Below are 55,778 nucleotides of genomic sequence, written 5' to 3'. Positions count from 1 at the left end.
ATGTGACCAAGCAGCTGCCGGAAGAATTCTCGCTCAAGATCAAGGGCACGCTTGGCACCTACGACCAGGCCGACCTCGTCGTGACCGCGAGCGCGCCGATCGGCGACCTGCTCCGCGTTGGCGGCTCGGTCGCACGCCTGTCGCGCGGCGGTTTCGGCGACAATCTCACCACCGGCCGCGAAAATTACAACAAGGACGTCTGGGCAGGCCGCGGCACGGTCGAGCTCGGCGGTTATGGCGCGCCGGTGCTGATCCGCATTTCGGGCGATTACAGCAAGGACAAGAGCGATCCGCGCGGCGGCCATCGCCTGATCCCGTCGCTGCTCACGAACGCCCCCGTGCTCGACGATGTGTTCGACAGCCGCGGCGGCCTCAACGATCCGAAGCAGGAGATCGAGGCCTACGGCCTCGCGATGAATGTCACCGCCGAGCTCAGCGACACGGTCACGCTGCGGTCGATCAGCGCCTGGCGCAAGGACACCTCGTCGACTCCGATCGACTTCGACGCCTTGCCCGGCGTCGACATCGACGTTCCCGGCTTTTATTACAACGAGCAGATCAGCCAGGAATTCCAGCTGCTGTATGAAGGCGACAGGCTGAAGGGTCTGCTCGGCTTCTATTATCTCGACGCCACCGCCGACACCTTGTTCGACGTCCGCATCTTCAACAATCTGGCAGGCCTCACCGCGTTCACCGAGGCCGATGTCGACACCCAGACCTTCGCGGTGTTCGGCGACTTCACTTATGATTTCAACGACAAGCTCAGCCTGTCGGTCGGCGGCCGTTACACGTGGGACGAACGCGAAGCGTCGATCCTGCGGCAGAATTATCTCGGCGGCGGTTCGCCGGTGTTCGGCGGCGCGGGCGTCGCGTTCGGCGCGCCGGGCACCAATTTCAACGGCAAGCGCGACTTCAAGAAATTCACCCCGCGCGCGTCGCTGTCGTTCAAGCCAACCCCCGACCATAATTTCTACGCGAGCTATTCGCAGGGCTTCAAGGGCGGCGGCTTCGATCCGCGCGGCGTCGGCGTCAACGCGCCGGGCGCCATCCCGGGCCGCCCGACCGACGCGGAAATCGCCTCCTTTCTGAGCTTCCGCCCCGAAAAGGTCGAAAGCTATGAAGTCGGCTACAAGGGCAGCCTGATGGACGGCGCGGTCAACGTCGCGCTCGCCGCCTTCTATGCCGATTACACCGACGTCCAGATCCCGGGATCGGTCGCCTGCACCGTCAGCGGGCTGCCGAGCTTCTGCGGCGTCGTCTCGAACGCCGGCAAGGCGACCTTCAAGGGCGTCGAATTCGAGGGCCGCGCCCGGCTCGGCGAGGATCTGGCGACCGCGGGCGACCGGCTGACGCTGTCGACCGCGCTCGGCTTTATCCAGGCCGATTATAAGGAATATATCTCGAACATCCTCGTCGGCGGGGTCAACACGCCGACCGATGTTTCGGATTTCCGCGAGGTACAGAATACGCCGAAATGGACCGCCAGCGGCACCCTCGCTTACTCGACCCCGATCGGCGACGGCGATTTGAGCTTCGGGACGACCTTGTCGTATCGCAGCAAGACCTATCAGTTCGAAATCCCGAACCCCTATATCGACCAGAAGGGCTTCGCTTTGTGGGACGCCAGCATCGTCTACACCGCGCCCGACGACCGCTGGAGCCTCGGCGTGTTCGGCAAGAACCTGACGAACAAGGAATATAAGACCTCGGGCTATACGTTCGTGAACGTCAATCCGACCACCGGCGCGATCATTCCGGGCGCGAACGGCTTGCCGACCTCGGCGCTCGGCCGCGAAGGCACGCTGACCGCCTTCTACGGCAATCCGCGCCAGGTATTCGTCACCGGCACCGTCAAATTCTGATCTTCGGATAAGGGGGAGAAAGGGGCGTCCGCTGCGGCGCCCCTTTTTCTATTGCGCCAGCGGAGGCGCCCCAGTCGCCGCGACCATGCGCTCGCCATCGATGACGATCGGGCTGGCGAGCCCGTCGACGCTGGCGCCGTCGGGGCGGAAACGCATCCCGCGCGCCTGAACCTGCGGATCAGCAAAAACGCTCGCGATATCGTTGATCGGCCCCGCCGGCACCCCTTCGGCCTCAAGCGCCAGCGACAGCGGTAGCGCGTCCCATGTGGCGATCTTCGCCGCCAGCAGCGGGATCAATTCGGCGCGGTTCGCAAGCCGCGCCGAATTGGTCACGAAACGCTTATCGTCGGCCCAGCGGGGCTCGCCCAGGATCACACATAATTTACGAAACTGGCCGTCGTTGCCGACCGCGATCACCAGCTGGCCGTCGGCGGTCGCGAACGCCTGATAAGGCACGACATTGGCGTGCCCATTGCCCATCCGCTTGGGCGACGTCCCGCTCGCGAGATAATTGGCCGCCTGATTCGCGAGCACCCCGACCTGGCAGTCGAGCAGCGCCATGTCGATGTGCGCACCGCGCCCCGTGGCGTCACGCCGCCGCAACGCCGCGAGGATCGCGACCGTCGAATACATGCCGGTGAAGATGTCGGCATAGGCGATGCCCGCCTTTTGCGGGGCGCCGTCGGGCTCGCCGGTCAGCGACATCGCGCCGCCCATCGCCTGGATGATGAAATCATATCCCGCGCGGTGTGCATAGGGACCGGTCTGCCCGAAGCCGGTGATCGAACAGACGACCAGTCGCGGGAAATCGGCGCACAGCGTCGCGGGGTCGAGGCCATATTTGGCAAGCCCACCGACCTTGTAGTTCTCGATCACCACATCGGCGTCTGCAAGCAGCGCGCGCACCTCGGCCTGCCCCTCGATGGTCGCAATGTCGATCGCCACGCCTGTCTTGCCGCGGTTGGTGCTGTGATAATAAGCGGCGCCGAGATTCTCGCCGCTCTCATCCACAATGAACGGCGGGCCCCAGCTGCGCGTATCGTCGCCAACCCCCGGCCGCTCGACCTTCACCACCTCGGCACCCAGATCGGCGAGCAATTGCCCGCACCACGGCCCCGCGAGCACCCGCGCCAGTTCGACGACGCGGATGCCCTGCAAAGGTTTTAAGCCCTGGGGCTCAGGCAAAGGCCGAAATGCCGGTGATCGCGCGGCCGAGGATCAGCGCATGGACGTCGTGCGTGCCCTCATAGGTGTTCACCGTCTCGAGGTTCACCGCATGGCGGATGACATGATAATCGGCCGAGATGCCGTTGCCGCCGTGCATGTCGCGCGCGACGCGCGCGATATCGAGCGCCTTGCCGCAATTGTTGCGCTTGAGCAGGCTGATCGCGTCGGGAATCAGGCGCCCCTCGTCGATCAGCCGGCCGACGCGCAATGCGGTCTGGAGCCCCAGCGCGATCTCGGTGAGCATGTTCGCGAGCTTCAGCTGGACGATCTGGTTCGCCGCGAGCGGCCGCCCGAACTGCTTGCGTTCGCCGGTATAATTGCGCGCCGCTTCGTAGCAGAATTCGGCCGCGCCCATCGCGCCCCAGCCGATGCCGTAGCGCGCGCGGTTGAGGCAGCCGAACGGACCTTTGAGCCCCGAGACATGCGGCAGCAGCGCATCCTCGCCGACCTCGACCGAATCCATGACGATTTCGCCGGTGACCGAGGCGCGCAGGCTCACCTTGCCCTCGATCTTCGGCGCCGAAAGCCCCTTCATGCCCTTTTCGAGCACGAAACCGCGAATCGCGCCGTCGTGCGCCTCCGACTTCGCCCACACGACGAAGACGTCGGCGATCGGCGAATTGGTGATCCACATCTTCGCGCCTTTGAGGCGGTAGCCGCCCTCGATCTTCTCGGCGCGGGTGCGCATGCCGCCGGGGTCGCTGCCGGCATCGGGCTCGGTGAGGCCGAAACAGCCGACGAGTTCGCCCGAAGTCAGCCCGGGCAGATATTTGCGCTTCTGTTCCTCGCTGCCATAGGCGTTGATCGGGTGGATCACGAGCGAGCTCTGCACCGAACAGGCCGAGCGATAGCCCGAATCGATGCGTTCGACTTCGCGCGCGATCAGCCCGTAGCTGACATAATTCAGCCCCGCGCCGCCATATTCGGGATCGATCGTCGCGCCGAGCAGGCCGAGCGCGCCCATTTCGGACATGATCTCGCGGTCGAACCGCTCGTCGAGAAACGCCGAGGTGACGCGCGGCAACAGCGCATCGGTCGCATAGGACCGCGCGGTATCGCGAACCATCCGCTCCTCTTCGCTGAGCTCGGCGTCGAGCTGGAGGGGATCGAGCGGGTCGAGCGCTTCGATGCGCTGCGGATCGGCGAGGGCCATGGAACGGGCTTTCTCTCTAAACGGCGGGCAGCCCTTTGGAGGATTGCGCGCTATGGGGTCGGATCGGCCGCGTTGCGGGCGATCGCGGCAGCGGGGCTGTCGCGCGGCTCCAATATCGCCGCCGTCTCGATCAGGTCAAGCGCGCGCCGTGCCTCATGATAGCGCCGCGCATCGATCACCCACTCGCTCGCGACCTCCGCCCCGGGCATCGCTTCGACCTCGGCGATCGCAAGGTCGGCCTGCCCGGCCGTAAGATAGCGCCGGGCGCGCTCGAGCCGTTCGGAGGCGCGCGGCGACTGGGTTCCGGCGGCGCGCACGACGAACAATTCACCCAGCTCGCGGCGAAGCCCCGTCCACAGGCTGCCGCTTCCGTCGCCGCCGCGCCCGACAAGCTGTGGCCCCATCGCATCGAGTTCGGCGCGCAGCTGTTCGAGCGTCACCGGATCGCGCGACGTATCGATGATCGTCTTGACGGCATTGGGCTGGTCGTCGCCGAAACGCAGCCGCAGCTGCGCGTCGAGATAGCCCAATGACAGCCCGCGATCGAGCGCGCGGCGCACCGCAAAAGCGACGAGCAGCCCCTCGGCGCGCGATGCGTTGCCCGACGCCGATTCGGCTTCGAGCGTGATCCGCGACAGGCGTTGTTCGAGTTCGGCGACGCGCGCCGCGAGCGCGTTGGCGCCGTCGATCGGCGCGATCATCAGCGGCGGCGCATTCGCCCCGCTTTTTGCGGCAAGCGGATTGGCCGCCCCCGCGGGCGCCGCGACCATTTTCGCGGTGGGTGGTAAGTTGTTGCCCGTCAGCCAGCGATTCACAGCCCATCCGCCGCCGGCGATACCGATCAGAAGCAGCAGGAAGGCACCGATGGCGAGAGCGCGAAACGATAGTCCCCTTTCGGGTACTGCCTCGTCCGCCGACGAGGACGTGTCGATGCTGTCGATTGCCATATTTCTCTTTCGAACGACCCTATTTTTCGCCCTTGTGCCACAAAGCACGCGCTTGTGCCAATATTGCGACATCGTCGGGCTGTTCCGCGATGGCCAGATCGCGCCAGCTGTCGCCCGCCGAAGCCGCCACCGCCGGGCTGATCGCGACGAGCGAAAGGTGAGCGCGCGCATCGCCGACGAGCTGCGAAATCCGCTCGGCGGCGCGCGCCGAATGCGCGAGCAGCAGCGCGGGGGCGGCGATCAGCGCGTCCCATTCGGCCGGCACCGGGGCGGGATCGACGGCGTAACAGGGCAGCGCCGTAATCGCCGCCCCCCGCGTGTCGAATTCCGACCGGTCACGGCCGCAAAGCCACAGAATATTGTGGATATTGTCTGACGTCATATCGTCAAGAAGCCGCTGCGCGCCCGACGATCCGGTCATCGCCACCGTCAGGCCCGCGGCCTCGGCCGCGCGCGCGGTCGCATTGCCCACAGCATAGACGGGCAGCGCCGCCAGCTCGGCCAGCCCCTGCCCCGCCAGCCTTGCGGCAAAGGCGCTGGTCAGCAGCAGCGCGTCGAAATCGCCGGGAGCCGGCGGGCGCCAATCGATCGCGCGCGCCGTAAAAAGCGGCATCGAACGGGCGTCGAACCCCATCGCCCTCGCCCGCTCCACCGTCGCTGCGTTGCCCGGCTCGGGCCGCGTCACGATCAGCGGCAGGCCGTCGGTCATGCCGCGAACAGCCGCCGGACGCTGTCGGGCGCTTCATCGAGCAACCGGTGCGCCAAGGCCGGCGCGGCCGCATCGTCGGTGACGATGACATATCCCGCCGCATGATCGGCGCCATCGTCGGAGAAAATCTCGGCATCGAGGCGCAGCGCGCCGTCGTCCTGCCAGCGCGCATGCGCCGCGACGGGCGAACGGCAGTCACCGCCGAGCGCCGCCAGAAACGCGCGCTCGGCCGCGACGGCAAGATGCGTCGGCGCATGGTCGACCGCGGCAAGCAGCGCGCGCGTCGCCGCGTCGTCGGCGCGGCATTCGATCCCGATCGCCCCCTGCGACGCCGCGGGAAGCAGCAGGCTCGTCTCCTGTACCAAACCGACGTCGTGCATCCCCAGCCGCTCGAGCCCCGCCGCCGCGAGCAAGGTCGCATCGGCATCGCCCGCGGCAATCTTCGCGAGCCGCGTCGCGACATTGCCGCGCAGCAGCACGGTTTCGAGGTCGGGGCGGATCCGCTTAACCTGCGCCGCGCGGCGTGGACTGCTCGTCCCAAGCCGCGCGCCCCGTGGCAGGTCGGCGATCGTTGCCGCCTTTATGCCTTCACGCACCACCAGCCGGTCGCGCGGGTCGGCGCGTTCGAGCATCGCGCCGAGGAAAAAGCGCGCGTCGCGGATCGTTTCGACATCCTTCAGCGAATGGACCGCAATATCGATCACGCCAGCATCGAGCGCCGCATCGAGCTCGCGCGTCCACAGCGCCTTGCCGCCGACCTCGGCGAGCGCACGGTCCTGTATCTTGTCGCCCGTCGCGGTCATCGGCACGATTTCGAGCGCCGTCATATCGATGCCATGGCTGGCAATCAGCGCCGCAGCCGCCATATGGGCCTGAGCCATCGCGAGCGGCGAGGCCCGGGTGCCGATACGCAGCGGGCTTTCGGGGGTCGGAAGTCTATTCATCGTCCCGCTGCTAGCGCGGCTTGCCCTGCCGATAAAGGGGCGGGTAAAGGAACGCGCAACAATATGACCCTGATCCTCGGCCTTGAATCGAGCTGCGACGAAACCGCGGCAGCGCTCGTCGATAGCGAACGGCGCATTTTGGCGCACCGCGTCGCGGGACAGGAGGCCGAGCATAGTCCTTATGGCGGCGTCGTTCCCGAGATTGCGGCGCGCGCGCATGTCGACCGCCTCGCGCCGATCGTCGAGGGTGTGCTCGCCGATGCCGGCGTGTCGCTTGCCGATGTTGATGCGATCGCCGCGACCGCCGGGCCGGGGCTGATCGGCGGCGTGATGGTCGGGCTCGTCACCGGCAAGGCGCTCGCCCACGCCGCGAACAAGCCGCTGATCGCGGTCAACCATCTCGAAGGTCATGCGCTCAGCCCGCGCCTCGTCGAGCCCGGCCTCGCCTTCCCCTATCTGCTGTTGCTCGTGTCGGGCGGCCATTGCCAGCTCCTGCTCGTGCGCGGTGTCGGCGACTACCGCCGCCTCGCGACGACGATCGACGATGCCGCGGGCGAAGCCTTCGACAAGACCGCGAAGCTGCTCGGCCTCGGCTATCCCGGCGGTCCCGCGGTCGAGCGCATCGCGAAGGACGGCAATCCCCATGCCGTGCCGCTGCCGCGCCCACTCGTCGGCAGCGCCGAACCGCATTTCTCCTTCGCGGGGCTCAAGAGCGCCGTCGCGCGGGTGGCCGCATCGGGCACGCACAGCATCCCCGACCTCGCGGCCTCGTTCCAGCAGGCGGTCGTCGACTGCCTTGTCGACCGCAGCCGCATCGCGCTCGCCGCCTGCCCCGATGCGACCGCTTTCGTCGTCGCGGGCGGGGTTGCCGCCAATGGCGCGATTCGCGGCGCATTGACCGATCTCGCGGCGCGCTTCGACAAGCCCTTCGTCGCGCCGCCGCTCTGGCTCTGCACCGACAATGGCGCGATGATCGCATGGGCGGGCGCCGAGCGTTTCGCGGTCGGCCTCACCGATCCGCTCGACACCGCCGCGCGCCCGCGCTGGCCGCTCGACCCCGAAGCCGAAGCCGTGCGCGGCGCCGGAGTGAAAGCATGACGTCATATTCCAAGTTCGGCGTGATCGGCGGCGGCGCATGGGGCACCGCGCTGGCGCAGCTTCTCGCCGCCGATGGCGCCCCCGTCCGCCTGTGGGCCCGCGAGGAGGACGTCGTCGCGGCGATCAACGCCGAGCACCGCAATCCGGTTTTCCTTCCCGGCGCCGCGCTCTCGCCCTCGCTGACCGCGACCGGCGCGCTTGCCGACATGGCCGATCTCGACGCGCTGCTCGTCGTCGTCCCCGTTCCGTTCCTGCGCGCGGTACTCGCCGAACTTCCGCCAGGTGACGCGCCGCTGATCTTTTGCAGCAAGGGCATGGAGGAGGGCAGCTTCGCCTTTCCGATCGATATGGCGCGCGATATCGCGCCGTCGCGGCCGCATGCCGTGCTCTCCGGCCCGACCTTCGCGCACGAAGTCGCCGCCGGGCTGCCGACCGCGATCACGCTCGCCGCCGCCGACGCCGATCTCGCGGCCGGGATAGCGCAGGCGCTCGCGCGCCCGCATTTCCGCCCCTATGTGTCGACCGACGTCATCGGTGCCGAGATCGGCGGCGCGGTCAAGAATATCCTCGCGATCGCCTGCGGTATCGTCGACGGCGCCGGGCTCGGGCTCAACGCGCGCGCGGCGCTGATCAGCCGCGGCTTTGCCGAAATGACGCGCTTCGGACTCGCCCGCGGCGCGCAGGCCGAAACGCTCGCGGGCCTCGCGGGACTCGGCGACCTCGTCCTCACCTGCACCTCGTCGAACTCGCGCAACTTCGCGCTCGGCCAGGGGCTCGGGCGCGGTGAGGCGGCCGAGATACTGATGGCCGACCGCCGTACCGTCGCCGAGGGCGCGTTCAGCGCGCCCGTGGTCGCCGCCGCGGCGCGCGCCGATGGCATCGACATGCCGATCACCGACACCGTTGCGCGCCTCGTTGCCGGCGAAACGCGCGTCACCGACGCCATTCAGGCCTTGCTCAGCCGCCCGCTGCGACCCGAAGGGCGATGAATATCTTCGCACAATTGCCTGCACTCCCCGGCCGCGCTAGACTGACGGTCAGGGCAAAGCAGAAGGGGCGGAAGGCTTGAGCCAGACGGACAGCGCAGCCGCGCCCTCTTCACCCCCCGGCACGCCCCCGGGCGATGCCGACACCGCCGCGCTCGCCAAGGGCGGACGCACCAATTTTTTCGGCTTCATCCTCCGCCTCGTTGCGCGCCTGCCCTTCCTCTATGTCGCGGGCCGCTGGTACGGGCCCGAGGCGGTCGGTCGCTTCGCTTTCGCCGTGCTCGTCATCGAGCTCGTCGCGCAGCTCGCGACATTGGGCCTCAAGCGCGGCCTCGCCGAACAGCTCAGCGCCCCCGGGGCCGACCAGCGCACCGTCGTATGGGACGGCATGTTCGTCGCCTTTGTCGCGTCGGCCGCCGGGTCGCTGCTGCTCGCGCTGTTCCCGCAGCTGATGTTCCCGTCGGGCGGCATCGACAGCGCCGATCGCTGGATGGCGCTGCTCGTCTTCGCGATCGCGGGCACCGATATCGCGCTCGCGGCGTGCGCGTATAAATTCGACGTCGGCGCCACCGTTCGCGCCCGCGCGGTGGTAGAGCCCTGGGTGATCAGCATCGCCGCGGCCGGATTCTGGTTCGTGTCGGTGCGCGACGGGCTGATGCTCTCCTACGCCGCCGCGATGCTCGGCGCCTTCCTCACCGCGCTGATCCCGATGCTGCGCCATTATGGCGGGCCGCGCGGGTGGCAACCGCATCCCGCGCATTTGATCGCAGTTGCGCGGCGCGGCGCGCCGCTCGCCGCCGCCGATGCGATCGAATGGGGCACACGGCGCCTCGACCTCTTCATTCTCGGCCAGTTCACCTCGCCGACGATCTACGGCATCTATTATATGGCGCAGCAGGTCGCCTCGCTGCCGCAGAAGCTCAAGACCAGCTTCGAGCCGATCCTGGGCCCCGTGATCACGCGCAACCTCGCCGAAAAGCGGCTTGCCGCCGTGGCGGCACAAGTGAGCCAGGTCGGCTTCTGGATCATCGCCGCGCAGGCCGGTGTCGCGCTCGCGCTCGGCATTCCGGGCGAGGCAGTGATGGGGCTCGTCGGCCCCGAATTCGTCAGCGGCACCGCCGCGCTCGCCTTCCTGCTCGCCGCCGAGGTCGTCGCAGCGACCGCGGTCGTCAGCGAGGCGGCGCTCGTCTATGTCGCGCGCCACCGCAACCTGCTCATCAGCATCGCGACGCTCGCGCTACAGGCGGGGCTCAGCGTCGCGCTGATCCTGATCGCCAAATCGATGGGGCTACCGCCGATCTATTACGCCGGCGCCGTGGCGCTCGCGCTGATGCTCGCGCTCGGATTTGCGTCGCTGGTGAAAGCCCGCCTGCTCGCGCGCATCCTCGGTGCGCCGGTGAACAGTCTGCGCTGGGCGCTCGTCTGGGCGACCGCGGGCGCGACCATCCTCGGCTATGGCGCGACGCAGCTTCCCGAATGGGCCGAGCTCTTGATCGGCGTTCCCTTCATCCTCGGCGTCTATGGCTGGCTGATCTGGACGCGCGGCTTCGGCCCGGCGGACCGCGAATTGTTCAGGAAACACCCCGAACCCGCCGCGGCGCCCGCCGGCTGATCCTTAATCGACCGCTTTCTGCGCCGCGTCGCCGACATTTTCGGCGGCATCGCCGACCTTTTGCGCCGCGTCGCTGACCGCGCCGCTCTGCGCCTTGTCGTTGGCGAGGAACTGGAAAGCGAAAAAGGCCGCGACCAGAATCGCGACGAGGAAAATCAGTCCCATCCCGAACCCGCCGCGACGGCGCGGTTCGCGGTCGATAACCGTGGTGGTGTGCGTCGTCCCGTCGGGATCGCGCGTCTCGTGAATTTCGTCGGCCATAAGAGTCTCTCCCATGCTGTCTGGCGCATAGGACGCTTCACGGCCGACGAAGGTTCCTAGCCCAGCCGTTCGGCGATCTTCGCCTTGAGGTCGGTCTGCGCGCGCGGACCGACCTGTGCGATGATTTCGCGCGCGCACACGGCGCCCATCGTCAGGCAATCGGCAATCGGACGGCCCTGCGCCTGACCCGAGAGGAAACCCGCGGCGAACAGGTCGCCCGCGCCGGTGGTATCGACGACCGTATCGATCGGCTCGGCGCCGACTTCGGTGCGCGTGCCGCCCGTCAGCGCGATCGCGCCGTGCGAGCCGCGCGTGACGACAAGCAGCGGCACCTGCGCCGCGACGCTCGCGACAGCGGCTTCGAAATCATCGGTTTCAGCGAGCGCGCAAATCTCGACCTCGTTCGCGAAGAGGATGTCGAACAGCCCCTCGGCGATCAGCTTGCGGAAATCGGCACCGTGGCGGTCGATGATGAACGCATCCGACAGCGTGAAGGCGACCTTGCGTCCCGCTGCGCGCGACACGTCGATCGCGCGCCGCATCGCCGCGCGCGACAGCTCGGGATCCCACAAATAGCCTTCGAGATAGAGAATCTCCGAATCGGCGATCCACGCTTCGTCGATCATCGACTGCTCGAGCAGATGGCTCGCACCGAGGAAGGTGTTCATCGTGCGCTGGCCGTCGGGGGTGACGAGGATCAGGCAGCGCGCGGTCGGCGCGCCTTCGCTGAGCGGCGGGGTTTCATAAGCGACGCCGAGCGCGCGCAGATCGTGCGTGAAAACATGGCCGAGCTGATCGTCGGCGACCTGTCCGATAAAGCTGCAACGCTGGCCGAGCGCGGCCATCCCGGCGAGCGTATTGGCCGCCGAACCGCCCGACATTTCGATCGCGGGTCCCATCGCCGCGTAAAGGCGTTCGGCCTCTTCGGCGTCGATCAGCCGCATCGACCCCTTGGTCAGACCTTCGGCAGTGATCAGCGCATCGTCGGCGCGGGCGATGACGTCGACGATGGCGTTGCCGATGGCGACAACGTCGAAACGGGCGGTGGAGGCCATGAAAAATCCTGTGATGCGTGGAAAAAGCTGCCGCGCGCCTTAGGCGGCGGGGCCCGCCAAGGCAAGCATAACGCTTGACCCGCGCGCGCGCGCCCACCATCCCTGCGCCCATGGCCCGCGCCGTTCACGCCTTCCTGCTCGCGCTAAGGGACTTACCGCAGCCCCGCGTGATGCGCGTGCTGGCGCAAAGCCTCGCGCTTACGCTCCTGCTCCTCGCTGCCTCGGGCGCCGCGATCTTTTTCGCGGCGCGCTGGGCGCTGGCGCACTGGAAATGGCTCGACGAAGCGCAACTCGATATGGCCGGAATATTGATCGTTCTGGCCATCATCGCGGGAAGCTGGCTGCTCTTCCGCGCCGTCGCGATCGTCGTCGTCGGCTTGTTCGCCGATGGCATCGTCGCCGATGTCGAGGGCCGCCACTATCCCGCCGCCGCAAGCCAAGCCGTCGATGTCGGCTGGCGCCAGAATATCGGCCTCGCGCTCGCTTCGCTGGTGCGGCTGATCGGCGGCAACCTGCTCGCGCTGCCGATCTACATCCTGCTGCTCGTCACCGGTATCGGCACGCCGATCTTCGCGCTGCTCGTCAACGCGGTGCTGCTCGGCCGCGATCTCGAGGCGATGGTGCTCGCGCGCCATCCGGACCGTCCACGGCTCGACCGGCCTGCGCGCTGGTCGCTCGGGCTGCTGTCCGCCGCAAGCTTCGTGGTGCCTATCGCCAATCTGTTGGCGCCGATATTGAGCGCGGCTATGGCCGTGCACATGCTGCATCTGCGCAATGGGGACCAGAAAAGATGATCGAAAACCGCCGCCTGACCGCCATCGCCGGTCTCGCTTTGACGCTCGGTGCGTGCGCCGGCCCCGCGATCCCGCGCCCGTCGACACCGTCCGCGGCAACCCCGCCGCCGAACACGGTGGTCCGCCCGGTGCAGAACAACGCGCTGATCGGCAACAGCGCCGACGCGATCGGCCGGATGTTCGGCAAGCCGCAGCTCGATATCACCGAAGGCGCCGGCCGCAAGCTGCAGTTCGCCGGGTCGAACTGCATCCTCGATGTCTATTTCTACGCCCCGCGCGCGGGCGCGAATCCCGTTGCGACGCATGTCGACGCGCGCACGCCCGATGGCCGCAACGCCGAAGTGAACAGCTGCGCCCAGTCGCTTCAACGCTGATATGACGTCAGGACGCCAGTTCGGCGAGCGCCCATAAAGCCGCGTCGACAACCATCGGCGATTCATCCTTCGCCAGCCGTTCGAGCACGGGCACAAACCGCACATCGCCGCTGTTCCCCGCCGCGATCGCGGCATTGCGCACCATCCGCCCGCGCCCGATCCGCTTGATCGGCGACCCCGCGAAGACCTGACGGAAATCGGCATCGTCGAGCGCGAGCAGGTCGGAAAGCGACGGCGCCGCCAGTTCGGCGCGCGGCAGGAAGGCGCGATGGACGTGCGCGGTTTCGGCGAATTTGTTCCACGGACACGCCGCCAGACAATCGTCGCAGCCATAGATTCGGTTGCCGATCCCGCGCCGCAGCGCGAGGGGAATCGGCCCATTATGCTCGATCGTCAGATACGAGATGCAGCGCCGCGCATCGAGCCGGTACGGCGCGGGAAAGGCCTGCGTCGGGCACACCTCCTGGCACGCCGAACAGCTGCCGCACGTATCGCGCCCGGGCTTCGACGGCTCCAGCTCCAGCGTCGTGTAGATCGCGCCAAGGAACAGCCAGCTTCCATGATCGCGGCTGACGAGATTGGTGTGCTTGCCCTGCCAGCCGAGTCCCGCCGCCGCCGCCAGCGGCTTTTCCATCACCGGCGCCGTGTCGACAAACACCTTGACCTCGGCGTCCTCCACTTCGGCGACGAGCCAGCGCGCGACCGCCTTCAGCGCTTTCTTGACGACGTCATGATAGTCGCCGCCCTGCGCATAGACCGAGATACGCCCGCGCTCGGGGTGATCGGCGAGCGCCAGCGGGTCGAGTGCTGGCGCGTAACTCATGCCCAATGCGATCACCGATTTGACCTCGGGCCACAGCCCCTTGGGCGATCCGCGCTGCGCGGCGCGGCTTTCCATCCAGATCATATCGCCGTGGCGCCCCTCGGCCAGCCATTGGTCGAGCCGCGCCGCGGTCTCAGGCGCCGCATCGGCCTGCGCGATCCCGAACGCCGCGAAACCATGCGCGCGCGCGACGGCTTCGAGCCGTTCTTCGAGGAGAAGCGTTTCCAGAGGCAAGGCTTCGGCAACCATTGCCGCTCTATACGCGAGCGGCCTCGCCGTGCCATAGTTTGGTGAGCCAAGATTGGGGACCCGGGTTTGAGCGATTTCAGCGTCGAGGCGAATGGCCTCACCAAATATTTCGGCAATTACAAAGCGGTCGATCATGTGTCCCTCGCGGTGCCAACGGGCAGCATTTATGGCGTGCTCGGCCCCAATGGCGCCGGCAAGACGACGAGCCTGCGCATGACGCTCGGCATCATCGACCCCGATGCGGGGACAAGCCGCCTGTTTGGCGGGCAGCGGCCGCAGTCGGTACGCCACCGCATCGGCTATCTTCCCGAGGAACGCGGGCTGTATCCGGGCATGAAAGCGCGCGAGGCGATTGCGTTCATGGGCGCGCTGCGCGGGCTCGACTGGTCCGAGGGGCGCCGCCGCGCCGCGGGATTCATGACCGAACTCGGGCTCGAGCGCGTGATCGACGAAAAGATCCGCAAGATGTCGAAGGGCATGGCGCAGATGATCCAGCTGATCGGATCGATCGTCCACGCCCCCGACCTCATCGTGCTCGACGAGCCCTTCTCGGGGCTCGACCCCGTCAATCAGGAGCGGCTCGAAATGCTCGTGCGGCGCGAGCGCGACCGCGGCGCGACGATCCTCTTCTCGACGCATGTCATGGCGCATGCCGAACGCCTCTGCGACCGCATCGCGATCATCGCGCGCTCGGCGCGCCGGTTCGAGGGCACGGTCGACGAGGCGCGCGCGCTGCTCCCGATGCAGGTGCGCTACACCCCTCGAACCGCGGGCGACGCTGCCGCGGTTGCCGCAAATCTCCCTGCGGGCGCGGAACTCCGCGGCGACGCCTGGCATTTCGCGATTCAGGACGCCGATGTCGAACCGTTGCTCGCGCGCATCACCGCGAGCGGTCATGGCGTCACCGGCCTGTCGATCAGCCGCCCGGCGCTGCACGACGCCTTCGTCCATATCGTCCGGCAGGTCGACGCGGGATTCGACGCCGATGCCACTGAGGACGCCGTAGAGGAGGCCAGCGCATGACCCCCTTCATCCGCAGCATGTTCGTCGTTGCGCGGCGCGACTTTCTCGCGATCGTCGCGACCCCGACCTTCCTTCTCTTCCTGCTCGCACCCTTGTTCATGGTCGCGATGGGGCTCGCCGGCGGCATGGGCGCATCGCAGCTTGCCGATAGCGCGCGCGGCGCCGGGCGCATCGTCGTCGTCGCCCATCCGGCAGATATCGAGGCGCTTCGGGCCTCCGATCAGCGACTCCGGGCTGGAATGACCCGCGAACCCGCACCGCTCGATATCCGCATCGCCAGCCCCGCCATCGGCGATCCCGTTGCGATCGCCCGCGAAAAGGGCAGCGACACCTATGCGGTGATGAGCGGCCCCCTGACCGCGCCGCGCATCGTCGAGCGCGAAAAGGGCAGCAGCGCGGGCCGCTATCTCGCGCTGCTCGCGGGCGATGTGCAGCGCGCGCGCGCCGCCGGGCCGATGCCATCCATCACCCCCGATTTCGAAGCGCTATCGAGCAGCGGCACCAGCATCGCGGTGCAACAGTCGCTCGGTTTCGGCGCGGTCTTCATCATCTTCCTCCTGACCTTGCTGCTGGCGGGCCAGACGGTGAGCTCGCTCGCCGAGGAAAAGGGCAACAAGGTCATCGAGATTCTCGCCGCCGCGGTGCCGCTCGAAAGCGTCTTTCTCGGCAAGCTGCTCGGCATGCTCGGCGTCGCCGTGCTCTTTATCGCCTTCTGGATGATCGTCGCGATGGGCGGCGGACTGATCGCCGCGACGCAGGTCGATCCCGCCGCGATCGCCGCCGCGGGCAAGGCCGGCAAGGCGACCGCCGCGCTCGCCTCGATGCCGGCGACGGGCTGGCCCTTTTTCCTGGGCATCGGCTTTGCCTATTTCATCCTGTCCTTCCTCCTGCTCGGCGCGGTCTTCCTCGGCGTCGGCGCGCAGGCGGGATCGGTGCGCGAAATCCAGATGCTCAGCCTGCCGATCACCATCTTCCAGGTCGGCATGTTCAGCCTGTCGGCGGCGGCCGCGAGCGCGCCGGGCAGCGGTCTCGCCCATTTCGCGCAGATCTTCCCCTTCTCCTCGCCGCTTGCGATGGCGGCGCGCGCCGCGACCGACGATGCCAAGGCGGTCCATTTGCTCGCGCTCGGCTGGCAGGCGATCTGGGTCGCGCTCGTCATCTTCCTGTCGGTGCGCCTGTTCCGGTCGGGCGTGCTCAGCGGCGGTAGCGGCTGGAAATTCTGGCGCCGGACAAAGGGTGCGGCTGCCGCTGCAGCAGCCGCCGAGGCCGCTTCGTCCCAGCCTCGTTGACAAAGCTGTAAACAGTGGCATCCTGCAACTGATCTGGCCGACGGCGGCAAGCGTCGCGGCGAGTCCCTTTTGAGGAGGAGGATGCCCGATGGCGACTGCAGCTGCGCCCCAGCCCGTCACCGACCGCTATGACATGAGTCCCGCCGCGATCTATTCGGAGGATCGCTGGCAGGAACCCTTCGCCGAACTCCGCAAATTGGGCGGCATCGTGAAGTGCGAGGACAGCGTCCACGGGCCCTATTGGAACATCGCGAGTCATCAGGCGATCCAGCATGTCGAGGCGCTGCCCGACATTTATTCTTCGTCGTGGGAATATGGCGGCATCACGATCCTCGAACGCGACGAGGATGAGGATTTCCGCCTGCCGATGTTCATCGCGATGGACCGGCCGCAGCACACCGACCAGCGCCGCACCGTCGCCCCCGCCTTCACCCCCGCCGAAATGACGCGCCTGTCCGAAGATATAAGGAACCGCACCGGCGAAGTGCTCGACGGCCTGCCGTGGGGCGAGACGTTCGACTGGGTCGACCGTGTGTCGATGGAACTGACGACGCAGATGCTCGCGATCCTGTTCGATTTCCCGTGGGAAGATCGCCGCAAATTGAGCGAATGGTCCGACTGGATGGGCGACGTCGAACTCGCGCAGAAGCCCGAGCTCAAGGAACAGCGCCGCGCGGTGCTCGAAGAGGCCTTCGTCTATTTCCAGAAACTGTGGATGGAAAAGCTCGACCAGCCGCCGACCCCCGACCTGCTCTCGATGATGCTGCACAGCGAAGCGATGAGCCACATGGACAAATATGAGTTCATCGGAAACCTCGTGCTCCTGATCGTCGGCGGCAACGACACGACGCGCAACACCATGTCGGGGCTCGCTTACGGCCTCGACCAATTCCCCGAGCAACGCGCGAAGCTCGAGGCCGATCCGGCACTGATCCCCAATGCGGTCAGCGAGATCATCCGCTGGCAGACCCCGCTCGCGCATATGCGGCGCACCGCGCTCGCCGATGCCGAGCTGTTCGGGCACAAGATCGCCAAGGGCGACAAGCTGATCCTCTGGTATCTGTCGGCGAACCGCGACGAAAGCGTGTTCAGCGACGCCGACGACATCGACCTGACGCGTGAAAACGCCCGGCGGCACCTGTCGTTCGGCTATGGCGTCCATCGCTGCGTCGGCGCACGCCTCGCCGAATTGCAGCTGCGCATCCTGCTCGAGGAAATGGCGGCGCGGCGGATGCGGGTGACAGTCACGGGCACCCCCGAGCGCGTCCACGCCTGCTTCGTCCACGGTTTCCGCACGCTGCCCGCCAAAATCGAGAAATATTGAAGCGGACTTGTAACCCTTTCACCCAGACGTACGTATCGAGGATATGATCGAACGTCGTTTCATTCTCGGCGGACTCGCGCTGGGCGGCGCCATCATCGGCGCACCGATGCTCTTCGCCAAATCGTCGCGTCCGAAAGCGCAGCCGGGCTGGCAGCTTTCCGATGCCGAATGGAAAAAGCGCCTGTCGCCGCTGCAATATCGCGTGCTCCGCGAAGCGGCGACCGAGCGCCCCTTCACCAGCCCGCTCGACAAGGAAAAACGCACCGGCATTTTCGACTGCGCCGGCTGCGCGCTGCCGCTCTATTCGAGCAGGACAAAGTTCGACAGCGGCACCGGCTGGCCGAGCTTCTGGGCGCCGCTGAAGGGCGGCATCGGCACCGCGACCGATCGCGAACTCGGCTATGCGCGCACCGAAGTGCATTGCAGACGCTGCGGCGGGCATCTCGGCCACGTCTTCAACGACGGGCCGAAACCGACGGGCAAGCGTTATTGCATGAACGGCGCGGCGCTGACCTTCCGCCCCGCCTGACGCCCTTTACTCGGGCTTCACCCGCCACACCGACAGCCCGGCGCGCGACACGATCGGCACCGCTTCGAGCCACGCGGGCGGCGTTCCGGCGTAAAGCTGCGCCGCGAGCGCGTCTTTCCGGGCGCGGCGATATTTGGAGAGGTCGTTGGCGGTCCGGCAAAACACGATCAGCGTCGCCGCCTGCTTGCGGACCAGCGCCTCGGCGTGCCCGGGGTCGCCGGCGAAGACGCGGATCGAGTCCGCCATCGCCTCCTTGTTGCGATGATGCGGCGTCGCGACCAGGCTATGGCGCGTCCAGAAAATCACCGGCGCGCCCAGATCGATGGGGGTCAGGATCGTCGTCGCCGGCAGACGGTTCAGGTCGGCGATCGCCGCGGGATCTAGGCAGTCCTCCCGATAGGGCTTGGCCGCGGCGGCCTCTTCAACGGCCTTGTCCTCTTCGGCGTTCAGCGACGGGACCACCAGGCCGAGCACGGCGGCGACAGCCATGCTGCCGAGCAGCGGCAGCGTCAGCGCAGCGGCAGCCGACGCGAAGATTCGCGGCAAGGTCGAAGGAATCGTCCGCGCCCACGCCCAGGCGCGCAGGCCGAGCCAGGCGCAGCCGGGCAAGGCAAAGACATGCGCGGTCGAAACGCTGCGCAGGACGAACACCGACAAGGCGGCCGCTCCGACCAGTGCGACGATGATCGTCGCCCAGTTCCCGCGGTCGACGGCCGACGAGCAGCTCCGCCACGCGAGCAACGACCCGGCGAGACCGATCAGCGATGGCACGAGCACGTGGATCGCACTCGACGGTTCCGACATCCACAAAGGCTGGCCCTCGAGGACATTAAGATACCAATATTGCACCACGATCGGATCGAGCGCCGCGAAGGGGCCCTTCGCGCATTGCGGTTCGGTCCACACCAGCGCCCCCGCCGCCGACACGCCGGCCAGCCCCAACAGCAGGAAACGCGCCCACTGGCGCGGGTTGGCCCGCGCGGCCGCAAAGGTCACCGCGGCGGCAACGGCGAACGCCGCCATATAGGGCGCCGAAAGCGAATCGCACCAGCTGCCGAGCAGCCCCGCGGGACCGCGCGTCGCAAACTGGAGCAGCAGCGCGCCGCCCGCGAGTGCGCCCATATAGCCGCAAAGCCGCGCGCGATCCTCGGAGCGCCCGTGCAGCGCCCAGCGCAGCGCAGCCAGCCCGGCGAACAGCGCGACAATCGGCAATCCTTCGATCGACACCGCGAGCAGCGCCGCGGCGAACAATCCGCCGAGCAGGCCCGCCCACCAGCTTGGCGGCCGCAGCGCCTGCGCCATGATCAGCATCGCAAAGAAAATCTGCCAGCCGTGATGGTCGACCCGGAGCGGGCGGAACTGCACCAATATATAACCCGACATGATCAGGAAGAGCGGCACGGCATAGGCGATCCGCCGGTCGGACAGCCCCCGATAACCGAGCACGCAGGCAACGCTGAGCGCCGCGCCGAGCAGCGGCGGCCACAGCGTCATCACGATCCGTTCGGCCATCGCCTGTCCGAACAGCGGTTTCAGCAGCAGGGTGCCCGCCGCGAGCGGCGCATCGACGATGCGCGACCAGTGCATCAGCACCCCGCCGCCCGCCGGATTGACGCGATATTGCGAAAGATCCCACCAGCCCTGCCCCGCAAGGAGGTCGCGGACCTGCGCCATGCGCATCGCGTCGTCGGTGTCCGACAGATCGAGCGCGCCGATCGCCTGCCATTTCGCGACAATGGCAACGAGGCTCATCAGCCCCCAGATAATCAGCGCGATCCGGACCGGGGTGAACCACGGGCTCAGCACGATGCCGCCCGATTCGGGTGCACGAACCGATGGCTCCGCGCCCGCGGGAAGCGCGGACGCGTCACTCATGCCGCCGCCGTCCGGAACACGATATGGCGGCGCAGCAAATAGGTCGTCTGGAAGCTGACGACGATCGCCGCGAGCTTTGCGAGGCGCGGATCGAGGCCGAGCGCGCTGCCCCCGCCGACGATCGCGGTCGTGACGGCAAGACCGACGAGCGCCGATCCGACGAAGAGCAGTTTCTGGCGATGGCGCTCACCCGTGCCGCGCGCTGCGGCGCCGTCGGCAAAAACGAGCCGGCTCGACACCAGCCAGTGCACGAGAATCCCGGCGCAATAGCCGGTCGCCGACGCCGTTACGGGCGACAGCCCGGCGTCGAGCAGCAACAGGAAAAGCCCCGCATCGCTGCCCAGCGCGAGCACGCTTGCGAGCAGATAGTTCAGCCAGCGAATCTCGCCGCGCCGCACTGACGCGATCAATCTGGTCACCGGTAGCATGGCGCCGATCCCCCCGGCCAAGCGCTTACGCGGCCTTCGCCACGCGCGTGGGAACCTCGCGGACCGACGCGAGCGCGGCCTGCTCGCCTTCGGTGCCGCTCTCATGATATTCGGCGTCCTCGTTGACGCCCCAGATATCATAGAGTTTTTCGCCGGCGACGATGTTGCGCACCGTCAGCATCGCGGTCATCATCGCATGATCCTGGTTGTTATAGCGGTGCATGCCGTTGCGCCCCACCATATGCAGCGTCGGATAACGCGCCTCAAGCTCGCTGCGCATCGTCTCGACATGCACGGCATAATCATCGTCATAAACCGGATAGGCCTTTTCCTGCCGGACGACCGCGCCGCCGACGACATCTTCGGGATCGCAAAGGCCCAGGATTTCCATTTCCTTCGTCGCCAGCGCGACCAGCTTTTCATCGCTCGCCGCCCAGAGCCCGTCGCCTTCGAAACAGAAATATTCGAGCCCGACGCACGCGAGTTCGGGGTCGGGCACCATTTCGGGCGACCAGCTGCGGAAATTCTGCACCCGCCCGACCTGCACCTTGCTGTCGTGGATATAGATCCAGTTGTCGGGGAACAGATCCTCGGAGCGAATCTTGAGCGCGACGGTCAGAAAATCGCGATATTTGAGGTTCGGCGCGGCGCTGAGCGCGCACGCCGGCAGCGGATGGATACGCGCCGCGAGCTCGCGCATCGGCGCCGAGCTGATGACATGCGCGGCATCGATCACGACATCGCCGTCGGGGCCCGTCGCGGTCATCCGCCAGCGGCCCGTCTTCTGATCCTGCGTCAGCTGCTTGAAGCTGTGGCCCATCAACACATGGTTGCCGCCCGCAACGACCTTGTCGCGCGCGGCATCCCACATCATGCCGGGGCCAAGCCGCGGATAGCGGAAGGTTTCGAGCAAAGTCTTGGTCGCCATGCCATCATTGGGCTTCTTGTTGAGCCCGAGACTGCGCTTCAGCCCGTCGATCACCGCGCCGCCGAGGCTAAGCCCCTTGATGCGCTGCGCCGCCCAGTCGGCCGACATTTCGTCGCACGGCATGCCCCACACCTTCTCGGTATAGGTCTTGAAAAAGATCGAATAAAGCTTCCGCCCGAACTGGTTGATCGTCCAGTCCTCGAAGCTGCGGACATTCTTGTTCGGCAGCAACTTCGCCTGCGCATAGCTGATCATGCAGAGCGTCGAGCGAAAGATGCCAAGGTTCCACAGCGCCTCGAACGCGCGCAGCGGATAGGAATAGAATTTGCCCTCATAATAGATGCGGCTCATCCGCGGGCGCTCGATGAAATCGTCGGGCAAGATCTCGTTCCACAGGTCGACGACCTCGCGGCTCTTCGAAAAGAAGCGGTGGCCGCCGATGTCGAAGCGAAAGCCCTCATGTTCGACCGTGCGGCTGATCCCGCCGACATAGACGGGGTCCTTTTCGATCACCGTCACGCTATACCCCTGCTGGGTCAGCTGATAGGCGGCGGTCAGCCCCGCGGGGCCGGCGCCAATGATGGCGACGTCGGCGCTCGTCGGACGGCTTTTCGACACTTGGGTGTTGGTCACGTGATATTCCCCCACACGGATCAGATTGCTGCCTGCCGACTTGGGGGAATTATGGCTAAAAACTGGTTAACGCCGGGATGGGTTTTTCACTGATACCGCGCTTTTTCGCGGCTGGATAAACGATGCGATACACTTGCAAGCCACCCGACGCGAACCGGTGTTGCGGTTCCAGCCAATCGACCGTCCTGCCCTGGATCAGGTGCGCGGCGAGCCCGTTCCGGTTCGCGGCAGCCAGCGGCCCAAGTTCGCCACTGCAAAATACGACATAGCGCGCGCCTTCCGCTCGGACCAACGAGCGCGCGCCATCGGGCGGTGCAAGAAACGCCGATATCACCCGATTGAGCGCCGCGTGATTGCGGTGATGACCGGTCGCCACGACGCTGTGCGGTGTGCTGACCAAGAGCGCCGGGGCGATATGCGTCGAGGTAAAGAGAAGCGCCGGCGGCTCCCCGGCGAGCGTAGGATTCGACTGAAGGCAGGCCGCATTTTGCGGCCTTGCTTCCGGACCTGCCGCGGGGCCTGCGACAAGCGATGACAGGCGATAGCCGAGCGCGATATCGACCGTCGGGATCGACAACAAAAGCAGCAAATGTCCGCAAAGACGCCGCGCCATATTCGACTGCGCATGAATCCAGCGCCATAGTCCCGTCGCGAGCGCCGCGAACGCAGGCACCATAAAGGCATGCGCGACGTTGAGCGCCCGGATGACCAGCATTGCCAGAATCGCGCTGAACAGGATCAGGAATGCAAGGCGAAACCAGTTTTCGGCATCGGGACGTCCGCGTGCCTTCCAGCAAGCCCCGATCGTCGCCAACAATCCGACAAGGCTTGGGACGATATAGGCGAGCAGCCTGGCGGGTTCCTGCGCCCAGAGCGGACGTCCTTCGAGGATCGGATCATACCAATAGGTCCGCACGAGCGGTTCCAGCGTGCCGAATGGACCGGAAAGACAGGACGGCCCGGTGAGGACAAAGCCGGCCCCGAACAGAAGGCCCGCGATGATCACCGGCGTAATCCGCCGGGGCAATGTCGCGGTCCAGCGGAAGGGCGCGGCCAGAAAGGCCGTGAAAACCAGCCCAGCCAGCGCGGTCGCCACGATATAGGGCAAGGAAAAGCTGTCGCAGAGGATGCTCACGACATAGGTCGTGCCGCGGAAGGGCAGCGCCCATAACGCCGGCAACAGGATCATCCCGGCCGAAAAGCCGCGCAATCGGCTAGCCTTGGCCGGATCGCGCAGCCAGTCGACGACAAAAAGCGCCCAGAACAGCCCCAGAAGCGGAAAGCCTTCGAGCGAAATCTCGACATAGATGCCCGCGACGAACGCCGACAGGAATCCGTTCGCAAAGCTTGCCGGCCGGAGCGCGAGCCACAGCAGCACGACCGACAGCAGAACCTGCCAGCCATGGTGATCGATGTTGAGCGGCGCGAAATGATGCAAATAGCTGAGCGTCGTCGCCGCGATCGCAAGCCCGATGAAGGTGAATTGCCGGCCGCCCAATATTTGCAGGATCCGCGAAAAGACGAGCAGCAGCGGCAGCGCCAGAAACGGCGGATAGAGTGCGAGCACCCAGCGTTCGGCGGCTTGCGGTTCGAAAAGCAGGCTCAGCAACGCGATCAACGCGGCGATCGGCGCATCGACGAAGCGCGACCAGTGCGTGGGCCCGCCGCCGCCCATCGGATTTGTCCGATATTGCGTCGTGTCGAACCAGCTTTGCCCGCTCACCAGGTCGCGGACCTGCACCAGCCGCATCGCATTGTCAGGATCGGAAAAGGACAGCGCGGCGATGGCATCGCGATGCAGGAGCAGGCTGACCGCAACGAAGCCCAGCCACAGAATCAACGCCAGCCGATCGGGCGAAAGCCGGGTGACAGAGTCCTCACGCCTGCGCGCTTCGGTGATCGTTTCGGCCATCGGTGCCCCCCCAGGCCTCGAGGGGCCGCGCCGGTTTATAAGCAATTGCCGGCTAAAGACTGGTTAATATTTCGCCAAGGATTTGGCGATCCCCGGATCGACCAAACACGCCGGCGAGGGTTGGGAGATGGCCCGAACTGCTGTAAACAGGCGCCGATCAAGGAGGCGCAGCATGGCAGGCGGTCTGGCAATCGTATTGAGCGGCGGCGGCGCGAAAGGCGCCTTTCAGGTCGGCGTCGTCCACGAACTCGTCGTCAATCGCGGCGTTCGCCTCGACATCGTCGCGGGCGTATCGACCGGCGCGATCCAGGCGCTCGGCGTCGCGCAGGACGATGTGCCGGGCCTGCTCGATGCCTGGCTTGGTATCCGCGGCAACAGCTCGATCTATAAGTCGCGCCCGCTCGGCGTCGTCGGGGGCTTGCTTGGCGAGGATGCGCTCTACGACACCGCGCCGCTCAAACGGCTGCTCAAGGGCTTCGCGAACGACACCAAGCTGCGCGCGAGCGGGCGCAAGCTGCTCCTCGGCGTCGTCAATCTCGGCACCGGCAGCTATCGCGCGATCGACGAGAGCGTGCCCGGCATCCACAATTGGGTTTACGCGAGCTGCGCGATGCCGCTCTTTTTCGATCCGCTGAAAACGCGCGCGAGCGACGGGACCGAAGAACAATGGGTCGACGGCGGGGTACGCGATGTGACCCCTTTAAGCTCGGCGCTCGAAATGAACCCACGCGGGGTGATCGCGGTGCGCGCCTCGCCCGCGCCGCGCCCCGGCCCGGTGCGCACCTTCCCCAACCTCATCAAGATCGGGCTGCGCGCGGTCGATATATTGCAATCCGAAGTGTCGGCGAACGACCTCGCCGGCGCCGCGCTGATCAACGACCTGATCGCCGCGCGCGAGGGGCAGCTTCGCGCGCTCCAGAATGAAGGCATCGGCGGCGCGCAGGCCGCGCGCATCCTTCGTCCGCTCGACGTCCAGATCGCGCGCTACCGCTTCGCGCCGATCCGCATCATCGAACCCGAAGAAGAAGTCGCCGAAACGCTCGAATTCAACCCGGCGAAAATCCGCGCCGCAATCGACGCCGGCCGCCGCGCGGTCGACCGCGAATGGGACGCGCTGGAACCGCTGCTGAGTTGACAGCGGGAGAACGTCTACATTCGACCGAAGGCTGCCCTCTCATCATCGTCACCCCGGACTTGATCCGGGGTCCCGCTTGAAATCAAAAGCCGCCCGTCCTTCAAAAGAAGCGGGATTCCGGGTCAAGCCCGGGATGACGAAGGAAAGTGAGGCCAGCTCCGCTTACCACCCAAAGCAGCCATCGCATCTATTGCGCACCATCTCCCTCGCCCGGCGGTCCGCGCGCACTGGCGCTCCCGGGCGACACATCTTCCCGTATCGCAACATCACGGCGTAGCGGTTTCAGCGTGACTGTCCCCAGCCGCACCCGCGGCGTCGCCTTGCCCGGAACCGCGCCGATAGCAAAAGCCCCGTCGAGCCTGAGCGCCGCAGCCGACGCCTTGCCCAGCCGCACCGTATAGCGCCCGTAAGCGACGCCCTCGAACAGGAAATAGCCGTCGAATTCGGTGATCGTCGTCGCGCGCACGCGCCCTTCGGCGTCGATGAGTTCGACTCCCAGCCCCTCGATCGGGTTGCCGCCATCGCGGCGCAGAGTGCCCTCGATCTCACCCGCCGCCGCCATCGGCAGCAGCACGCGCGTCGCAACGCCGGGCCGCGGGGTCACCACGACTCCCGGCAGCGCGGGCTGGACATAGGGATCGGGCAAGCTGCCCGCGTCGATGCCGATCATCACGGGGCGGAAGGGTTCGAGCCCGTCGATCGCACCGCGCCCCGCCTTGTCGGTCGCGGCGTCGACAAAGGCGTTGCCCGCGGTCAGCGGCACGTCGGGCAGCGCGGCTTCGCCCGGCTGGCGGACCCCGTCGCCATTCTCGTCCATCCAGACCTCGGCGACCACCTGCCCGCGGCTCGCGAGCTTCTCGCTCGACACGCGCCAACCGCCCGCCGACCTGGGGCCAAAGCTGAAAGCGAGCGCCAGCGACGCCGCGACCGATCCGTCGCTCGCGACCTCGCCGAATCCCGTCAGCTGCAACTTGTTGAAACGGCGCGTATATCCAAGCCCGGCGCGTGCACGATCGAGCCCGCGGTCATAGCCGAGCTCGGTGCGCCATTCCGCGTCGCCCTTCCCGGCCCATTCGCCGATCAGGGTCATGCGCGAATCGGTATTGGCGCCCGACAGCGCAAAACGCGCCTCGCCGCGGACGCGAACGCGCCCGATGCGGGCGTTGGCAAGCAGGCTGGCGGAGAGATTGTCGGGCGGGTCAGGACCGATCGGCACCTTGGTGCGGCTCCAGTCGAGTTGCCCGGTAAAGGTCAGCGCGCGGAAACTCGCCGACGCGCGCGCGCTGGCTTCGAGGCTGTCGACCCCCGACCATCGTTCGACCTGCCGCACGTCGAAATGCAGCGGCAGCACCATTCGCCCGAACTTGACCGACTGGTCGACCGACACTGAATAGATACCGTTGATATTATTGATCAAACGATCCGAAACGAACCCGCCCCAGCCGCGCATCGCGTCGGCACGCACATAGGTTTCGCCGAACGCGGCAAGCCAGCTCGCGCGTGCCGCGAAGCCGCCATTATCAGCGTATGATCCCCCGACCTCGAGCAAGGTCGGCCCGATCGAGCGGCGCAACGCGACCTCGCCATAATTATAGCGGACATTTTCGATCAGCAGGCTGTGGAAATAGGCCGCGGCGGACGTGCGCGTGTCGAGCCCGCGCTCGACCCCCATCGTCCCGCGCCAGCCGCGCCGGAACGCCCCGCGCCGCCGGTCGCCAAACTCGACCAGGTCGGCATTTTCCTGCGCGAAGCCCGCCCAATACCAGGTTTGCTGCGGCGGGATCGAATCCATGCCCACCTGCACCTGCCGGATTTCGCGCCGTATCTGCCCCTGCGGCCCGTACAGCACGATTTCGAAGCGGTTCGCGCCATATTGCAGCGGCACGTCGATAAACTCGTAGCGCCCGTCGCCGTTCGGGCTCGTAAAAGCGAGCAATTGCCCGTTGCGATACAGCTCGGCATCCCAGCCCGCGGGCAAATCGCCGCGGAACGTCGTCTTGTCGAACGCGTCGGGCCGCTCGATCGGGCGGTTGGTGAGCACCGCGCCGCGACCCGGTGCCGACGCGGCGACGATGCCGGTCGAGAGCAGGCTGACATCGCCCACGCCATAATGCGTCGCCCTCAGCGGACCGAGCAGCCGCCCTTGCGGATCGGTACGATAGAGCCGCATCCGCAGGCTGTCGGGCACACCCTCATTGTCCGACGACAGTCGTGCCTCGAAACTTTGCCGGGCGACCTCGCCCGCCGCGAAAATCTCGTAGCGCCCCTGGACATAGGATCCGCCGCGCTTGTCCGACACGACGCCCGCCGATGCGACGACATCGATCGAGGGCGTCGCCCATGCCTGATACGGCCGCGCCGTCTGCGGCAGGCTCGCAAGATCGAACTGCGCCTGCGGGCGGATCGCCGCGGCGCGCGCGCGGCGTTCGGCGGCGAGCTGGAACGGCAGCTTGTCCTTCGTATCGACCCGCAGCACCGCATTTGACAGATCGGCGGTCAGCGGCACCCCGAGCCAGTCGTTCAGGCTATCGAGGTCGACGCACCACCCCGCGGACGTGTCGCGGATCGTCGTCGCAGTCAGGCGAAAGCTCTCGCTCCCCGCGCGCACGTCGCCCGCGTCGCGGTCGATCGTCAGGCTGCGCCGCTCGTCGAACACCCAGCCGGTTGCGCGGCGCAACTTCTTGTCGACACGCACAGCGAGGTCGAGCGCGAGCACGACATCGCCAAGATCGACGCACACCCCCTGCGGAGTCTGATAGCCGCGTACCCCGTCGCCGAGCCGGTATTGCCCCGAGCGCACATCGAACAACCAGCTGTCGTCCTCATTCGGCGCCCAGCCATCGCTCGCAATCGAAACGGGCTTTTTCTCAACGGCTTCGGCGCCGGCGGGAACGAGCCCCACCAGCGCCAGCCCGGCCATCATCGCCGGTTTCCATCGCGAGAGCATCGCGCGGATCATCGCCCCGCCCGCGTCGCTCCGTCCTTACGCCATCATTGTACCACCCGCTCGGCCTCGTCGATCGTGCCGCCGCCGATTTCGCGGTCTTCGCTATAGCGAATACGCACCGGCCCCTTCAGCTTCGCCGCGAGCTCGCCCGGAACGCGGAGCGAGACCTTGCGCGCGCCGACCTCGGGATAGACCGCGATGCCGCGCGCGACGAGCAAGGGCTCGGCGACCCCCGGCCGCGTTACCTCGATATCGCCATAGACCGAGCGATCGCCCGTACGCGAAAGGTCGAAATTGAACGCCGGCCCATCCTGGGTTTCGGTGACCCACGCCGCGCCGATCGATGCTTCGGCGCCGAGGTCGCCGACACGCACGATCACCGGGATCGTGATCCCGTAAATCGGCGTGAGCGCGATCGACACCCCCTCGCTCGCCGGCTTGGGCTCTGCGGTCGCGGGCGCCGCGTCGGGAACCGCGCGGAACAGCATATGTGCGCGATATTCGCCCGGCGGCGTCCCTTCGGGCAAGCGCACCCCGACGCGCACGACCTGTGGCTGGTTCGGCGGCAGGGTGACGCGGCGCGGGCTGAAGGCGATCATGTCGAGCGCGGTCCGTTCGGCCGCCGTGACATTCTCCTCGGCGATCTCGTCGAGCCCGCCCTCGGCGGTCATCCGCTTGATCTCGAGGCTGATGCGATAGGTCGCGGGCTCGCTGCCGATATTATTGAGCACCACCTCGGTCCCGCGCGATCCATCGAGGATGACGCGCGTCGGCGCGACGAGCAGGTCGCCCGCCGCCAGCGCGGGCGATGCCGCGGCGCCGAGCGCAGCCGCGGTGAACAGGCCAAAGGCCTTCAAAAAGCGAAGCATTGGATACGATCCCCACAATCGTCCGGGAAACGGCCCCACACCGTCCCGATGGTCGCATCCTGCCTGCGCCAACATGGTTGAGATTTCGCTAACCATCGCGGCGGCTGGCACAAAAAAGGGGTCGCCGGATCCATGCCGGCGACCCCATTTTAACGGCTGGCGGATCTCGGCCCGCCAGGCCCCCCAATCTTATTGGTAGTTCGCGGTGACGTTGAACGTCCCCGAATAATCGCCCGCGGCCTGGTTGGCGCCGACGCTCAGCGTGCCGCCGACCTGGAAGCTGCCGCCCGTGGCGCCCAGCGTGATGTTCGCCGACGAATAGGTCAGCGTCGACGACATCGTGCCGCCGAGCGAGCCGTTGAGCGTGACGCTCGAATCGCCGCCGACCAGCACCACGGCACCGTTGGTGCCCTGGACGTCATAGCTGCCCGCCGTCGTCGTGCCCGTGCAGGTCAGGCCCGCGCCGCAGCTCGCGGCACCGGCGGTCGACACCGCGACGGTCGAGGCGGTCGCGCCGCTGATGATCGTCGCATATTGCAGATCGCTGGTCTTGGTGAGCGTGATCTGGCGCAGGATCTTCGCTGTTGCCGTACCGGTGGCCGACGCCGCATGCGCCGCCGAGGCGTTCATGGCGAGGGCAGCAATCGCGGCGCCCAAGAGGGCGCGCTTCATTCCAAAGTTGCGCATATGATTTGGTCCCTTGATTTCGAAAATTGGAAGTCGAAATTCGAATGGATATCCCACCCCATTCGCCAACCTCTCTACGGGGCGACCCGTTCAGGCTTTGCCAGCAATATTGGTTAACGGTGCAACAAGGATTGGCCCGTGTTACGCGATGTAACCGGGCGAAATCAGGGCTTTAGAAGCATATAAAGCGGAGCGGAGGAGCCCCGTTTCCCTCATTAACGGCCCGGACTGGCACAAATTGAGCCGCGTCCGGCAAGAATCGCACATGCACCCAGCCCGGCGCAGATCAGATCGATTCGCCCGACAATCGCTGGCAGATCATATCGAGCTGGTCGAGCGATGCGAATTTCAGCGTCAACGCGCCTTTGCCCTCACCGGCATAATGAATCGCGACACCGATTCCGAGCAGTTCGGACAGGTGCCGCTCGACCGCGACGATATCGGGATCGCGCCCGCCATCGGCGCTCTTGAATTCAAGCGGAGCCTTGCGCGGCGCATCGCCACCCTTGCCCGCGCGCACCAGCGCCTCGACCGCACGGACCGACAGCCCTTCCTTCGCGACGCGGCGCGCGATCGCCTCGGCGCCGTCGGCGCCGATCAGCGCGCGCGCATGACCCATCGCGAGCGATCCGTCGCCAACGAGCGTCTGCACGCTCGCGGGCAGGTCGAGCAGGCGCATCAGATTCGCGACATGGCTGCGCGACTTGCCGACCAGCTTCGCCAGCGCTTCCTGATTATGCCCGAAATCCTCGATCAGGCGGCGATAGGCGCTCGCCTCTTCGATCGCGTTGAGATCCTGGCGCTGGATATTCTCGACCAACGCGATCTCATAGGTCGCGGCATCGTCGAGTTCGCGCACAAGCGCGGGAATCTGGTGCAACCCCGCGCGCTGTGCCGCGCGCCAGCGCCGTTCACCGGCAACAAGTTGATAACCTTCACCATCGGGCGAGCGGCGGACGATGATCGGCTGCAGCAATCCGCGCAGCCCGATCGAATCGGCGAGCTCGGCGATCGCATTTTCGTCGAAATGGCGGCGCGGCTGGCCCGGCAGCGGGCGAATCGCCCCGACGGGAACATGCTGCACCGAATCGCCCGCCACCGGCGTGGCCTTCGCGGCGCTGCCGGGGGTCGCAAGCACCGGTGCCTCGACCGCGACATCGCCGAACAGCGCATTGAGCCCGCGACCGAGGCCCGAAGGGCGCTTGCGCGCCGGTGTCGATTCCGATCCATTTTCGTCTTTATTATCAGCCATTTAAGCAGCCTTACGGACGTTAGGAAGCCGGTCGATCAACTCGCGTGCGAGTGCGATATAGGCCGCCGATCCGGCGCAGCGATGATCGTAGATCAAGGCCGGCAAGCCATGGCTCGGCGCTTCGGACAGGCGGACGTTGCGCGGGATCACCGTTTCGAACACGACCGGGCCGAGCACCTCGCGCACATCGTCGGACACCTGATCGGTCAGCCGGTTGCGGCGATCGAACATGGTGAGCGCAACCCCCAGGATCGACAATTTCTGGTTGAAGCGTTCGCGCACGCGTTCGACCGTGGTGAGCAGCTGGCTGAGCCCCTCAAGCGCGAAGAATTCGCATTGCAGCGGCACGATCAGCGATTCGGCCGCGATCAGCGCGTTGAGTGTCAGCATGCCCAACGATGGCGGGCAGTCGATCAGGCAGATATCCCACTGCCCCGCCTCGGCGCTCGACAGCGCCTGTTGCAGACGGTGCAACCGGTCCTGAAATTCGATCAGCTCGATCTCGGCCCCCGACAGGTCGACCGTCGCGGTGACGATGTCGAGCCGCGGCACCGCGGTCGGGATCGCGCACTCGGCCAGCGTCGCGTCGCCACGCAGCAATTCATAGCTCGAAGATTCGCGTTGCGATTGCTTGATTCCCAGCCCGGTCGACGCATTGCCCTGCGGATCGAGGTCGATGATCAGCGTGCGCCAGCCCGTCGCCGCGAGCGCGGTCGCCAGATTGATTGCCGTCGTCGTCTTGCCGACCCCACCCTTCTGGTTCGCCACGGCAATGCGGATCATCGCTTTCCTCGCTGTTTTGCCGCGATTTTTCCGGAGCCGACCAAAATCTGGCTCTCAGCATCGGTACGGCTCTGTTCCACGTGGAACATTCTCTGCCATGGCTGGGGCAGCAAAGCCAGTTCCTTAACCGCGTTTCGGCCTTTTGGCAGCAGCCAGCGCGTCGATTCGGTGGAAAAACGCGCGGATAAGTCGAGCAGCTTGTCGAGCGGGGCAAAGGCGCGCGCGCTGATTGTCGATGCGGGCCGCGTTTCGATCCGCTCCAAAGGCGCTTCGACGACCTCGACATTTGCGAGATCAAGCTCCGCAGCGACGCTGCGCAAGAAATCGCAGCGTCGTTTTCGCGACTCCACGAGCAGCACCGGGCGCGGACTCAATATGGCGATAACCAGCCCCGGCAATCCCGCGCCGCTTCCAAGATCGATCCAGAGACCATCGCTGTCGCGGGTGTCGAAAGACAAGAGCTGGGCGCTGTCGGCAATATGCCGGACCCACATCGTCGGGATCGTCGATGACGCGATCAGATTCTGCTGCACGCTTTCGGCGATCAAAAGATCGACGAAGCGCTCAAGCTGTTTCCATTGACCAGCGGTCGGTGAAAATGCCTCGCCGATCCAGGCCCGTGCGGCGTCTTCGCTATCAAGCAGTTCAACCGACACGTGCGCACCCTCTGTTTTCAAACGTCGATCGGCTCATGCGGCGCGCCGCCGGCTATGTACCATGATTGCGGTCAGCGCCGCCGGGGTCACCCCGTCGATCCGCGCCGCCTGCCCCAGCGTCTCGGGCTGTGCCTTCGTCAGCCGTTCGACCATCTCGCGCGATAGCCCGCCGATCGCGGCATAATCGAGCGCGGGGTCGAGCATGATCGCCTCATTTGCGGCGAGCGCGCGCAGTTCGGCATCCTGCCGCGCGATATAGGGCGCGTAATGCGCATCCTCGGCGATCTCGGACAGAATCGCCGGATCGATCGAATCGAGTTCGGGCGCAAGCAGGGCGAGCCGGGCCATCGTCACGCCGGGATAGCGCAGCAGGTCGATCCGCTTGCGCGCGATACCATCGCCCGGGAGGGCCAGTCCGACCGCAGCATAATCGGCGGTCGCGACCGGCGCATCGAGCTGGGCTTCGGCGCGCGCCCGTTCGGCCTGCCGCGCGGCGAACAGCGCGGCGGTCGCGGGCCGCGCCAACCCCAGTGCAATCCCCTTCGGCGTAAGCCGCGTCGCGGCATTGTCGGCGCGGAGGCGCAGTCGATATTCGGCGCGCGCGGTGAGCATGCGATAGGGTTCGGTGACGCCCTGCAGAACCAGATCGTCGACCATCACGCCGATATAGGATTCGGACCGGTCGAGGATCAGCGGATCGCGGCCCTGCGCGGCGAGCGCGGCATTCGCTCCGGCGACCAGCCCCTGTGCCGCCGCCTCCTCATATCCCGTCGTGCCGTTGATCTGCCCCGCACACCAAAGCCCGGGCATCGCGCGCACCTGCAATGTCCGGTCGAGCGCGCGCGGGTCGATATGGTCATATTCGACCGCATAGCCCGGCACGACCATCTCGACCGCCTCCAACCCCTCCATCGTGCGCAGCATCGCAAGCTGCACATCGGCGGGCAGCGAGGTCGAAATCCCGTTCGGATAGACGAGGAACGAATCGAGCCCCTCGGGTTCCAGAAATACCTGATGCCCGTCGCGGTCGGCGAAACGGTGGATCTTGTCCTCGATCGACGGGCAATAACGCGGCCCCGCCGCGCCGATCGCGCCCGTGAACAGCGGCGAGCGATCGAGATTCGCCGCGATGATCGCGTGACTTTGGGCATTGGTGCGCGTGATCGCGCAAAAAATCTGCGGCACCGTCCGTTCACTGTTCCACGTGGAACAGGTCCAGCGCGCGCCTTCCGCACTATCCGACGGCTGCTCATCGAGCCGCGCCCAGTCTATCGTCCGCCCGTCGAGCCGCGGCGGCGTGCCCGTCTTGAGCCGCGCCATCGGCAGGTCGGCCGCACGTAATTGTTCGGCGAGGCGGTGTGCGCCCGCTTCGCCGATGCGCCCGCCCTCCATCCGTTCTTCGCCGCGGAAGAGTCGGCCGCCGAGAAATGTCCCCGTTGCGAGCACGATGGCGCGGGCCTTCAAAACAGACCCGTCGGCGAGATCGAGCCCTTCGACGCACCCATCCTCCGACAGCCGAAGCGCGGCCGCTTCGCCCGCGACGACGGTGATGCCGTCCTCGGCCGCGAGCAAGTTCTGGATCGCCTCGCGATAGAGTTTGCGGTCGGCCTGGACGCGTGGTCCCTGCACCGCCGCCCCCTTCGACGCGTTGAGCATGCGATAATGGATCGCCGCGCTATCCGCAGCGCGCGCCATCCAGCCGTCGAGCGCGTCGACCTCGCGCATCAAATGGCCCTTACCGAGCCCACCGATCGCCGGGTTGCACGACATCGTGCCGATCAGCGCGGGGTCGAAACTGACGAGCGCGACGGACGCACCGAGCCGCGCCGCGGCGGCCGCGGCTTCGGTTCCGGCATGGCCACCGCCGACGACGATGACATCGAAAATTGCTTCATTCTGCATGATTGGTGCGGCCTTTACCGCAAAGCGCGCGCCGAATCCACCGCGCTGCTTGCCGCCCGATGTTTCACGTGGAACATCATTTCCCGATGCAGAAACGCCCGAACAGGGCGTCGAGCATTTCTTCGACTCCGGCACGCCCGGTGATTCGATCAAGCGCGGTCGCAGCAAGCCTAAGCCGCTCGGCGAGTAGGATTAAATCGTGCGTCTCGCGAGTCCCTGCCGCAATCGTCAGCCAATCGCGCGCTTCGGCGAGCGCGGCGCGCTGGCGCTGGCGCAGCGCCGCTTCGCCTTCGCGCGGCAACAAGGTGCGCGCCATGTCGACGATATAGCGGTGAAGCTTGTCCATCCCCTCGCCCGTCGCCGCCGACAGAATCAGGTCGCAATGCGCCGCCCCGGCCTCCGCCGCCGCATCGCCCGCCCAGCGATCGACCTGCGCGGCGATCGTGATGCAGCGCGGATGCGCTGGCGCCGCCTTTGGCGGGCCAAGCCACAGCAGGATATCCGCACCCTCGACCGCCGCCTTCGCGCGACCGATCCCGATCGCCTCGATTTCGTCGGCGCCCTCACCGCGGATCCCCGCGGTGTCGGAAAAACGCATTGCGATCCCGTCGAGCGCGAGCGGCGTTTCGATCACGTCGCGCGTCGTCCCCGCGACCGGCGACACGATCGCCAGCTCGCGCCGCGCCAAAGCATTGATCAAGGTCGATTTTCCTGCATTCGGCGGCCCCGCGATCACCACCGACAGCCCCTCGGCGATCACCTCCGCCGCCGGCCGCGCCAGCCATTCGCCGAGCTCGCCCGAAAGGGCCCCCATCCCCGCAATCAGACGCTGCGCAACAGCGTCGCCAACTTCGACATCATCCTCATCGGCAAAATTAAGTTCGGCCTCGGCGCCCGCCATCAGCGTGAGCAGTTGGTCCTGCCAACCCGCGACCGCACGCGAGACATGCCCGCTCGCCATGCCGAGCGCCTGCACCCGCTGGCTTTCGGTCTCGGCCGCGAGCAGGTCGGCGAGCCCCTCGGCCTCGGCAAGGTCGATCCGGCCGTTGTCGAACGCGCGCCGCGTAAATTCCCCCGCGACCGCGGGCCGCACCCCCGGCATCGCGCCAAGCGCCGCCTCCACCGCCGCGACCACTGCGCGCCCGCCGTGCAGATGCAGTTCGGCGAGATCTTCGCCGGTCGCCGTCGCCGGGCCGGGGAACCAGAGGATCAACGCGCTATCGAGCGGTGTGCCATTGGTGTCTTTGAGCGCGGCGAGTGAGGCATAGCGCGGTTCGGGCAGCCGTCCCGCGAGCGCTTTCAGCGCTGCTGCAGCCTGCGGTCCGCTGACGCGCACGACGCCGATCGCCGCCGGCGGCATCCCGCTCGACAGCGCAAAAATCGTATCGCTTACAATGGCTTGGTTCAGCTCTTGCGCCCCTTGGCGGACTTGTCGTCATCGTCCTTGTCGGCCGACTTCGACGCGCCGCCCATCAATCCGCCGCCGAACTGGCCAAGCAGCGACTGGACGAGTTCGAGCCCGCTGCCGCCCATCGGCACCCAGGTCTTGACCATCGACTGGACCATGTCGGGGGTGATCCCCTTCGCCATCAATTCCTTGACGCGGTCGAGGTAGATGTCGTGCAGCGGCTCGAGATCGGGAAGGCCGAACAGGCGCCGCGCCTCTTCGGGGGTGCAATCGATCTCGATATTGAACTTCATCGCCAGTCTCCGCCCCGAAATGCCGGTAAGCCGCTTGAGCCACGCCCGCAGCGCCGCTAGCTTCGCGCTTTCACCGCAAAGAAGCAAGAGTCAGGAGAGCTCCCCACATGGCCGCAACGAACACCGACATCCCGACGCTCGATGGCGCCGGCACGATCCCCGCCTATGTCGCGCGCCCCGACGCCGACAGCGTGCGCGCAATCATCGTCATCCCCGAAATTTTCGGCGTCAACGAAGGCATCCGCCAAAAGTGCGACGACTGGGCGGCCGAAGGCTATCTCGCGATCGCACCCGACATTTTCTGGCGTTTCGCGCCGGGGGTCGAACTCAGCCCCGATGTCGAGGCCGAATTCCAGCAGGCGCTCGGCTATTTCGGCCAATATGACGCCGACGACGGGGTCAAGGATATCGAGGCCGCGATCCACTGGCTGCGCAATCAGGGCGCCGACAGGATCGGCGCGGTCGGTTTCTGCCTCGGCGGCCGCCTCGCCTATATGGCCGCGACGCGCACCGATATCGACGCATCGGTCGGCTATTATGGCGTCATGATCGACCAGATGCTGAACGAAAGCCACGCGATCGCGAACCCGCTGATGCTCCATATCCCGACCGAGGATCATTTCGTCGATCATGCGGCGCAGAAAAAGATCCACGACGCGCTCGACCCGCACCCGAAGGTCACGCTCCACGACTATCCCGGGCTCGACCATGGTTTCGCCGCGACAATGGGCAACCGCCGCAACGAAGAGGGCGCACAGCTCGCCGACGGCCGCACCCGCGCCTTCTTCGCCGAGCAGCTCGCATGAGCGCGCCGCATCCCGGCCTCGCCGCCTGGCACGCCTATATGGCAGGCGGCGGCGACCCGCAGGCCTTGCGCGACCTGCTCGCCGAGGATGCGGTGTTCCACTCGCCCGTCGTCCACACGCCGCAGGAAGGCCGCGACAAGGTTTTCGCCTATCTCCACGCCGCGAGCCACGTCCTCGGCGGCGACGATTTCCGCTATCTGCGCGAGATCGTCGACGGCGACCAGGCGGTGCTCGAGTTCCAGAGCGTCCTCGACGGCATCCAGATCAACGGCGTCGACATCATCACCTGGAACGATCACGGAAAAATAAAAGATTTCAAAGTGATGGTTCGACCGCTCAAGGCGATCAACAAGGTCTGGGAAAAGATGGGCGAAATGCTCGCAGCGCAAGCCGCGAACTAGATCAGCATCAGTTCGGCGAGCTCGCGATAGAGTTCGGGCGGTAGCGCGCCGACCCCGCTTTGATCGTCGACGCCCTTTGGCGCGTCGGCGTCGGCCAGATAGCGCCAGCCCTGATGCGCACGCTTCGGCTGCGGGTGCACGCGCTCGAGATCGGCGACGCAGACGATGTCAACGCGACCGTCGCTGCGATCCTCGAAACGCAAGATCTCGACGCGCGCGACGAGCGTGTGTTTCACGATGAAATGGAGCTTGCCGCCGACCAGCTCGTCGGCGCGCTTGGGCCGGAACCGCGTCGCAAAGCGAATTTCGCCGCCCGCGGCATAGTTGGCGATCCGCGCCTCCAGCGCCGGATAGTCGGCGCAGCCGACGGCGACGCGGGTCATGTGGAGTGCGGACATGCCCCAAAGATGGGAACGGACAAGAAAAAAGCCAGTCCCGCGAAGGACTGGCTTTTCCTTTTTTAGCCGAAGAGCGTTCCGACCCCGACCCCGGGGTCGACCCAGCCTTCGTAGATCATCTTGACCGCGACATAGACGATCACGGCAAGGCCGACGTAAGCGATCCAGCGGTAACGCTCGATATATTTGGCGATGATGTTCGCCGCGAGGCCCATCAGCGCGACGGCAAAGATCAGGCCGACGATCAGGATGCCCGGATGCTCGCGCGCCGCACCGGCGACCGCGAGGACGTTATCGAGGCTCATGCTGACGTCGGCGACGGCGACCGCCCAGGCGGCGCCGGCAAAGCTCTTGGCGGGCTTCAGGCCCGAATGCTCGTCACCCGCAATCTCGGGCGACCCATGCGACTGGCCGGTGTGACGCAGCTCGCGCCACATCTTCCACGCCACCCACACGAGCAGCAGCCCGCCGACGAAAATCAGCCCGACGATCTGCATCAGCTGGGTCACGACGAGCGCGAAGGCGATGCGCAACACCAATGCCGCGATCACGCCGATCAGGATGACCTTCTTGCGCTGTTCGGCGGGAAGCCCCGCGGCGAGTGCGCCAACAACGATCGCATTGTCGCCCGCGAGGACGAGGTCGATCATCAGCACCTGCAGGAAGGCGGCGAAGGCCGCGGGTTCGGTGATGTTCGAAAAATCGTTGACGATTGCGCCCCACATGTCGGCGGGTCCGCCAAATCCGGCGGCATGCGCGCCGGCCTGGGTCAAAAATTCCAAAATCACAGCGCGTCTCCGAAATAGCTGACCTCTGGCATAGGGTCATAAAAGGGATGCAGCAACGCCCGCCATTGTTGATAACGGTCCGATTGCCGGAAGCCGTCCCGATGATCCTCGACCGACCTCCACTTCACCAAAAGCAGATAGGCCTGTCCAGTTTCTGTCGGGCGGCGAATTTCGATTGAAATAAAACCGGGCGATGCTTCGATCAGCGGCCGCGCCGCGCGGGCGGCCGCCTCGAACGCGGCCTCGCTTCCCGCACAAACGGGAAGCAAGGCATGTTCGATCACGGCCATCGCTGGGTCGGCTTACTGATTCATGGAGTCGAAGAAATCCTCGTTGGTCTTCGAATCCTTGATCTTGTCGAGCAGGAATTCCATCGCGTCGATCGTGCCCATCTGCATGAGGATACGGCGCAGCACCCACATTTTGCTGAGCTTGTCCTTTTCGACGAGCAATTCTTCCTTGCGGGTGCCCGACTTGCCGACGTCGAGCGACGGGAAGATGCGCTTGTCGGCAACCTTGCGGTCGAGCACGATTTCCGAGTTACCCGTGCCCTTGAATTCTTCGAAGATCACTTCGTCCATGCGGCTGCCGGTATCGATCAGCGCGGTCGCGATGATCGACAGCGAACCGCCTTCCTCGATGTTACGCGCGGCGCCGAAGAAGCGCTTCGGGCGCTGGAGCGCGTTCGCGTCGACACCGCCGGTGAGCACCTTGCCCGACGACGGGACGACGGTGTTGTAGGCGCGGCCGAGGCGCGTGATCGAATCGAGCAGGATGACGACATCCTTCTTGTGCTCGACGAGGCGCTTGGCCTTTTCGATCACCATTTCGGCGACCTGGACGTGACGCGTCGCGGGTTCGTCGAAGGTCGAGGAGACGACCTCGCCGTTCACGCTGCGCTGCATGTCGGTGACTTCCTCGGGACGTTCGTCGACGAGGAGGACGATGAGGTAAACCTCGGGATGATTGTCGGTGATCGCCTTGGCGATATTCTGCAGCAGCACCGTCTTGCCCGTGCGCGGCGGCGCGACGATCAGCGCGCGCTGGCCCTTGCCCTGCGGGCTGACGAGGTCGATCACGCGGGCCGACTTGTCCTTGACGGTCGGGTCGACGGTGTCGAGCGACAGCTTCTGGTTCGGATAGAGCGGCGTGAGGTTGTCGAAATTGACGCGATGGCGGACGACGTCGGGATCGTCGAAATTGACGCTGATCAGCTTGGTCAGCGCAAAATAACGCTCGCCGTCGCGCGGCGCGCGGATCTCGCCTTCGACGGTGTCGCCGGTGCGCAGGCCATATTTGCGGACCTGGTTCGGCGAGACATAGATGTCGTCGGGACCCGCGAGATAATTGGCTTCGGACGAGCGCAGGAAACCGAACGAGTCCGGGAGAACCTCGATCGTGCCCGATCCGATGATTTCCTCGCCCTCTTCGGCGAGTACTTTCAGGATCGAGAACATCAGGTCCTGCTTGCGCAGCGTCGACGCGCCCTCGACCCCCAGCTCTTCAGCCATTTCGACGAGCTGGGCGGGGGCTTTGGTTTTGAGTTCTTTAAGATGCATGGATGGATTCCAGGTAGATTTTGGGAGAAAATAACAGTCGATTTCGATGCACCCTGGGGTGCCTATCCGGCCGTGGGACGACCGTTCAAGATAGCTTCGGCGCAAGGAAGCGCCGCCCGCGCGGAGCGGGGTTGATCGGCCCCTATAACCGGGCCGGGGTCAAGTCAATCGGGCAGCGCCCGAAGGGCAGGGATTCAGGGACGCACCACGACGAGGATGACGATAATCGCCGCGGCGATCCCGGGGACCTCGTTGAGCAGGCGAAGCTGCTTTTCGGTGAGCGGACGAAGCCCGCGCGCGAGCTTTTTCGCATAGCCGATCATCCAGCCATGATAGCCTGACAGCGCGAGCACGAGGACCAGCTTGGCAATAAACCAGCCCTCGCGCCAATAATCGCCGTTGAAGGCGAGCATCAGCCCGAAGATCCAGACGATAATCAACGCGGGATTCAAAATGATCCGCCGCAGCCGGTCTTCGCGCTCGATCCACTTCTTGTCCTCGTCGGACCCGACGGGCGCTTGGTGGTGATAGACGAAAAAGCGCGGCATCATAAACAGGCCGGCCATCAGGAAAATCACGAAAATGATATGCGCGGCTTTGATCCAAAGCATGGTCGCCCCCAAAAAACCCGCCAGTTCCATAGATTATCCGCCGCGAACGCGCCTGATCAGATGCTCGACATGCGCGATCGGCGTGTCGGGCACGATGCCATGGCCGAGGTTGAAGATATGGGGACGCGACGGGAATGCCGCAAGGATGCGGTTGATCGCGGTATCGAGCGCTTCGCCGCCGGCGACGAGCGCGAGCGGGTCGAGATTGCCCTGTACGGGCAGATGCGCCGGCAAGATGGCGTCGGCCCACAGCGGATCGACCGTCTCGTCGAGCCCGATCGCGTCGACGCCGGTCTCGTCGGCATAGGCGCGGAGCTTGCCGCCCGCACCCTTTGGAAAGCCGATGATCGGCGTATCGGGATGGAGCGTCCTCAATCGGCGCACGATCTCGGCGTTGGGCGCGATCACCCATCGCTCATATTGCGCAGGGCTCAGGCTGCCCGCCCAGCTGTCGAACAATTGCACCGCGTCGACGCCATTTTCGATCTGGCCCGACAGATAAGTGACGGTCAGCTCGACGATCGCGTCGATAATCGCCTGGAACGCCGCTGGATCGCCGAACGCAAGCCGCCTGGCCGCGGCCTGGTCCTTCGACCCCTGCCCCGCCACCATATAGGTTGCGACCGTCCACGGGCTCCCCGCAAAGCCGAGGAAGGTCGTTTCGGGCGGGAGCGCGGCCGCGACGCGCGCGACGGTGGCATAGACGGGGTCGAGCCGCTGGTGGGCCGTCTCGAGCGACGCCAGCGTGCTATCGACGAGTGGGGGTGCGAGCCGCGGCCCCTCGCCGGCCTCGAACCACAAATGCTGGCCGAGCGCGTGCGGGATCACGAGAATGTCCGAAAAGAGGATCGACCCGTCGAAACCGAAACGCCGGATCGGCTGCAACGTCACTTCGGCCGCGGCCTCGGGATCATAGCAAAGCTCGAGAAAGCCGCCCTTGGTTTCGCGAAGGGCACGATATTCGGGCAGATAGCGTCCGGCCTGGCGCATCAGCCACAAGGGCGGGCGCTCGTGCCGCACCCCGCGCAGCGTGGCCAGCAAGTTCTTCGGTGACGCCTTCACGCGGGCCCTCTTTCTCTCTTCATATACATATTAAATAATATTGTGGTGGTTTGTAGGTCGGCGGACAAGCGCGGCTTTAGGCCGGGGCGTCCTTTTTGCCAACAGCTTGACTCTGGGCCTGGCGAGTTGGCGCGCAGAGTCGTTTGTCGCTGTCCCCCTAATTCACAGCCTGTGGATAAGATTCATCCCTTGTGGATAAGCGGTGGAGCGGAATCGACACGGCCGGGGATGAATCGCGCGTGCCGAATTCATCCCTGCGCTTATGCCAAAACTTATCCACAGGGCGGTAAAACGCTTCGCGACTTGCCTTTTTCGGGAGTTTCCCGCCATGGTGCCGCGATGGGCCGGCTCCACTTACATCTCATATCCGACTCCACGGGCGAGACACTCGAAAATATCGCCAAGGCGGCGATCGCGCAGTTCGACGATGTCGAGGTCGTGCGCCATTTCTGGCCGATGGTGCGATCGGAATCGCATCTCGACCGGATCATGGCCGAGGTGCAGGCGAGCCCCGGGATGATCCTCTTCACGCTGGTGAACGGCGAACTGCGCGTCAGCCTCGAACGCCGCGCGACCGCGCTCAACCTGCCGACGGTCGCGGCGCTCGACGCGGTCACCGACGCACTGTCGCGGATGCTCGGCCAGGAAGCGAAGGCGCGTCCCGGCCGCCAGCATGTGCTCGACGCCGCCTATTTCGCGCGCGTCGAGGCGATTCAATTTACCGTCGCGCACGACGACGGCATTGGCTGGGAAAATTGGGAACAGGCCGACATCGTGCTCGCGGGCGTGTCGCGCACCTCGAAAACCCCGACGAGCATCTATCTCGCGAACCGCGGCTTCAAGACCGCGAACATCCCGATCGTTCCCGAATCGCCGCCGCCGAACGCGCTGTTCACCCTGAAGCGCCCGATGATCGTCGGGCTCACCACCGGGCTCGACCGGCTGGTGCAGGTGCGCCGCAACCGCCTGCTCTCGCTCAATCAGGCGCCCGAGACGAGCTATGTCGACGACGAGCGCGTCAAGGCCGAGCTCGCCTATGCGCGGCGGATGTTCGCCGACAATGGCTGGCCGGTGATCGACGTCACGCGCCGTTCGATCGAGGAAACCGCCGCCGCGGTGATCAAGCTCGTCGAAGATCGCGCCGCCGCATGACCCTCCTCCTCGCCTCGCAAAGCAGCGGCCGCGCCGCGATGCTCCGCGCCGCCGGGCTCGACTTCGAAACGAGCGCGGCGCATGTCGACGAAGAGGCGCTCACCGCCTCGCTGCTCGCCGCCGGGCAGACCCCGCGCAACATCGCCGACGCGCTCGCCGAGGCGAAGGCCGTCAAAATCTCGTCGCGGCTTCCCGGCGTGACCGTGCTCGGCGCCGACTCCACCCTCGCCCTCGACGATGGCTCGATGCTCGCAAAGCCCGAAAGTCCCGACGAGGCGGCCGATCACCTTCGCCGCATGGCCGGCACGCGCCACCGGCTGTTCAGCGCCGCGGTCGCCGCGCGCGACGGTGCGCCCATCTGGCGCGCGATCGGCGAAGCGAAGCTGTGGATGCGCCCCTTGTCCGACGCCTTCATCGCCGACTATGTCGCACGCGAATGGGACAGCATCCGCTGGACCGTCGGCTGTTACGAAATCGAAGGAGCGGGCGTGCAATTGTTCGAAAAGGTCGAGGGCGATCCCTGGACCATCATCGGTATGCCGATGCTTCCCTTGCTCGCGTGGCTGCGCACCTCTGGATTGGCTGCATCATGAGCAAACCCTATGCCGAAGTGATCGGTGACCCGATCGCCCAGTCGAAATCGCCGCTGATCCACGGCTTCTGGCTCGATGCCCTCGGGCTCACCGGCGATTATCGGCGCGAACATGTGAAGCCCGAAGACCTCTCCGCCTATATCGCGGAGCGCCGCACCGATCCCGACTGGCGCGGCTGCAATGTCACCATGCCGCACAAGGCGGCGGTGATGGATCTCGTCGACGATCCCGGCGACATTCGCGGCACGATCGGTGCGATGAACACGATCGTCCGGCAAAAGGACGGATCGCTGATCGGCACCAACACCGACGCTGCCGGTTTCTATTCGCCGCTCGCCGAACTCGATCTCGAGGGCGCGCCGGTCGCGGTCGTCGGTGCCGGCGGTGCGGCGCGCGCGGTGCTGTTCGCGCTCGCGCGTGCCAATGTCGGGCCGGTGACGATCCTCAACCGCAGCCCGCTCAAAGCGATGGGCCTGCTCGCGACCTTCGGCCTCAAGGGCGAGACGCGAGCGCTCGATGCGCAGCTCCCGCCGGTATCCTTGCTCGTCAATTCGAGCAGTCTTGGGATGAAGGGCCAGCCGCCGCTCGATCTCGACCTGTCGCCGCTCGCCGACGACGCGATCGTCTACGACCTCGTCTATTCGCCGCTTCAGACCGGCTTGCTCAAGGCGGCCGAGGCGCGCGGGCTCGACACCGTCGACGGGCTCGACATGCTGATCGGCCAGGCCGCGCTCGCGTTCGAGCTATTCTTCGGCAGCGCCCCGCCCGAGGGCCGCGACGAGGAGCTGCGCGCGCTGCTTACGGCATGACGCATCACAAGCGCCTCGGTTCGCGGCTCCGCCGTCCCTTCATTCTCGGACTCACCGGGTCGATCGGCATGGGCAAGTCGACCGCAGCGATGATGTTCGAACGCGAAGGCGTGCCGGTGTTCGACGCCGATGCCGAGGTCCACCGACTGCAAGGCCCCGGCGGCGCATTGGTCGCCGCGATCGAGGCGCGCTTTCCCGGCACCACCGGCCCGAACGGCGTCGATCGCCAAAAACTCGGCGCGCTGGTGCTCGGCAACACGCACGAACTCGCGGCGCTCGAAGCGATCGTCCACCCGGCAATCGGCAAAGCGCAGAAAAATTTCCTTGCGCGCCACCGCGCGCGCGACGTCGTCGTGCTCGACATCCCCCTGCTCTTCGAAAAGGGTGGCTGGCGAAAGGTCGGCGCGATCGCCGTCGTCTCGGCACCGGCATGGCTGCAGCGGAGGCGTGTGATGCGCCGCCCCGGCATGACCGCTGCGAAATTGAAAGCGATCCGCCGGCTGCAGGTGCCCGACCGCGTCAAGCGGGCGCGCGCCGATTTCATCATCGAAACGGGCCGCCCGAAAAGCGAGACGCACCGCCAGATAAGATTTATCGCCTCTTGTTTCCACGCCCGATAGGGTCCAGATTATGGCTTCGATGCGCGAGATTATTTTCGATACCGAAACCACGGGTTTCGACCCCAGAAGCGGGGACAGGCTGGTCGAAATCGGATGTGTCGAGCTGGTCGACCGCCGCGAAACCGGCGTCACCTTTCACGCCTATTTCAATCCCGAACGCGACATGCCCGCCGCGGCCGAGGCCGTGCATGGCCTGTCGATCCAGTTCCTGTCGGACAAGCCGCTGTTCGCGACGCGCGTCGACGAACTTATGGAGTTTCTGGGCGACGCGCCGCTCGTCGCGCACAACGCCGCCTTCGACTTCGGATTCGTCAACGCCGAACTCGCGCGCGCCGGGCGCCCCGCGCTCGACATGACGCGCATGTGCTGCACGGTGCAGATGGCGCGCAAGCTCCACCCCGGCGCGAAACACAGCCTCGACGCGCTCTGCACGCGCTACGGCATCGACCGCAGCCACCGCGTCAAGCATGGGGCTTTGCTCGACGCCGAACTGCTCGCGCATCTCTATATCGAGATGACCGGCGGCCGGCAGATCGGCCTCGGCCTCGCCGCCTCGGGCGCGAGTATCACCGTTTCGAACGCCGCGGCGCCCGCCGCATCGCGCGGCGCCGACCGTCCCTTTCGCGAACCCCGTCCCCATATGGCGTCGGCCGCCGAACTCGCGCGCCACGCCGAATTTGTCGCAGGGCTGAACCAGCCGCTGTGGCTCGATACGGTGTGATGACCTTTCCCTAAATCATCGCGCCGGCCAAGAAGGAGAAGAAAAATGGAAATCCGCGTCTCTGGCCACCAGATCGAAACCGGCGAAGCGCTCCAGGCGCATGTGTCGGACCGGATGAACGCGATTGCCGACAAATATTTCTCGCGCGCAATCGGGGCGCACGCGACCTTCGGAAAAGGACCGCACGACAGTTTCCAGTGCGACATCGTCGCGCATGTGATGCAGGGGCTGGTGCTGAAGGGGCACGGCCAGGCGCAGGATGCGCATGTCGCATTCGAAGGCGCCGCCGAGCGCATCGAAAAGCAGCTCAGGCGCTATATGCGGCGGTTGAAGGATCATAACAACGGCGTGGCGGCACCTTCGCCGACGGTCGACGAGATCGAGGACAATGCGGGCTACACCGTGTTCGACGGCGGCGGCGAAGAGGATGCGGGCGACGCGCCCGCGATCATCGCCGAAACGCGCGTCGATATTCCGAGCAGCAGCGTGTCCGACGCGGTGATGATGCTCGACCTTCGCAACACCAACGCGCTGCTCTTCGTCAACAGCAGGACCGGCACGCACAATATGGTCTATCGCCGCGACGACGGGACGATCGGCTGGGTCGAGCCACGATAGGGCTGGATTTTCTCCGCCATCCGGCTTAAGGGCCGCGCCCAACGATGCCCGAAGCCGGGTTGGCGGGGGGCCTGCCACGACAGATCCGCGATCGCCTGCCAGCATGTTTTCTGGCGGCGGCCGGCGTTTAACAAGATTTGATCAGACAATGAATCTTTCTTCCCTTCTCTATCCGGCGACCGTGCGCGCGCATGTGCAGCTCGATTCGAAAAAGGCGCTCTTCCCCTTCGTGGGCGATCTCGCGGCGCGTTCGCTCGGCCTCGATGCGGGCGAAGTCAGCGAGGCGCTGCTCGAACGCGAACGCCTCGGCTCGACCGGATTCGGGCGCGGGATCGCGCTTCCGCATGCCAAGATGGCCGATCTCGGCGGCGTGCGCGGCCTGTTCCTGCAACTGGCGCGTCCGATCGACTTTACCGCGGTTGACGGCCTGCCGGTCGACCTGCTCTTCATCCTGCTCTCGCCGCTCGATGCCGGCGCCGATCATCTGAAGGCGCTCGCGGGCGTGTCGCGCATGCTCCGCAACGACGCGATTGCCGAACGGCTGCGCGGCGCGAAGAGTGACGAAGCGCTTTATGCGATGCTCGCCGACACCGAAGCGCGTGACGCGGCGTAACGCCGCGCTGCGAGCCATCCCGTGATGCGGCTCAAAAGCCGCTTCCTCGTCGACCTGCTGCTTCGCCGCACCGAAGCGGCCGGCGGCTTTGCGACCGTGGTTATCAAGGGCGACGAAACCTCCGGAATCATCCTCGTCCAATGCAGCGATCGCGGTGAAGCGGGACCGCTGCTCGAACGCCGCTTTTCGGCGGACGGCCACTATATCTGGGAGGCGGTCGGCCCGGCCGACGCAAAAGATGGTGAATCGCGGGCGATCTATCGGGAACGGCGGCGAAAGGCCGATCCCGATATGTGGCTGATCGAACTGGATATCGCAGATGCGCCACAACTCGTCGCGGAGTGGGCCGCGTTAACTTGACTCTGTTGCGGCGCACAATAAGTGCCGCCCATTCGATAACGCGTAGGTCGTTCCGCGGGTTGCACTGCTTTGCAAGCACCCGGCAAACGGTTTGGACACGCAGTCGGACGATGACCGCAGGCGGCGATACAGGACCTTAGTCCCCCGCCTGTTTTGAGAGGTTCGGTTCATCGGCCGCACTTTTGACGGACAATATGAGTCGCATTCTGAACGTAGCCGGCATGGCTGCCGTCGGCATGACTGCCGCCTCCATGCTGCTTTTGGCGGAACCGGGCTTTGCAAGCGATCTTGCGGCCGACGCCAATATCCCCACGATCATCCTGCCGGGCGCCGACGCGCCGGTCGTGGCTGAAAAGGCGGATCTGTCGACCACGGCCGAAGCGCCGGTCGAAGACAATAGCAAGACCGACGAAGAACCCGCCACCGAGCCGAAGCCGGCCCCGGTGACCGCTGACTCGACCGCCGATTCGCTCGCCGAACTCGTCGCCGAAACGCCCAAGCCCGCCGACATCGACGCCGAACTGCGCTGCCTCGCCGGCGCGGTCTATTTCGAATCGCGCGGCGAATCGCTCCCCGGCCAGCTCGCGGTCGCGCATGTCGTGATCAACCGCGCCCAGTCGGGCCGCTTCCCCAAGAGCCTCTGCGGCGTCGTCCACCAAAAGAGCCAGTTCAGCTTCGTGCGCGGCGGCCGGATGCCCGCGGTGCGCAACGCGGCGCAGTGGAATAACGCTGTCGCGATCGCGCAGATCGCCCGCGACGGCAGCTGGAAGAACCACGCCCCGGGCGCGCTCTTCTTCCACGCGCGCTATGTCTCGCCGGGCTGGCGCAAGACGCGCATCGCGCAGATCGACAACCACATCTTCTATCGTTGATCGGACGGGCGCGATGTAGATCGCGCCCTCCCCTTTTATCGTCACCCCGGACTTGATCCGGGGTCCAGCTGCGCCATCGCCGATGGATGCCGGGTCAAGCCCGGCATGACGGCGCGATAGGCCGTTCATTGCCAAGCCATATTTGCTGGCGCATGATGTCCGGATGACGCGTCAAATTTCCGTCGCCCTGCTTGCCGCAGCGGCGCTCGCTCTCGGTGGCTGCGCCACCGCGGTTCCCCCGGTCGAGGTCACGCGTTTCCACGCCAGCGCGCCTGCGGGCTGGGCGCCGGGCACGCGCTACACTGTCGACGCCGCGCCGCTCGGCAACGCCGGGGCGATGATCGACGCGCCCTCGCTCGAATGGAACAGCTACCGCACCGCGGTCGAACAGCAATTGCAACGGCAGGGACTCGTCGCGGCGCCCGACGGTGCCCGCGCGCCCTTGAAGGTGCGCATCGGTTTCGAACGCATGAACCGTGAAGGCGTCGGCCGCCGTTCGCCCGTCTCGGTCGGGGTCGGCGGTTCGACGGGCAGCTACGGGTCGGGCGTCGGGCTCGGAATCGGCCTCAACCTCGGCGGCGGTCCCAAGCGGATGGCCGATCTGCAACTCGCGGTGCGCATCGACGATGCGGCGAGCGGTCAGGCTTTATGGGAAGGCCGCGCAGTGACCGCTGTTCCGGTGAAGGTGCCCGCCAGCCAGCCCAGCCTCGCGGCGGCGAAATTGGCCGAAGCTCTATTCAAGGACTTCCCCGGGGAATCGGGACGCACTATCAGCGTCAAATGACCATCAGCATCAACGCCGCTTTCGACAGCGGCAATATCGTCGTGGAAAATGTCGACGGCACGTCGGCGCGCCTTTCGATTCGCAAGGACCGCGAATCGGACTTTTTCCAATGGTTCCACTTCCGCGTGTCGTGCGCGGTCGGCGACGCGCTCGACCTCGCGATCACGGGGCTTGGCGATTCGGCTTATCCCGACGGCTGGCCGGGTTATGCCGCCTGCGCCAGCACCGATCGCGAAACCTGGTTCCGCCTCGACACCAGCTACGACGCTGGCACGCTGACGATCCAGCACACCGCCGAAAGCCCGATCCTCTACATCGCCTATTTCGCGCCCTATTCGATGGAGCGCCACCACGACCTCGTCGCCCAGATCGCCGAATGCGAGGGTGTGACCTACCGCTGCCTCGGCACCAGCCTCGAAGGCCAGCCGATCGATTGCCTCGAACTCGGCACCGGCGAGACGCAGGTCTGGCTCTATGCGCGCCAGCATCCGGGCGAGAGCATGGCCGAATGGTGGATGGAAGGCGCGCTCGAAAAGCTCGTCGACCCCGCCGATCCGCACGCGCGTTCGCTGCGGCAGAAATGCCGCTTCCACATCGTCCCGAACATGAATCCCGACGGTTCGTGCCGCGGGCATCTGCGCACCAATTTTGCCGGGGTGAACCTCAACCGCGAATGGGATAACCCGACCGCCGAACGCAGCCCCGAAGTCCTCGTGGTGCGTAACGCGATGGATGAAACCGGCGTCGACTGGGCGATGGACGTCCACGGCGACGAAGCGATCCCCGCGGTCTTCCTCGCGGGCTTCGAAGGCATTCCGTCGCTCAAGCCCGAGCAAACCGAAAAATATAAGGCCTTCGAAACCGCGCTCGCGGCGAACACCCCCGATTTCCAGCTCGACCTCGGCTATACCGAAACCGCGCCGGGGCAGGCGAATCTCTCGATGTCGACGACACAGCTCGCCGAACGCTTCGGCGCGGTGTCGATGACGCTCGAAATGCCGTTCAAGGACAATCGCGACCTCCCCGACCCCGCCCAAGGCTGGTCGCCCGAACGCTCGAAGCTGCTCGCGCACGCATGCCTTCAGACGCTGGATCAACTGCTGTGACGGGAGCCTGGCGGATCGTCGAAGATGATCTGTCGGGCGCCGCCATCCGTGCGCTGCTCGAGCAACATTTCGCGGGCATGCTCGCGAACTCGCCGGCCGGAAGCTGCCACTTCCTCGACTTCGATGGCCTCCGCGCCGACGGCGTCACCTTCTGGTCGATCCACCGCGGCGACGAGCTCGCGGGCTGCGGGGCGCTCAAGATGCTCGATGGCGCGCACGGCGAGATCAAGTCGATGCGCACGGCCGAACCCTTCCTGCGGCAGGGCGTTGCCGCGCATATGCTCGATCATATCATCGATGTCGCGCGCGACCGTGGCCTTGAGCGCCTGAGTCTCGAAACCGGGTCGAGCGGGGCCTTCGAACCCGCGATCGCGCTTTACCAGCGTTACGGCTTCACCGAGTGCGAGCCCTTCGCCGATTACCAGCCCGACCCGTTCAGCCGTTTCATGACGCGCGTGCTTTAGGTACGAAAACGGGGCCCGGAAGGGACTCCGGACCCCGCAACATCGTTCGATCGGGCGCCCTTTACGCGGCCTTCTTGTCCTCGATCACCGGCGAGCTGCCGCCGATCGCTATCTTGTGCGGCTTCATCGCCTCGGGAACTTCGCGCACCAGGTCGATCGCGAGCAGCCCGTCGGCGAGGTCGGCCTGTTCGACGCGCACGAAATCGGCGAGCTGGAAGCGGCGCTCGAACGCGCGCGTCGCGATGCCGCTATAAAGCAATTGGCGCGCCTCGCCTTCGGCGACCGGCGCCTTGCGGCCGCTGACGGTCAGCATATTCTGCTGCGCGGTGATGTCGATCTCGTCGGACTTGAAGCCCGCGACCGCGACGGTGATGCGGAAATGGTCGTCGGCGAGTTTTTCGATGTCGAAGGGCGGATAATTTTCGGCGCCCGAACCGCCCGTTTCGAGGAAATCGAACAGCCGGTCGAACCCGACGGTCGAACGGCGATAGGGGGTCCAGTCGAAACTGTTACGCATGGATCTCTCTTCCTTTACAAAGCGAAGCAAGGGACCGCGGAGAACGTGCCGCGATCGCCGCCCGGCCCCGTGTCGGCGGCCGGACAGGGTCAATCTGGTAGCCGGCGAAACCATTTCAAGAGGGCGGTTGGCGTTCGGCGAAAACCCGCGCTAAAGGGCGGCGTCTCTCTCCAGCGCAAGGATCCGAAATGCCCCAGCTCATCCTCATCCGTCACGGCCAGTCGCAGTGGAATCTCGAAAACCGCTTCACCGGCTGGTGGGATGTCGATGTCACCGAAAAGGGCGTCGCCGAAGCGATCGCCGCGGGCGAGCTGATGAAGGCGAAGGGCATCGCCCCCGACACCTGCTTCACCTCGGTCCAGTCGCGCGCGATCAAGACGCTGAACCTGGCGCTCGAGGCGATGGGCCGCCTCTGGCTCCCCGTCACCAAGGACTGGCGCCTCAACGAGCGCCACTATGGCGGGCTCACCGGGCTCGACAAGGCCGAGACCGCGGCGAAGCATGGCGACGATCAGGTCAAGATCTGGCGCCGCAGCTTCGACATCCCGCCGCCGCCGCTCGACGCCGGCTCGCCGTGGGACCTGTCGACCGACCCGCGCTACGCCGGCATCGATATCCCTTCGGCCGAGAGCCTCAAGGACACGATCGAACGCGTGCTGCCCTACTATGAAGCCGCGATCGTCCCCGAACTCGCCGCGGGCAAGACCGTGCTGATCTCCGCGCACGGCAACAGCCTGCGTGCGCTCGTCAAGCATCTCTCGGGCATTTCGGACGCCGACATCACCGGGCTCGAAATCCCGACGGGGCAGCCGATCGTCTATGAGCTGAACGACGATCTGACCGCGCGCGAGCGTTACTACCTTAGCGAGCGGTAAGATCCCGTACCCCGGCGAAAGCCGGGGTACACCGCGGTGACGCTAAAGCGTACCTGTCACCGTCAGCTGGAAAAAGCGCCCGAACTTGCGCAGCCGGCGTTCGCTGAACGCGACCGGCCCATCGCGCCGGTCGACGAACACCGTCCGGTCGAACCCGTCCTTCATCCCCGCAAGGTTGCGGTACGACAGTTTCACCGTGAAGCCCGCGACATCCTTATGCTCGACGAAGGCGGTGACGAACGGCCCGTCGGTATATTCCTTCTCGATCGCGCCGAGCCGCAAATTCGGGCTATAGCGTTCGTCGAAATAGCCCGCGCCCCACGCGAGGTTCGTCCCCGGCACGTCGTGACGCAGGCTCAAATCGACGAGATACTCCTGCCCCTCGCTCTGGTCGCGCCACAGGTCGGTGAGCGGGTCGCGCACGCGGTTGCGACGCAGGGTGATATCGCTGTTGATCCGCGCGCCCTTCCACCCCAGCGGGTCGAGCAGCAAGGTCGCCTTCGAACTGATGCGATAAAGATGCGCGGGCGGCAAATTGCCGCGTCCTTCGGTGGTCGGCGACAGCGGCACCTGGTCAACGAGGTCCTGCGCGTAAGCATAAGCGAAGGCGACCGACGCATTGCCCCACGCACCCATGTCCTGCACGACTTCCAGCTCGGTGCGATTGAGGACGGGCGGGACGAGCAGGCCGTTGCCGCCATTGCCCTGCCCGTTCGCGACATCGACCGAACTCGCGAAATCGAAAAAGTCGAGCTGGTCGACGCGGCGCTGCACGAACCAGTTGATCGTCGTCTTGGGCGCAACCTTCCACGCCAGCGCGACCTTGCCCTTCGGCCGGACGAAGCGGCGCGTCAGTCCGCCCGGACCCGACGAGGTCAGTTCGCTATATTCGGCGCCAAGGTTGACCTGTGCGGTCAAATTAGACGCGAGTGAGCGCCCCCAGGTCAGCGACGCCTCGCCGCGTTTTTCCTCGACCTTGGTCCGCTCGCCGCCGAAGATGACGGGCCGGAAACTGCCGTCGGGTTGCAGCACCGCAAATTCGGAATCGACGTCGAGCGTGTTGTACGCGCCCTCCAGCGCGACCTGCCAGTCGGTGCCGCCGCCGGTGCGCCAGCTATATTCGCCGCGCAAGATCGACTCGCCCTCGTCGGCGGTCTGCTTGAAGCGCTCGCCCGTCCGGCCGCCGACCGCGCGATCGACGATAAAGCTGTCGACGAACGGGCTATGCTCAAAGCGATAGAGCGTGATCAGCTTCAGCCGCCCCTTGCCCAGCCCCAGCTCATAATCGCCGCCGATGTCGAAATTGACTTCGTCTTCGGTGAACTTGAACGCCTCGCGCACCGTGCCGTTCGCCGGCCGCTGCGACACGCTGTCGACGCGTTCGTCGAGCAGCTGCAGCTGGCCGCCAAGGTTCAAATTCCATTTGTTGCCGTTCGCTGTGGTGCGCGCGAGCGCCGCCGACAGCCGCGGCCGCTCGCCATCATAGGCGCCGAACTCGTCGCGCGTGAACAGCAGCACGCCATTGCCGTCGTAAACGCGCTCGGGCCCCCAATGACCCTTGCGCGTGGCTTCGTTCTTGAGGCTCAATGTCAAATTGGTGCCGCCGAGCTTGCCCGTCGTCGAAATCTCGCCGTTCAACCAGTTCTTCTCGAGCCGCGGGCGCCATTCGGGCTGCCAGCGGATCGTCGTCTTATACCCGCCGCTCCCCGCGCCCGCGACGAGCACGACGTTCGCGACCTGTCCGGTCAGCCCGGGGACGTTCAGCCCCGCGCCGTCGACGATGTCGATATAGGCGACCTCGGCGGCGGTGATGCGTGCCAGCGCGGTGCGCGCGTCGGTCGATTTGTTCGCGATGCGCTCGCCGTTGATCAGCACATTCTCGGTCGCCGCGCCCAGCCCGCGCTCACCGCCGTTGGTCCCGGTGACGATCAGGAAGCCCGGCACCTTCTCGACCATGTCGAGCGCGGTGCGCGGCGCGAAACGCGTGAAGTCGGCGGGCGTATAGCGTTCGGCGCCATTAACGGGAACGGGGATCGCCGCCGGCGCGTCGCCGGTGGGCTCCTGCGCCGTGGCGGGCGCGACCGACAGCAAAGCCAATAGGATCAGCGATGATCCGTGAAAAACGGCCGACATAATTCCCCCTCGCGGCCGCTATCGAAACAGATGGCCTCCCCAATCGCGAATAGTTCGCAATAATTATCTTGTTATAATATGTCTACCAACGGGCAGCAGGCCTCGACGAGCGTCGGTTACGACGCCCGATACTGACGGCCATCGGCTTCGCGATCAGTCGCGCAGCAGCTCGTTGATTCCGGTCTTCGCGCGCGTCTTGGCATCGACGCGCTTGACGATCACCGCGCAATAGAGCGACGGCCCGGGCGTCCCGTCGGGCAGCGGCTTGCCCGGCATCGCGCCCGGCACGACGACCGAATAGGCGGGGACTTCGCCGACGAAGATTTCGCCCGTCGCGCGGTCGACGATCTTGGTCGACGCGCCCAGATAGACGCCCATCGACAGCACCGCGCCCTCGCGCACGATCACACCCTCGGCGACTTCGGCGCGCGCGCCGATGAAGGCGCCGTCCTCGATCACCACCGGCCCGGCCTGCAGCGGTTCGAGCACGCCGCCGATCCCCGCGCCGCCCGACAGATGGACGTTCGCGCCGATCTGCGCGCAGCTGCCGACGGTCGCCCAGGCGTCGACCATCGACCCCTCGCCGACATAGGCGCCGATGTTGACGAAGCTCGGCATCAGCACCGCGCCCTTGCTGATAAAGGCGCCGCGGCGGACGATCGATCCGGGGACGGCGCGGAAACCCGCGTCGCGGAAACGATTCTCGCCCCAGCCGGCGAATTTCGACGGCACCTTGTCCCACCAGCGCGCCCCGCCGGGACCACCTTCGATCAATTCCATGTCGTTGAGGCGGAACGACAGCAGCACCGCCTTCTTCAGCCACTGGTTGACCTGCCAGGTTCCCCCGGCGTCACGCTCGGCGACGCGGTAGCTGCCGTCGTCGAGGCCGGCGAGCGCGGTCTCGACCGCTTCGCGCACCGCGCCGGTCGTCGTCAGCCCCAGCGTGTCGCGGTCATCCCATGCGGCTTCGATCGTCGATGTGAGGTCGGTGGTCATGAAATTCCCCATGGTAAAGGCAGATTGTCGAGCCAGTCGGCGATGTCGGTCGCGTGAAAATCGACATGGCTTGGCAGGTGGTCGCGATGGCCGCTTTCGCTGCCATTGTCCAGCCAGACGGTCGTCATGCCGAGTGCCTTCGCTGGAGTCAGGTTGCGTGCCATATCCTCGACGAAGACGCTCTTCGCCGGGTCGACTCCCAGATGCGTGATCATCATCGCATAAGCTTCGGGATCGGGCTTCGGCGTATAGCGCGTGACGCGGATATCGCAGATGCCGTCGAACAGATCGGCGATCCCGCGCGCGTGAAGCACGCGCGCCGCATAATCGGCATCGGCGTTGGTGAAGATCAGCTTGCGCCCCGGCAGGCGTTCGAGCCCGGCGCGCAGCCGCGCATCGACGCTCAGCCGATCGAGCGCGATGTCATGGACATCGACCAGAAAATCCTCAGGGTGCACGCCGTGGTGCCGCATCAGCCCCGCCATCGTCGTGCCATGGTCGTGGAAATATTGCTTCTGCCCCCGCCGCGCCTCGGCGGCGTCGACATTCAGCAGCCGCATGATGAAGGCGCCCATGCGTTCGTCGATCAGGTCGAACAGCCTCGCCGACGGCGCATAGAGCGTGTTGTCGAGATCGAAGATCCAGCTGTCGATATGGTCGAGCGGGGCGGGCATGATGGCGGCCGCATAAAGGCTGGGGCGTATGGGGGCAAGCGGAGGTGAAAAGATCCTCCCTGTGGCGAAGCCATGGGGAGGTGGCAGCGCGAAGCGCTGACGGAGGGGCTATTGGCGCGACGTCGCCGCCCCTCCACCACGCCCTTCGGGCGCGGTCCCCCTCCCCATGCCTGCGGCACAGGGAGGATCGGTTAACCGCATGATGCTACCCCTCCCCCCTCCGCCGCGCTAAAAGGCGGATATCAGGGCAAAGGGAAACGGCGATGCCGAGCAGCAGGG

General features: G+C 66.0%; 57 protein-coding genes (1 of these 57 running past the window's edge). 26 read left to right on the top strand and 31 right to left on the bottom strand.

Features of this window, described 5'->3' with window-relative positions:
• A protein-coding gene (locus FG91_RS09080) for a TonB-dependent receptor (protein WP_235211993.1) crosses the window boundary here: on the top strand, window positions 1-1,862 show its 3' portion. Its footprint begins 436 nt before the window's first position; the window shows 1,862 of its 2,298 coding nt (coding positions 437-2,298); its start codon lies off the left edge, out of view; the stop codon is at window positions 1,860-1,862.
• A 48-nt stretch (window positions 1,863-1,910) separates the two neighbouring features.
• On the opposite strand, the gene FG91_RS09075 is transcribed toward FG91_RS09080, so the two are convergent.
• Genes FG91_RS09075 through hemC form a run of 5 tightly spaced genes read right to left on the bottom strand, consistent with a single transcriptional unit; the run spans window position 1,911 to window position 6,842 of the window.
• Window positions 1,911-3,020 carry a CaiB/BaiF CoA transferase family protein gene (locus FG91_RS09075; protein ID WP_235211990.1) on the bottom strand — a complete coding sequence of 370 codons (1,110 nt, stop codon included), beginning with the start codon at window positions 3,018-3,020 and terminating at the stop codon, window positions 1,911-1,913.
• A 19-nt stretch (window positions 3,021-3,039) separates the two neighbouring features.
• Entirely contained in the window at window positions 3,040-4,242 is a 1,203-nt protein-coding gene (locus FG91_RS09070) for an acyl-CoA dehydrogenase (protein WP_037514352.1), read from the bottom strand.
• Window positions 4,243-4,292: 50 nt separating this feature from the next.
• Window positions 4,293-5,189 carry a mitofilin family membrane protein gene (locus FG91_RS09065; protein WP_037514351.1) on the bottom strand — a complete coding sequence of 299 codons (897 nt, stop codon included), beginning with the start codon at window positions 5,187-5,189 and terminating at the stop codon, window positions 4,293-4,295.
• Window positions 5,190-5,208: 19 nt separating this feature from the next.
• Window positions 5,209-5,898, bottom strand: coding sequence for a uroporphyrinogen-III synthase (locus FG91_RS09060; RefSeq protein ID WP_037514349.1), 690 nt, complete (start codon window positions 5,896-5,898; stop codon window positions 5,209-5,211).
• Window positions 5,895-6,842, bottom strand: coding sequence for a hydroxymethylbilane synthase (gene hemC, locus FG91_RS09055; RefSeq protein WP_037514348.1), 948 nt, complete (start codon window positions 6,840-6,842; stop codon window positions 5,895-5,897). Before hemC ends, FG91_RS09060 begins: the two co-directional genes overlap by 4 nt.
• A 63-nt stretch (window positions 6,843-6,905) precedes the next feature.
• On the opposite strand from hemC, the gene tsaD reads away from it, so the two are divergent.
• The 3 genes from tsaD to FG91_RS09040 all read left to right on the top strand — a co-directional run bounded on the left by tsaD (window position 6,906) and on the right by FG91_RS09040 (window position 10,538).
• The gene (gene tsaD / locus FG91_RS09050) at window positions 6,906-7,940 is read left to right on the top strand and encodes a tRNA (adenosine(37)-N6)-threonylcarbamoyltransferase complex transferase subunit TsaD (protein WP_037514346.1); all 1,035 of its coding nucleotides are present in this window, start codon (window positions 6,906-6,908) and stop codon (window positions 7,938-7,940) included.
• Window positions 7,937-8,929, top strand: a complete 993-nt coding sequence (locus FG91_RS09045; RefSeq protein WP_037514345.1) for an NAD(P)H-dependent glycerol-3-phosphate dehydrogenase — start codon at window positions 7,937-7,939, stop codon at window positions 8,927-8,929. Before tsaD ends, FG91_RS09045 begins: the two co-directional genes overlap by 4 nt.
• Window positions 8,930-9,005: 76 nt before the next feature.
• On the top strand, window positions 9,006-10,538 hold the full coding sequence (locus tag FG91_RS09040) for a lipopolysaccharide biosynthesis protein (protein ID WP_037514344.1): 1,533 nt from the start codon (window positions 9,006-9,008) through the stop codon (window positions 10,536-10,538).
• Window positions 10,539-10,541: 3 nt separating this feature from the next.
• On the opposite strand, the gene FG91_RS09035 is transcribed toward FG91_RS09040, so the two are convergent.
• Together FG91_RS09035 and FG91_RS09030 are read right to left on the bottom strand one after the other, a co-directional pair.
• Entirely contained in the window at window positions 10,542-10,799 is a 258-nt protein-coding gene (locus FG91_RS09035) for a hypothetical protein (RefSeq protein ID WP_037514343.1), read from the bottom strand.
• A gap of 56 nt (window positions 10,800-10,855) precedes the next feature.
• A complete protein-coding gene (locus FG91_RS09030; protein ID WP_037514342.1) occupies window positions 10,856-11,854 on the bottom strand; it encodes an adenosine kinase in 999 nt (332 codons plus the stop codon).
• Between the two features lie 110 nt (window positions 11,855-11,964).
• Here FG91_RS09030 and FG91_RS09025 point away from each other — a divergent pair, with 110 nt between their 5' ends.
• Window positions 11,965-12,648, top strand: coding sequence for an EI24 domain-containing protein (locus tag FG91_RS09025; RefSeq protein ID WP_037514341.1), 684 nt, complete (start codon window positions 11,965-11,967; stop codon window positions 12,646-12,648).
• Window positions 12,645-13,022: a hypothetical protein gene (locus FG91_RS09020; protein WP_037514340.1), complete on the top strand. Its 378-nt coding sequence runs from the start codon at window positions 12,645-12,647 to the stop codon at window positions 13,020-13,022. Before FG91_RS09025 ends, FG91_RS09020 begins: the two co-directional genes overlap by 4 nt.
• Before the next feature lie 7 nt (window positions 13,023-13,029).
• Here the strand turns inward: FG91_RS09020 and queG are convergent, their stop codons facing one another.
• Entirely contained in the window at window positions 13,030-14,094 is a 1,065-nt protein-coding gene (gene queG, locus FG91_RS09015; protein ID WP_037514339.1) for a tRNA epoxyqueuosine(34) reductase QueG, read from the bottom strand.
• A 66-nt stretch (window positions 14,095-14,160) separates the two neighbouring features.
• Between queG and FG91_RS09010 the strand changes: the two genes are divergently transcribed.
• From FG91_RS09010 to msrB, 4 genes are all read left to right on the top strand, one after another.
• Complete coding sequence (locus tag FG91_RS09010; RefSeq protein ID WP_037514337.1) at window positions 14,161-15,117, top strand: ABC transporter ATP-binding protein; 957 nt, start codon at window positions 14,161-14,163, stop codon at window positions 15,115-15,117.
• Window positions 15,114-16,406, top strand: coding sequence for an ABC transporter permease (locus tag FG91_RS09005; protein ID WP_052187444.1), 1,293 nt, complete (start codon window positions 15,114-15,116; stop codon window positions 16,404-16,406). The genes FG91_RS09010 and FG91_RS09005 overlap by 4 nt, the downstream gene beginning before the upstream one ends.
• An 88-nt stretch (window positions 16,407-16,494) precedes the next feature.
• Window positions 16,495-17,730, top strand: a complete 1,236-nt coding sequence (locus FG91_RS09000) for a cytochrome P450 (protein ID WP_037514336.1) — start codon at window positions 16,495-16,497, stop codon at window positions 17,728-17,730.
• A gap of 43 nt (window positions 17,731-17,773) precedes the next feature.
• Window positions 17,774-18,259, top strand: a complete 486-nt coding sequence (gene msrB / locus FG91_RS08995; protein ID WP_152568063.1) for a peptide-methionine (R)-S-oxide reductase MsrB — start codon at window positions 17,774-17,776, stop codon at window positions 18,257-18,259.
• 6 nt (window positions 18,260-18,265) lie between these two features.
• On the opposite strand, the gene FG91_RS08990 is transcribed toward msrB, so the two are convergent.
• From FG91_RS08990 to FG91_RS08975, 4 genes are read right to left on the bottom strand one after another with little or no spacing between them, the layout of a single operon-like run.
• Entirely contained in the window at window positions 18,266-20,134 is a 1,869-nt protein-coding gene (locus FG91_RS08990) for a hypothetical protein (RefSeq protein WP_052187443.1), read from the bottom strand.
• Window positions 20,131-20,562: a GtrA family protein gene (locus FG91_RS08985; protein ID WP_052187442.1), complete on the bottom strand. Its 432-nt coding sequence runs from the start codon at window positions 20,560-20,562 to the stop codon at window positions 20,131-20,133. Before FG91_RS08985 ends, FG91_RS08990 begins: the two co-directional genes overlap by 4 nt.
• A gap of 25 nt (window positions 20,563-20,587) precedes the next feature.
• Window positions 20,588-22,123, bottom strand: a complete 1,536-nt coding sequence (locus FG91_RS08980) for an NAD(P)/FAD-dependent oxidoreductase (protein ID WP_235211989.1) — start codon at window positions 22,121-22,123, stop codon at window positions 20,588-20,590.
• Window positions 22,124-22,178: 55 nt separating this feature from the next.
• Window positions 22,179-24,035, bottom strand: coding sequence for a hypothetical protein (locus FG91_RS08975; RefSeq protein ID WP_037514333.1), 1,857 nt, complete (start codon window positions 24,033-24,035; stop codon window positions 22,179-22,181).
• 172 nt (window positions 24,036-24,207) lie between these two features.
• On the opposite strand from FG91_RS08975, the gene FG91_RS08970 reads away from it, so the two are divergent.
• Window positions 24,208-25,170 carry a patatin-like phospholipase family protein gene (locus tag FG91_RS08970; RefSeq protein ID WP_161785642.1) on the top strand — a complete coding sequence of 321 codons (963 nt, stop codon included), beginning with the start codon at window positions 24,208-24,210 and terminating at the stop codon, window positions 25,168-25,170.
• 187 nt (window positions 25,171-25,357) lie between these two features.
• On the opposite strand, the gene FG91_RS08965 is transcribed toward FG91_RS08970, so the two are convergent.
• The 9 genes from FG91_RS08965 to FG91_RS08925 form a co-directional block, all read right to left on the bottom strand.
• Window positions 25,358-28,093: a carboxypeptidase-like regulatory domain-containing protein gene (locus tag FG91_RS08965; RefSeq protein WP_235211988.1), complete on the bottom strand. Its 2,736-nt coding sequence runs from the start codon at window positions 28,091-28,093 to the stop codon at window positions 25,358-25,360.
• Window positions 28,094-28,161: 68 nt separating this feature from the next.
• Entirely contained in the window at window positions 28,162-28,986 is an 825-nt protein-coding gene (locus FG91_RS08960; RefSeq protein WP_037514329.1) for a hypothetical protein, read from the bottom strand.
• Between the two features lie 189 nt (window positions 28,987-29,175).
• Window positions 29,176-29,673: a DUF4402 domain-containing protein gene (locus FG91_RS08955; RefSeq protein WP_037514327.1), complete on the bottom strand. Its 498-nt coding sequence runs from the start codon at window positions 29,671-29,673 to the stop codon at window positions 29,176-29,178.
• Window positions 29,674-29,959: 286 nt separating this feature from the next.
• A complete protein-coding gene (locus FG91_RS08950; protein WP_037514326.1) occupies window positions 29,960-30,925 on the bottom strand; it encodes a ParB/RepB/Spo0J family partition protein in 966 nt (321 codons plus the stop codon).
• Complete coding sequence (locus FG91_RS08945; protein ID WP_037514325.1) at window positions 30,926-31,708, bottom strand: ParA family protein; 783 nt, start codon at window positions 31,706-31,708, stop codon at window positions 30,926-30,928.
• On the bottom strand, window positions 31,705-32,364 hold the full coding sequence (rsmG, locus tag FG91_RS08940) for a 16S rRNA (guanine(527)-N(7))-methyltransferase RsmG (protein ID WP_081940495.1): 660 nt from the start codon (window positions 32,362-32,364) through the stop codon (window positions 31,705-31,707). Before rsmG ends, FG91_RS08945 begins: the two co-directional genes overlap by 4 nt.
• Before the next feature lie 33 nt (window positions 32,365-32,397).
• Window positions 32,398-34,266, bottom strand: a complete 1,869-nt coding sequence (mnmG, locus tag FG91_RS08935; protein WP_037514324.1) for a tRNA uridine-5-carboxymethylaminomethyl(34) synthesis enzyme MnmG — start codon at window positions 34,264-34,266, stop codon at window positions 32,398-32,400.
• A 76-nt stretch (window positions 34,267-34,342) separates the two neighbouring features.
• Window positions 34,343-35,662 carry a tRNA uridine-5-carboxymethylaminomethyl(34) synthesis GTPase MnmE gene (gene mnmE, locus FG91_RS08930; RefSeq protein ID WP_152568061.1) on the bottom strand — a complete coding sequence of 440 codons (1,320 nt, stop codon included), beginning with the start codon at window positions 35,660-35,662 and terminating at the stop codon, window positions 34,343-34,345.
• An 8-nt stretch (window positions 35,663-35,670) separates the two neighbouring features.
• Window positions 35,671-35,967: a DUF6489 family protein gene (locus FG91_RS08925; RefSeq protein ID WP_037514320.1), complete on the bottom strand. Its 297-nt coding sequence runs from the start codon at window positions 35,965-35,967 to the stop codon at window positions 35,671-35,673.
• A gap of 107 nt (window positions 35,968-36,074) precedes the next feature.
• Here FG91_RS08925 and FG91_RS08920 point away from each other — a divergent pair, with 107 nt between their 5' ends.
• Window positions 36,075-36,773, top strand: a complete 699-nt coding sequence (locus FG91_RS08920; protein ID WP_037514319.1) for a dienelactone hydrolase family protein — start codon at window positions 36,075-36,077, stop codon at window positions 36,771-36,773.
• The gene (locus FG91_RS08915) at window positions 36,770-37,174 is read left to right on the top strand and encodes a nuclear transport factor 2 family protein (protein ID WP_037514317.1); all 405 of its coding nucleotides are present in this window, start codon (window positions 36,770-36,772) and stop codon (window positions 37,172-37,174) included. The genes FG91_RS08920 and FG91_RS08915 overlap by 4 nt, the downstream gene beginning before the upstream one ends.
• Here FG91_RS08915 and FG91_RS08910 read toward each other — a convergent pair.
• The 6 genes from FG91_RS08910 to hemE all read right to left on the bottom strand — a co-directional run bounded on the left by FG91_RS08910 (window position 37,171) and on the right by hemE (window position 41,592).
• A complete protein-coding gene (locus tag FG91_RS08910) occupies window positions 37,171-37,572 on the bottom strand; it encodes a DUF1489 family protein (RefSeq protein ID WP_037514316.1) in 402 nt (133 codons plus the stop codon). The genes FG91_RS08915 and FG91_RS08910 overlap by 4 nt on opposite strands.
• A 62-nt stretch (window positions 37,573-37,634) precedes the next feature.
• Window positions 37,635-38,297, bottom strand: a complete 663-nt coding sequence (locus FG91_RS08905) for a TerC family protein (RefSeq protein ID WP_152568065.1) — start codon at window positions 38,295-38,297, stop codon at window positions 37,635-37,637.
• Between the two features lie 59 nt (window positions 38,298-38,356).
• Complete coding sequence (locus FG91_RS08900; RefSeq protein ID WP_037514315.1) at window positions 38,357-38,650, bottom strand: antibiotic biosynthesis monooxygenase family protein; 294 nt, start codon at window positions 38,648-38,650, stop codon at window positions 38,357-38,359.
• 12 nt (window positions 38,651-38,662) lie between these two features.
• On the bottom strand, window positions 38,663-39,919 hold the full coding sequence (gene rho, locus FG91_RS08895) for a transcription termination factor Rho (RefSeq protein WP_037514314.1): 1,257 nt from the start codon (window positions 39,917-39,919) through the stop codon (window positions 38,663-38,665).
• A 194-nt stretch (window positions 39,920-40,113) separates the two neighbouring features.
• Window positions 40,114-40,530, bottom strand: a complete 417-nt coding sequence (locus tag FG91_RS08890) for a CopD family protein (RefSeq protein ID WP_443027738.1) — start codon at window positions 40,528-40,530, stop codon at window positions 40,114-40,116.
• A 33-nt stretch (window positions 40,531-40,563) separates the two neighbouring features.
• Window positions 40,564-41,592: a uroporphyrinogen decarboxylase gene (gene hemE, locus FG91_RS08885; protein ID WP_037514311.1), complete on the bottom strand. Its 1,029-nt coding sequence runs from the start codon at window positions 41,590-41,592 to the stop codon at window positions 40,564-40,566.
• A 339-nt stretch (window positions 41,593-41,931) separates the two neighbouring features.
• On the opposite strand from hemE, the gene FG91_RS08880 reads away from it, so the two are divergent.
• The 12 genes from FG91_RS08880 to FG91_RS08825 all read left to right on the top strand — a co-directional run bounded on the left by FG91_RS08880 (window position 41,932) and on the right by FG91_RS08825 (window position 50,304).
• Window positions 41,932-42,744 (top strand): pyruvate, water dikinase regulatory protein, encoded by an 813-nt coding sequence (locus FG91_RS08880; RefSeq protein WP_037514309.1) that lies wholly within the window; start codon window positions 41,932-41,934, stop codon window positions 42,742-42,744.
• Entirely contained in the window at window positions 42,741-43,337 is a 597-nt protein-coding gene (locus tag FG91_RS08875) for a Maf family protein (RefSeq protein ID WP_081940494.1), read from the top strand. Before FG91_RS08880 ends, FG91_RS08875 begins: the two co-directional genes overlap by 4 nt.
• The gene (gene aroE / locus FG91_RS08870) at window positions 43,334-44,146 is read left to right on the top strand and encodes a shikimate dehydrogenase (protein WP_037514308.1); all 813 of its coding nucleotides are present in this window, start codon (window positions 43,334-43,336) and stop codon (window positions 44,144-44,146) included. The genes FG91_RS08875 and aroE overlap by 4 nt, the downstream gene beginning before the upstream one ends.
• Window positions 44,143-44,766 carry a dephospho-CoA kinase gene (gene coaE, locus FG91_RS08865; RefSeq protein WP_052187440.1) on the top strand — a complete coding sequence of 208 codons (624 nt, stop codon included), beginning with the start codon at window positions 44,143-44,145 and terminating at the stop codon, window positions 44,764-44,766. The genes aroE and coaE overlap by 4 nt, the downstream gene beginning before the upstream one ends.
• Window positions 44,767-44,785: 19 nt before the next feature.
• Window positions 44,786-45,487, top strand: a complete 702-nt coding sequence (dnaQ, locus tag FG91_RS08860; RefSeq protein WP_037514393.1) for a DNA polymerase III subunit epsilon — start codon at window positions 44,786-44,788, stop codon at window positions 45,485-45,487.
• A 45-nt stretch (window positions 45,488-45,532) separates the two neighbouring features.
• On the top strand, window positions 45,533-46,105 hold the full coding sequence (gene hpf, locus FG91_RS08855; protein ID WP_037514305.1) for a ribosome hibernation-promoting factor, HPF/YfiA family: 573 nt from the start codon (window positions 45,533-45,535) through the stop codon (window positions 46,103-46,105).
• 148 nt (window positions 46,106-46,253) lie between these two features.
• The gene (locus tag FG91_RS08850) at window positions 46,254-46,718 is read left to right on the top strand and encodes a PTS sugar transporter subunit IIA (RefSeq protein WP_037514302.1); all 465 of its coding nucleotides are present in this window, start codon (window positions 46,254-46,256) and stop codon (window positions 46,716-46,718) included.
• Window positions 46,719-46,742: 24 nt separating this feature from the next.
• Window positions 46,743-47,078, top strand: coding sequence for a DUF1491 family protein (locus FG91_RS08845; protein ID WP_037514299.1), 336 nt, complete (start codon window positions 46,743-46,745; stop codon window positions 47,076-47,078).
• 194 nt (window positions 47,079-47,272) lie between these two features.
• A complete protein-coding gene (locus FG91_RS08840) occupies window positions 47,273-47,950 on the top strand; it encodes a cell wall hydrolase (RefSeq protein ID WP_037514291.1) in 678 nt (225 codons plus the stop codon).
• Between the two features lie 163 nt (window positions 47,951-48,113).
• Entirely contained in the window at window positions 48,114-48,734 is a 621-nt protein-coding gene (locus FG91_RS08835; RefSeq protein WP_037514285.1) for a DUF4136 domain-containing protein, read from the top strand.
• Window positions 48,731-49,840, top strand: a complete 1,110-nt coding sequence (locus tag FG91_RS08830) for a M14 family metallopeptidase (RefSeq protein WP_037514284.1) — start codon at window positions 48,731-48,733, stop codon at window positions 49,838-49,840. Before FG91_RS08835 ends, FG91_RS08830 begins: the two co-directional genes overlap by 4 nt.
• On the top strand, window positions 49,837-50,304 hold the full coding sequence (locus FG91_RS08825) for a GNAT family N-acetyltransferase (RefSeq protein ID WP_037514283.1): 468 nt from the start codon (window positions 49,837-49,839) through the stop codon (window positions 50,302-50,304). The genes FG91_RS08830 and FG91_RS08825 overlap by 4 nt, the downstream gene beginning before the upstream one ends.
• Before the next feature lie 61 nt (window positions 50,305-50,365).
• On the opposite strand, the gene FG91_RS08820 is transcribed toward FG91_RS08825, so the two are convergent.
• A complete protein-coding gene (locus tag FG91_RS08820) occupies window positions 50,366-50,821 on the bottom strand; it encodes an Hsp20 family protein (protein WP_037514281.1) in 456 nt (151 codons plus the stop codon).
• 188 nt (window positions 50,822-51,009) lie between these two features.
• On the opposite strand from FG91_RS08820, the gene gpmA reads away from it, so the two are divergent.
• Window positions 51,010-51,696 (top strand): 2,3-diphosphoglycerate-dependent phosphoglycerate mutase, encoded by a 687-nt coding sequence (gene gpmA / locus FG91_RS08815; protein WP_037514278.1) that lies wholly within the window; start codon window positions 51,010-51,012, stop codon window positions 51,694-51,696.
• A gap of 42 nt (window positions 51,697-51,738) precedes the next feature.
• Here gpmA and FG91_RS08810 read toward each other — a convergent pair whose 3' ends face one another.
• From FG91_RS08810 to FG91_RS08800, 3 genes are all read right to left on the bottom strand, one after another.
• Window positions 51,739-53,829 carry a Plug domain-containing protein gene (locus FG91_RS08810; RefSeq protein WP_052187438.1) on the bottom strand — a complete coding sequence of 697 codons (2,091 nt, stop codon included), beginning with the start codon at window positions 53,827-53,829 and terminating at the stop codon, window positions 51,739-51,741.
• Window positions 53,830-53,982: 153 nt separating this feature from the next.
• Window positions 53,983-54,825 (bottom strand): 2,3,4,5-tetrahydropyridine-2,6-dicarboxylate N-succinyltransferase, encoded by an 843-nt coding sequence (gene dapD / locus FG91_RS08805; protein WP_037514276.1) that lies wholly within the window; start codon window positions 54,823-54,825, stop codon window positions 53,983-53,985.
• A complete protein-coding gene (locus FG91_RS08800) occupies window positions 54,822-55,499 on the bottom strand; it encodes a pyrimidine 5'-nucleotidase (protein WP_037514274.1) in 678 nt (225 codons plus the stop codon). The genes dapD and FG91_RS08800 overlap by 4 nt, the downstream gene beginning before the upstream one ends.
• Between the last annotated feature and the right edge of the window lie 279 nt (window positions 55,500-55,778).

Origin of the sequence: Sphingopyxis sp. LC81, from assembly GCF_000756375.1 — a bacterium.
In the GTDB taxonomy this organism is placed as follows: Bacteria; Pseudomonadota; Alphaproteobacteria; order Sphingomonadales; family Sphingomonadaceae; genus Sphingopyxis.
The sequence above is the reverse complement of the archived record's forward strand: the minus strand, read 5'-3'. Positions and strand labels throughout refer to the sequence as shown.

Coding starts and splice junctions, on each gene's coding strand:
- FG91_RS08920 (WP_037514319.1), top strand. CDS start 36,075: ATGGCCGCAACGAACACCGACATCCCGACGCTCGATGGCGCCGGCACG.
- FG91_RS08975 (WP_037514333.1), bottom strand. CDS start 24,035: ATGGCCGAAACGATCACCGAAGCGCGCAGGCGTGAGGACTCTGTCACC.
- FG91_RS08890 (WP_443027738.1), bottom strand. CDS start 40,530: ATGCTTTGGATCAAAGCCGCGCATATCATTTTCGTGATTTTCCTGATG.
- mnmG (WP_037514324.1), bottom strand. CDS start 34,266: ATGCAGAATGAAGCAATTTTCGATGTCATCGTCGTCGGCGGTGGCCAT.
- FG91_RS09070 (WP_037514352.1), bottom strand. CDS start 4,242: ATGGCCCTCGCCGATCCGCAGCGCATCGAAGCGCTCGACCCGCTCGAT.
- queG (WP_037514339.1), bottom strand. CDS start 14,094: ATGGTTGCCGAAGCCTTGCCTCTGGAAACGCTTCTCCTCGAAGAACGG.
- FG91_RS08945 (WP_037514325.1), bottom strand. CDS start 31,708: ATGATCCGCATTGCCGTGGCGAACCAGAAGGGTGGGGTCGGCAAGACG.
- FG91_RS08835 (WP_037514285.1), top strand. CDS start 48,114: ATGACGCGTCAAATTTCCGTCGCCCTGCTTGCCGCAGCGGCGCTCGCT.
- FG91_RS08965 (WP_235211988.1), bottom strand. CDS start 28,093: ATGATGGCCGGGCTGGCGCTGGTGGGGCTCGTTCCCGCCGGCGCCGAA.
- FG91_RS08800 (WP_037514274.1), bottom strand. CDS start 55,499: ATGCCCGCCCCGCTCGACCATATCGACAGCTGGATCTTCGATCTCGAC.
- FG91_RS08915 (WP_037514317.1), top strand. CDS start 36,770: ATGAGCGCGCCGCATCCCGGCCTCGCCGCCTGGCACGCCTATATGGCA.
- FG91_RS09000 (WP_037514336.1), top strand. CDS start 16,495: ATGGCGACTGCAGCTGCGCCCCAGCCCGTCACCGACCGCTATGACATG.
- FG91_RS08900 (WP_037514315.1), bottom strand. CDS start 38,650: ATGGCCGTGATCGAACATGCCTTGCTTCCCGTTTGTGCGGGAAGCGAG.
- FG91_RS08955 (WP_037514327.1), bottom strand. CDS start 29,673: ATGCGCAACTTTGGAATGAAGCGCGCCCTCTTGGGCGCCGCGATTGCT.
- tsaD (WP_037514346.1), top strand. CDS start 6,906: ATGACCCTGATCCTCGGCCTTGAATCGAGCTGCGACGAAACCGCGGCA.
- hpf (WP_037514305.1), top strand. CDS start 45,533: ATGGAAATCCGCGTCTCTGGCCACCAGATCGAAACCGGCGAAGCGCTC.
- FG91_RS08905 (WP_152568065.1), bottom strand. CDS start 38,297: ATGTGGGGCGCAATCGTCAACGATTTTTCGAACATCACCGAACCCGCG.
- FG91_RS08830 (WP_037514284.1), top strand. CDS start 48,731: ATGACCATCAGCATCAACGCCGCTTTCGACAGCGGCAATATCGTCGTG.
- FG91_RS09045 (WP_037514345.1), top strand. CDS start 7,937: ATGACGTCATATTCCAAGTTCGGCGTGATCGGCGGCGGCGCATGGGGC.
- FG91_RS08970 (WP_161785642.1), top strand. CDS start 24,208: ATGGCAGGCGGTCTGGCAATCGTATTGAGCGGCGGCGGCGCGAAAGGC.
- dapD (WP_037514276.1), bottom strand. CDS start 54,825: ATGACCACCGACCTCACATCGACGATCGAAGCCGCATGGGATGACCGC.
- FG91_RS08875 (WP_081940494.1), top strand. CDS start 42,741: ATGACCCTCCTCCTCGCCTCGCAAAGCAGCGGCCGCGCCGCGATGCTC.
- hemC (WP_037514348.1), bottom strand. CDS start 6,842: ATGAATAGACTTCCGACCCCCGAAAGCCCGCTGCGTATCGGCACCCGG.
- FG91_RS08840 (WP_037514291.1), top strand. CDS start 47,273: ATGAGTCGCATTCTGAACGTAGCCGGCATGGCTGCCGTCGGCATGACT.
- FG91_RS09035 (WP_037514343.1), bottom strand. CDS start 10,799: ATGGCCGACGAAATTCACGAGACGCGCGATCCCGACGGGACGACGCAC.
- FG91_RS08910 (WP_037514316.1), bottom strand. CDS start 37,572: ATGTCCGCACTCCACATGACCCGCGTCGCCGTCGGCTGCGCCGACTAT.
- FG91_RS09025 (WP_037514341.1), top strand. CDS start 11,965: ATGGCCCGCGCCGTTCACGCCTTCCTGCTCGCGCTAAGGGACTTACCG.
- FG91_RS09030 (WP_037514342.1), bottom strand. CDS start 11,854: ATGGCCTCCACCGCCCGTTTCGACGTTGTCGCCATCGGCAACGCCATC.
- FG91_RS08925 (WP_037514320.1), bottom strand. CDS start 35,967: ATGAAGTTCAATATCGAGATCGATTGCACCCCCGAAGAGGCGCGGCGC.
- rho (WP_037514314.1), bottom strand. CDS start 39,919: ATGCATCTTAAAGAACTCAAAACCAAAGCCCCCGCCCAGCTCGTCGAA.
- FG91_RS09065 (WP_037514351.1), bottom strand. CDS start 5,189: ATGGCAATCGACAGCATCGACACGTCCTCGTCGGCGGACGAGGCAGTA.
- aroE (WP_037514308.1), top strand. CDS start 43,334: ATGAGCAAACCCTATGCCGAAGTGATCGGTGACCCGATCGCCCAGTCG.
- FG91_RS08960 (WP_037514329.1), bottom strand. CDS start 28,986: ATGCTTCGCTTTTTGAAGGCCTTTGGCCTGTTCACCGCGGCTGCGCTC.
- FG91_RS08985 (WP_052187442.1), bottom strand. CDS start 20,562: ATGCTACCGGTGACCAGATTGATCGCGTCAGTGCGGCGCGGCGAGATT.
- FG91_RS09020 (WP_037514340.1), top strand. CDS start 12,645: ATGATCGAAAACCGCCGCCTGACCGCCATCGCCGGTCTCGCTTTGACG.
- FG91_RS08810 (WP_052187438.1), bottom strand. CDS start 53,829: ATGTCGGCCGTTTTTCACGGATCATCGCTGATCCTATTGGCTTTGCTG.
- FG91_RS08850 (WP_037514302.1), top strand. CDS start 46,254: ATGAATCTTTCTTCCCTTCTCTATCCGGCGACCGTGCGCGCGCATGTG.
- FG91_RS08990 (WP_052187443.1), bottom strand. CDS start 20,134: ATGAGTGACGCGTCCGCGCTTCCCGCGGGCGCGGAGCCATCGGTTCGT.
- dnaQ (WP_037514393.1), top strand. CDS start 44,786: ATGCGCGAGATTATTTTCGATACCGAAACCACGGGTTTCGACCCCAGA.
- msrB (WP_152568063.1), top strand. CDS start 17,774: ATGATCGAACGTCGTTTCATTCTCGGCGGACTCGCGCTGGGCGGCGCC.
- FG91_RS09005 (WP_052187444.1), top strand. CDS start 15,114: ATGACCCCCTTCATCCGCAGCATGTTCGTCGTTGCGCGGCGCGACTTT.
- gpmA (WP_037514278.1), top strand. CDS start 51,010: ATGCCCCAGCTCATCCTCATCCGTCACGGCCAGTCGCAGTGGAATCTC.
- FG91_RS09060 (WP_037514349.1), bottom strand. CDS start 5,898: ATGACCGACGGCCTGCCGCTGATCGTGACGCGGCCCGAGCCGGGCAAC.
- FG91_RS08820 (WP_037514281.1), bottom strand. CDS start 50,821: ATGCGTAACAGTTTCGACTGGACCCCCTATCGCCGTTCGACCGTCGGG.
- FG91_RS08845 (WP_037514299.1), top strand. CDS start 46,743: ATGCGGCTCAAAAGCCGCTTCCTCGTCGACCTGCTGCTTCGCCGCACC.
- FG91_RS08950 (WP_037514326.1), bottom strand. CDS start 30,925: ATGGCTGATAATAAAGACGAAAATGGATCGGAATCGACACCGGCGCGC.
- FG91_RS08880 (WP_037514309.1), top strand. CDS start 41,932: ATGGGCCGGCTCCACTTACATCTCATATCCGACTCCACGGGCGAGACA.
- coaE (WP_052187440.1), top strand. CDS start 44,143: ATGACGCATCACAAGCGCCTCGGTTCGCGGCTCCGCCGTCCCTTCATT.